At 72.1% G+C, this 57027-nt stretch carries 54 protein-coding genes and 5 tRNA genes (2 of these 59 only partly in view); 26 read left to right on the top strand and 33 right to left on the bottom strand.

The annotated features are described in order from the left end of the window. The 4 genes from J2S44_RS27810 to argG all read right to left on the bottom strand — a co-directional run. A protein-coding gene (locus tag J2S44_RS27810; RefSeq protein WP_310419925.1) for an MFS transporter crosses the window boundary here: on the bottom strand, nt 1-196 show its 5' portion. The gene continues 1127 nt to the left of window position 1, outside the view; 196 of the gene's 1323 nt are visible here — the first part of the coding sequence; it begins with the start codon at nt 194-196; its stop codon lies beyond the left edge, outside the window. Nucleotides 197-589: 393 nt separating this feature from the next. Beyond that, on the bottom strand, nt 590-1978 hold the full coding sequence (locus J2S44_RS27805; RefSeq protein WP_310419923.1) for a hypothetical protein: 1389 nt from the start codon (nt 1976-1978) through the stop codon (nt 590-592). Then, on the bottom strand, nt 1975-2490 hold the full coding sequence (locus tag J2S44_RS27800; protein ID WP_310419921.1) for a SigE family RNA polymerase sigma factor: 516 nt from the start codon (nt 2488-2490) through the stop codon (nt 1975-1977). The genes J2S44_RS27805 and J2S44_RS27800 overlap by 4 nt, the downstream gene beginning before the upstream one ends. A gap of 101 nt (nt 2491-2591) precedes the next feature. After that, the gene (gene argG, locus J2S44_RS27795; RefSeq protein WP_310419919.1) at nt 2592-4031 is read right to left on the bottom strand and encodes an argininosuccinate synthase; all 1440 of its coding nucleotides are present in this window, start codon (nt 4029-4031) and stop codon (nt 2592-2594) included. Nucleotides 4032-4085: 54 nt separating this feature from the next. Here argG and J2S44_RS27790 point away from each other — a divergent pair, with 54 nt between their 5' ends. From J2S44_RS27790 to J2S44_RS27770, 5 genes are all read left to right on the top strand, one after another. After that, nucleotides 4086-4745: an HAD family hydrolase gene (locus tag J2S44_RS27790; protein WP_310419917.1), complete on the top strand. Its 660-nt coding sequence runs from the start codon at nt 4086-4088 to the stop codon at nt 4743-4745. A 269-nt stretch (nt 4746-5014) separates the two neighbouring features. After that, nucleotides 5015-5203, top strand: coding sequence for a hypothetical protein (locus J2S44_RS27785; protein ID WP_310419915.1), 189 nt, complete (start codon nt 5015-5017; stop codon nt 5201-5203). Between the two features lie 15 nt (nt 5204-5218). Further along, complete coding sequence (pflB, locus tag J2S44_RS27780) at nt 5219-7477, top strand: formate C-acetyltransferase (protein WP_310419913.1); 2259 nt, start codon at nt 5219-5221, stop codon at nt 7475-7477. Next, nucleotides 7474-8208, top strand: a complete 735-nt coding sequence (gene pflA, locus J2S44_RS27775) for a pyruvate formate-lyase-activating protein (protein WP_310419911.1) — start codon at nt 7474-7476, stop codon at nt 8206-8208. Before pflB ends, pflA begins: the two co-directional genes overlap by 4 nt. A 128-nt stretch (nt 8209-8336) precedes the next feature. After that, nucleotides 8337-8855 carry a hypothetical protein gene (locus tag J2S44_RS27770; RefSeq protein ID WP_310419909.1) on the top strand — a complete coding sequence of 173 codons (519 nt, stop codon included), beginning with the start codon at nt 8337-8339 and terminating at the stop codon, nt 8853-8855. 64 nt (nt 8856-8919) lie between these two features. Here the strand turns inward: J2S44_RS27770 and J2S44_RS27765 are convergent. The 6 genes from J2S44_RS27765 to J2S44_RS27740 all read right to left on the bottom strand — a co-directional run bounded on the left by J2S44_RS27765 (nt 8920) and on the right by J2S44_RS27740 (nt 11945). Next, nucleotides 8920-8990, bottom strand: a tRNA-Cys gene (locus J2S44_RS27765). 13 nt (nt 8991-9003) lie between these two features. Next, nucleotides 9004-9085, bottom strand: a tRNA-Tyr gene (locus J2S44_RS27760). 47 nt (nt 9086-9132) lie between these two features. Then, nucleotides 9133-9205, bottom strand: a tRNA-Ala gene (locus tag J2S44_RS27755). Nucleotides 9206-9221: 16 nt separating this feature from the next. Continuing rightward, nucleotides 9222-9296: transfer RNA gene (locus J2S44_RS27750), tRNA-Leu, on the bottom strand. A 14-nt stretch (nt 9297-9310) separates the two neighbouring features. Further along, nucleotides 9311-9384: transfer RNA gene (locus J2S44_RS27745), tRNA-Leu, on the bottom strand. Between the two features lie 413 nt (nt 9385-9797). Then, complete coding sequence (locus J2S44_RS27740; protein WP_310419907.1) at nt 9798-11945, bottom strand: ATP-binding protein; 2148 nt, start codon at nt 11943-11945, stop codon at nt 9798-9800. Between the two features lie 158 nt (nt 11946-12103). Between J2S44_RS27740 and J2S44_RS27735 the strand changes: the two genes are divergently transcribed. Together J2S44_RS27735 and J2S44_RS27730 are read left to right on the top strand one after the other, a co-directional pair. Continuing rightward, entirely contained in the window at nt 12104-12649 is a 546-nt protein-coding gene (locus J2S44_RS27735; RefSeq protein ID WP_310419905.1) for a histidine phosphatase family protein, read from the top strand. 79 nt (nt 12650-12728) lie between these two features. After that, the gene (locus tag J2S44_RS27730) at nt 12729-13223 is read left to right on the top strand and encodes a hypothetical protein (RefSeq protein ID WP_310419903.1); all 495 of its coding nucleotides are present in this window, start codon (nt 12729-12731) and stop codon (nt 13221-13223) included. A gap of 51 nt (nt 13224-13274) precedes the next feature. On the opposite strand, the gene J2S44_RS27725 is transcribed toward J2S44_RS27730, so the two are convergent. Next, a complete protein-coding gene (locus tag J2S44_RS27725; protein WP_310419901.1) occupies nt 13275-13496 on the bottom strand; it encodes a hypothetical protein in 222 nt (73 codons plus the stop codon). Between the two features lie 93 nt (nt 13497-13589). Further along, complete coding sequence (locus tag J2S44_RS27720) at nt 13590-13841, bottom strand: hypothetical protein (protein ID WP_310419900.1); 252 nt, start codon at nt 13839-13841, stop codon at nt 13590-13592. A 193-nt stretch (nt 13842-14034) separates the two neighbouring features. Here J2S44_RS27720 and J2S44_RS27715 point away from each other — a divergent pair, with 193 nt between their 5' ends. Then, nucleotides 14035-14601, top strand: coding sequence for a hypothetical protein (locus tag J2S44_RS27715; protein ID WP_310419898.1), 567 nt, complete (start codon nt 14035-14037; stop codon nt 14599-14601). A 78-nt stretch (nt 14602-14679) separates the two neighbouring features. On the opposite strand, the gene J2S44_RS27710 is transcribed toward J2S44_RS27715, so the two are convergent. From J2S44_RS27710 to J2S44_RS27685, 6 genes are all read right to left on the bottom strand, one after another. Further along, on the bottom strand, nt 14680-17391 hold the full coding sequence (locus J2S44_RS27710; RefSeq protein WP_310419896.1) for an AbfB domain-containing protein: 2712 nt from the start codon (nt 17389-17391) through the stop codon (nt 14680-14682). Between the two features lie 170 nt (nt 17392-17561). Beyond that, nucleotides 17562-18986: a rhamnulokinase gene (locus tag J2S44_RS27705; RefSeq protein ID WP_310419894.1), complete on the bottom strand. Its 1425-nt coding sequence runs from the start codon at nt 18984-18986 to the stop codon at nt 17562-17564. After that, on the bottom strand, nt 18983-21013 hold the full coding sequence (locus J2S44_RS27700; protein WP_310419892.1) for a bifunctional aldolase/short-chain dehydrogenase: 2031 nt from the start codon (nt 21011-21013) through the stop codon (nt 18983-18985). Before J2S44_RS27700 ends, J2S44_RS27705 begins: the two co-directional genes overlap by 4 nt. Nucleotides 21014-21759: 746 nt before the next feature. After that, the gene (locus J2S44_RS27695; RefSeq protein WP_310419889.1) at nt 21760-22941 is read right to left on the bottom strand and encodes a WxL protein peptidoglycan domain-containing protein; all 1182 of its coding nucleotides are present in this window, start codon (nt 22939-22941) and stop codon (nt 21760-21762) included. 92 nt (nt 22942-23033) lie between these two features. Further along, nucleotides 23034-25922, bottom strand: coding sequence for a hypothetical protein (locus tag J2S44_RS27690; protein ID WP_310419886.1), 2889 nt, complete (start codon nt 25920-25922; stop codon nt 23034-23036). Nucleotides 25923-26121: 199 nt separating this feature from the next. Continuing rightward, nucleotides 26122-27165 carry a LacI family DNA-binding transcriptional regulator gene (locus J2S44_RS27685; RefSeq protein ID WP_310419885.1) on the bottom strand — a complete coding sequence of 348 codons (1044 nt, stop codon included), beginning with the start codon at nt 27163-27165 and terminating at the stop codon, nt 26122-26124. A gap of 183 nt (nt 27166-27348) precedes the next feature. Between J2S44_RS27685 and J2S44_RS27680 the strand changes: the two genes are divergently transcribed. From J2S44_RS27680 to rhaI, 6 genes are read left to right on the top strand one after another with little or no spacing between them, the layout of a single operon-like run. Further along, nucleotides 27349-28872 (top strand): sugar ABC transporter ATP-binding protein, encoded by a 1524-nt coding sequence (locus tag J2S44_RS27680; protein ID WP_310419884.1) that lies wholly within the window; start codon nt 27349-27351, stop codon nt 28870-28872. After that, complete coding sequence (locus J2S44_RS27675; RefSeq protein ID WP_310419882.1) at nt 28869-29885, top strand: ABC transporter permease; 1017 nt, start codon at nt 28869-28871, stop codon at nt 29883-29885. Before J2S44_RS27680 ends, J2S44_RS27675 begins: the two co-directional genes overlap by 4 nt. After that, complete coding sequence (locus J2S44_RS27670) at nt 29878-30873, top strand: ABC transporter permease (protein WP_310419879.1); 996 nt, start codon at nt 29878-29880, stop codon at nt 30871-30873. Before J2S44_RS27675 ends, J2S44_RS27670 begins: the two co-directional genes overlap by 8 nt. Before the next feature lie 37 nt (nt 30874-30910). Next, the gene (gene rhaS / locus J2S44_RS27665; RefSeq protein ID WP_310419877.1) at nt 30911-31981 is read left to right on the top strand and encodes a rhamnose ABC transporter substrate-binding protein; all 1071 of its coding nucleotides are present in this window, start codon (nt 30911-30913) and stop codon (nt 31979-31981) included. 17 nt (nt 31982-31998) lie between these two features. Then, nucleotides 31999-32346, top strand: coding sequence for an L-rhamnose mutarotase (locus tag J2S44_RS27660; protein ID WP_310419875.1), 348 nt, complete (start codon nt 31999-32001; stop codon nt 32344-32346). Nucleotides 32347-32351: 5 nt separating this feature from the next. Continuing rightward, on the top strand, nt 32352-33518 hold the full coding sequence (rhaI, locus tag J2S44_RS27655; protein WP_310419873.1) for an L-rhamnose isomerase: 1167 nt from the start codon (nt 32352-32354) through the stop codon (nt 33516-33518). Between the two features lie 47 nt (nt 33519-33565). Here the strand turns inward: rhaI and J2S44_RS27650 are convergent, their stop codons facing one another. Genes J2S44_RS27650 through J2S44_RS27635 form a run of 4 tightly spaced genes read right to left on the bottom strand, consistent with a single transcriptional unit; the run spans nt 33566 to nt 35703 of the window. Further along, nucleotides 33566-34090 carry a GNAT family N-acetyltransferase gene (locus J2S44_RS27650; RefSeq protein WP_310419871.1) on the bottom strand — a complete coding sequence of 175 codons (525 nt, stop codon included), beginning with the start codon at nt 34088-34090 and terminating at the stop codon, nt 33566-33568. A gap of 2 nt (nt 34091-34092) precedes the next feature. Further along, on the bottom strand, nt 34093-34683 hold the full coding sequence (locus J2S44_RS27645) for a hypothetical protein (protein WP_310419869.1): 591 nt from the start codon (nt 34681-34683) through the stop codon (nt 34093-34095). A 25-nt stretch (nt 34684-34708) separates the two neighbouring features. Then, nucleotides 34709-35272 carry a hypothetical protein gene (locus tag J2S44_RS27640; RefSeq protein ID WP_310419868.1) on the bottom strand — a complete coding sequence of 188 codons (564 nt, stop codon included), beginning with the start codon at nt 35270-35272 and terminating at the stop codon, nt 34709-34711. Further along, on the bottom strand, nt 35269-35703 hold the full coding sequence (locus J2S44_RS27635) for a hypothetical protein (protein ID WP_310419865.1): 435 nt from the start codon (nt 35701-35703) through the stop codon (nt 35269-35271). The genes J2S44_RS27640 and J2S44_RS27635 overlap by 4 nt, the downstream gene beginning before the upstream one ends. A gap of 383 nt (nt 35704-36086) precedes the next feature. Here J2S44_RS27635 and J2S44_RS27630 point away from each other — a divergent pair, with 383 nt between their 5' ends. Both J2S44_RS27630 and J2S44_RS27625 read left to right on the top strand, forming a co-directional pair. Further along, a complete protein-coding gene (locus tag J2S44_RS27630) occupies nt 36087-36527 on the top strand; it encodes a YciI family protein (RefSeq protein WP_310419863.1) in 441 nt (146 codons plus the stop codon). A 7-nt stretch (nt 36528-36534) separates the two neighbouring features. Continuing rightward, on the top strand, nt 36535-37758 hold the full coding sequence (locus J2S44_RS27625; RefSeq protein WP_310419861.1) for an RNA polymerase sigma factor: 1224 nt from the start codon (nt 36535-36537) through the stop codon (nt 37756-37758). An 11-nt stretch (nt 37759-37769) separates the two neighbouring features. On the opposite strand, the gene J2S44_RS27620 is transcribed toward J2S44_RS27625, so the two are convergent. Next, entirely contained in the window at nt 37770-38093 is a 324-nt protein-coding gene (locus J2S44_RS27620; protein ID WP_310419859.1) for a hypothetical protein, read from the bottom strand. Nucleotides 38094-38142: 49 nt separating this feature from the next. Here J2S44_RS27620 and J2S44_RS27615 point away from each other — a divergent pair, with 49 nt between their 5' ends. After that, complete coding sequence (locus tag J2S44_RS27615; protein WP_310419857.1) at nt 38143-38637, top strand: hypothetical protein; 495 nt, start codon at nt 38143-38145, stop codon at nt 38635-38637. A 42-nt stretch (nt 38638-38679) separates the two neighbouring features. Next, complete coding sequence (locus J2S44_RS27610) at nt 38680-39702, top strand: Gfo/Idh/MocA family protein (RefSeq protein ID WP_310419855.1); 1023 nt, start codon at nt 38680-38682, stop codon at nt 39700-39702. Here the strand turns inward: J2S44_RS27610 and smpB are convergent. The 3 genes from smpB to J2S44_RS27595 all read right to left on the bottom strand — a co-directional run bounded on the left by smpB (nt 39668) and on the right by J2S44_RS27595 (nt 41476). Beyond that, complete coding sequence (gene smpB / locus J2S44_RS27605) at nt 39668-40186, bottom strand: SsrA-binding protein SmpB (protein WP_310419853.1); 519 nt, start codon at nt 40184-40186, stop codon at nt 39668-39670. The two genes, J2S44_RS27610 and smpB, sit on opposite strands and share 35 nt — an antisense overlap. Before the next feature lie 191 nt (nt 40187-40377). Beyond that, the gene (locus J2S44_RS27600; protein ID WP_310419851.1) at nt 40378-40851 is read right to left on the bottom strand and encodes a response regulator; all 474 of its coding nucleotides are present in this window, start codon (nt 40849-40851) and stop codon (nt 40378-40380) included. A 64-nt stretch (nt 40852-40915) separates the two neighbouring features. Further along, entirely contained in the window at nt 40916-41476 is a 561-nt protein-coding gene (locus tag J2S44_RS27595; protein WP_310419849.1) for a CGNR zinc finger domain-containing protein, read from the bottom strand. A 69-nt stretch (nt 41477-41545) separates the two neighbouring features. Here J2S44_RS27595 and J2S44_RS27590 point away from each other — a divergent pair, with 69 nt between their 5' ends. After that, nucleotides 41546-42592, top strand: coding sequence for an EamA family transporter (locus tag J2S44_RS27590; protein ID WP_310419847.1), 1047 nt, complete (start codon nt 41546-41548; stop codon nt 42590-42592). 250 nt (nt 42593-42842) lie between these two features. Here the strand turns inward: J2S44_RS27590 and J2S44_RS27585 are convergent, their stop codons facing one another. Beyond that, nucleotides 42843-43712 (bottom strand): UbiA family prenyltransferase, encoded by an 870-nt coding sequence (locus tag J2S44_RS27585; RefSeq protein ID WP_310419845.1) that lies wholly within the window; start codon nt 43710-43712, stop codon nt 42843-42845. 114 nt (nt 43713-43826) lie between these two features. Between J2S44_RS27585 and J2S44_RS27580 the strand changes: the two genes are divergently transcribed. Then, nucleotides 43827-44648 (top strand): DUF6807 domain-containing protein, encoded by an 822-nt coding sequence (locus J2S44_RS27580; protein WP_310419843.1) that lies wholly within the window; start codon nt 43827-43829, stop codon nt 44646-44648. A gap of 6 nt (nt 44649-44654) precedes the next feature. Here J2S44_RS27580 and J2S44_RS27575 read toward each other — a convergent pair whose 3' ends face one another. The 4 genes from J2S44_RS27575 to J2S44_RS27560 form a co-directional block, all read right to left on the bottom strand. After that, entirely contained in the window at nt 44655-45389 is a 735-nt protein-coding gene (locus J2S44_RS27575) for a hypothetical protein (protein WP_310419841.1), read from the bottom strand. A gap of 15 nt (nt 45390-45404) precedes the next feature. Next, nucleotides 45405-45596 (bottom strand): hypothetical protein, encoded by a 192-nt coding sequence (locus tag J2S44_RS27570; protein WP_310419839.1) that lies wholly within the window; start codon nt 45594-45596, stop codon nt 45405-45407. Beyond that, complete coding sequence (locus tag J2S44_RS27565; RefSeq protein WP_310419837.1) at nt 45593-46180, bottom strand: hypothetical protein; 588 nt, start codon at nt 46178-46180, stop codon at nt 45593-45595. The genes J2S44_RS27570 and J2S44_RS27565 overlap by 4 nt, the downstream gene beginning before the upstream one ends. 102 nt (nt 46181-46282) lie before the next feature. Then, entirely contained in the window at nt 46283-46705 is a 423-nt protein-coding gene (locus J2S44_RS27560) for a hypothetical protein (RefSeq protein WP_310419835.1), read from the bottom strand. 90 nt (nt 46706-46795) lie between these two features. Here J2S44_RS27560 and J2S44_RS27555 point away from each other — a divergent pair, with 90 nt between their 5' ends. The 6 genes from J2S44_RS27555 to J2S44_RS27530 all read left to right on the top strand — a co-directional run bounded on the left by J2S44_RS27555 (nt 46796) and on the right by J2S44_RS27530 (nt 51659). Further along, nucleotides 46796-47914: a sensor histidine kinase gene (locus J2S44_RS27555; protein WP_310419834.1), complete on the top strand. Its 1119-nt coding sequence runs from the start codon at nt 46796-46798 to the stop codon at nt 47912-47914. Continuing rightward, entirely contained in the window at nt 47911-48558 is a 648-nt protein-coding gene (locus J2S44_RS27550; protein ID WP_310419832.1) for a response regulator, read from the top strand. The genes J2S44_RS27555 and J2S44_RS27550 overlap by 4 nt, the downstream gene beginning before the upstream one ends. Before the next feature lie 243 nt (nt 48559-48801). Continuing rightward, nucleotides 48802-50292 (top strand): L-arabinose isomerase, encoded by a 1491-nt coding sequence (gene araA / locus J2S44_RS27545; protein ID WP_310419830.1) that lies wholly within the window; start codon nt 48802-48804, stop codon nt 50290-50292. Between the two features lie 94 nt (nt 50293-50386). After that, entirely contained in the window at nt 50387-50833 is a 447-nt protein-coding gene (locus J2S44_RS27540; protein ID WP_310419828.1) for a universal stress protein, read from the top strand. Between the two features lie 101 nt (nt 50834-50934). Further along, nucleotides 50935-51141 (top strand): hypothetical protein, encoded by a 207-nt coding sequence (locus J2S44_RS27535; RefSeq protein WP_310419826.1) that lies wholly within the window; start codon nt 50935-50937, stop codon nt 51139-51141. A gap of 11 nt (nt 51142-51152) precedes the next feature. Then, complete coding sequence (locus J2S44_RS27530; RefSeq protein WP_310419824.1) at nt 51153-51659, top strand: GNAT family N-acetyltransferase; 507 nt, start codon at nt 51153-51155, stop codon at nt 51657-51659. A gap of 78 nt (nt 51660-51737) precedes the next feature. Here the strand turns inward: J2S44_RS27530 and J2S44_RS27525 are convergent, their stop codons facing one another. Together J2S44_RS27525 and J2S44_RS27520 are read right to left on the bottom strand one after the other, a co-directional pair. Further along, on the bottom strand, nt 51738-52067 hold the full coding sequence (locus J2S44_RS27525) for an SMI1/KNR4 family protein (RefSeq protein WP_310419822.1): 330 nt from the start codon (nt 52065-52067) through the stop codon (nt 51738-51740). Between the two features lie 99 nt (nt 52068-52166). Beyond that, on the bottom strand, nt 52167-57027 hold the 3' portion of the coding sequence (locus J2S44_RS27520; RefSeq protein WP_374728022.1) for a ricin-type beta-trefoil lectin domain protein. It continues 2894 nt past the right edge of the window; the window shows 4861 of its 7755 coding nt (coding positions 2895-7755); the start codon falls outside the window, past its right edge; it ends in the stop codon at nt 52167-52169.

Below are 57027 nucleotides of genomic sequence, written 5' to 3'. Positions count from 1 at the left end.
CGGCCGCGAACGCCAGCAGATATCCGGTCGCCACCCACTGCGCCCGCCCCAGCCCGGCTCCCAGCTCCCGGCCGAGCGCCTCCAGCCCCACCCCGACCACGGCCGCGTCCAGCGTGCTCAGAAACGCCCCGCCGGACACCACCAGCGCGACCCGCCACACCGCCCACGGCACCGTCCCGTCCGGCGATGGCGCCATCACGCCCCCTTCCGGAGGTCGGTCGCCTCGGGCGAGCACACGCGCTGATCGAGCCGGCCGTGCCACCGGATACGCGTCCCGGTCCGCCGGCTCGGAGGCCCGATCAGGATATCCGGCCACCCCGTTCCGGCATCGGCCGACGTTGGTGTCGACGGCTCGATCAACGAATCATGGGTCACTCCCGACATCGTTCCCGACGGGTTGACCAGATTCGATTTCAGAAAGCCGCTGGAGGTCGACGCCAAAACCGTGGCGTTCGGCCGGCGTGGTGGTGGACGGCCGGGCCGCGATTCTCGCCACCCGCCCGCTTCCCGGTCGCCGGGCGGCCCGGCGCACGGATACGACCGTGCCGGTCCCGCCCGGGGGTGCGGGACCGGCACGGTCGTTGTGGGGTCAGGGGACGACGCGGGTGGCCGGGGTGTCGCCGGTGATGCCGCCGCCGTCGGTGAACGGGGTCAGCGGGGAGGAGGCGATCTCGGTGCCGTCCGGTGCGTAGGCCGTCATGGTGGCCGCCGCGTCCGGGGCGACCCGGGTCTCGCCGTGACCGGCCGCGTCCAGCGGGACCTCGGCCGGGGCGCCGCCGCCGACGCTGATGGTGAGCCGGGCCGTGCCGGCCGGGGCCACCACGTGCACCCGGTCGGTGTGCGCGTCGCCGGTCTCGGCGTGCAGGCGCCAGCCGATCGGGCGCCGGTCCGCGCCGTCCGCCGGCAGCAGCAGGCGGAGGTCCTCGCGGGACCCGTGCGGCGGATCGAGGCCCCGGACCGCGAACGCGAGCACGCCCTCGCCGGGCCGGTGCACCGTGAACAGCGCGGCCGGGCGCCCGCCGACGGTGCCGGTCCAGCGCACGCCGACGCGCACGGCGTCCAGCGTCAGGCCGTGGGCGTGGAGCGCGGACTCCAGCCAGCCGCCGAGCATCCCGGCGTCGAACGGCCGATCGCCGAGCGCGGCCGCGGCGGCCGCGCGGAACGGGGCCGGGTCGGGCGTGACGCCGTCCCCGCCGCCGCCGGCCGTGCTGCCGAGCGGGATCTCCCGGCCGCCGTCGGTGAGCGTCATCCGGAACGGTGGCAGCACGGGCGTGGGCGGGAGCACCAGTTCCGCGATGCCGCTGCCGGGTGGGCCGCTGACCGGCGGGTTGTGGTGCACCCGGCCGTCCGCGCCGTAGCTGAAGCCGCTGCTGATCGACGCGGTGGTGCCGACCGGGCCGACCACGACCGCGTGCGCCCGGGTGCCGGCCGTCACGGCCGTCGTGACCGCGGCCCGCTGCTCGCTGTCGCCGGAGGCGCTCAGCATCATCTCCTCCGGTGCGGCACCGGCGGCGCCCTCGTACCAGACCAGTGCCGAGTCGGTGAAGAATCCCCAGCGCAGCGGCAGGTACATCAGCACCAGACGGGCGTCGCCGACGTCCGCCGCGTACAGGAACCGGATCTTGCTCTTGTCGTCGATCCGCCAGTACTCCTCCGCCTCCGGCAGGTCCTCGACCCGGTCGCGCATGCCCTCCAGCCAGGCGGTGTCGCCGGCCAGCGAGCCGCGGACCGGGCTGTTCAGCAGCGCGTTGTTCGCCGCGGCGACCGCGATGCCGGGCGCCCAGCCGGGCATCGGCACCGCGCCGAACTGCAGCACGGTCAGCACGGCCAGCGCGCCCGCGACGACGCCGGCCCGGGCGCGCCGGATGCGGCGGTGCCGGCGCTCCCGGCCGGCGAACGCGGGCCACGGGTCGTCCGGCAGATCGAGCGTGGCGGCCCGGGCCGCGAGCTCGTCACGCAGCGTGGTTTCGATGGTCATGCGCGGCTCTCCTGCAGGACGGTGGTCGTCGGGGCGTCGGCCATCTCGGCGCGCAGGCGTTGCAGCCCGCGGGACACCTGGCTCTTCACGGTGCCGACCGAGCAGCCCAGGGTGGCCGCCACGTCGGCTTCGGTGAGGTCCTCGAAGTAGCGCAGCACCAGCACCGCGCGCATCTTCGGGGGCAGCGCGCGCAGCGCGGTGGTCAACCGTTGCCGGTCGACGACCTGCTGGTACGGGTCACCCGCCGCGGCCGGCTCCGGGCCCGCGCCGGTGCCGCGCCCGAAGCCGCGCCGCCGCCGCCAGGAGATCGCGGTGTTGACCATGGCCTTGCGCACGTACGCGACCGGTGCGTCCATCCGGGACACCGTGCGCCACTTCCGGTGCGTCTTCTCCAGCGCGGTCTGGACCAGGTCCTCCGCGTGGCCCCGGTCGCCGGTGAGCAGGTAGGCGGTCCGCGTCAGCGGCCCCCAGTGCTCCCGGACGAACTCGCGGAACCCGTCGTCTGTTGACATCACACCCGGCCAAACGCTCGCTGTCCCGCCAAAGGTTGAGAGCGGAACACGACGAAGCCGGCCGCGGCAATCCCGCGACCGGCTTCGTCCTGGTCGAAACGTCAGTCCGTGCCCGCCTCCATGGCGGCCGCGTCGAGCAGCTGGTCCTCGGCGGGCTCGGCCGGGCCGGCCGCGATCGCCTCGGCACCGCCGGCCGGCATCGCGCCGATCAGCGTGGTGGTGGACGGCTGGGCCGCGATCACCTGGGTGCCGCCGACGATGCCGATCCGCGCGTACTGCTCCAGCCGGGCGCGCGAGTCCGCGATGTCGAGGTTGCGCATGGTGAGCTGGCCGATCCGGTCGATCGGGCCGAACGCGGCGTTCTCGGTGCGCTCCATGGACAGCTTGTCCGGGTGGTAGCTGAACTCCGGGCCGGACGTGTCGAGGATCGAGTAGTCCTCGCCGCGGCGGAGCCGGAGCGTGACCTCACCGGTGATCGCGGCGCCGACCCAGCGCTGGATCGACTCGCGGCTCATCAGCGCCTGCGGGTCCAGCCAGCGGCCCTCGTAGAGCAGCCGGCCCAGCTTGCGGCCCTCGCTGTGGTACGTGGCCAGCGTGTCCTCGTTGTGGATCGCGTTGACCAGCCGCTCGTACGCGATGTGCAGCAGCGCCATGCCGGGCGCCTCGTAGATGCCGCGCGACTTCGCCTCGATGATCCGGTTCTCGATCTGGTCGCTCATGCCGAGGCCGTGCCGGCCGCCGACCGCGTTCGCCTCGAGCACCAGGTCGACGTCGTTCGCGAAGGTCTTGCCGTTGATCGCGACCGGCCGGCCCTGCTCGAAGCGGATCGTCACGTCCTCCGGCAGGATCTCCACGGACTGGTCCCAGAACTTGACGCCCATGATCGGCTCGACCAGTTCCAGGCCGACGTCCAGGTGCTCCAGCGACTTGGCCTCGTGCGTCGCACCCCAGATGTTCGCGTCGGTGGAGTAGGCCTTCTCCGTGCTGTGCCGGTAGGGCAGGTCACGCTGCTGCAGCCACTCGGACATCTCGTGCCGGCCGCCGAGCTCCTCGACGAACGCGGCGTCCAGCCACGGCTTGTAGATGCGCAGCGACGGGTTGGCCAGCAGACCGTACCGGTAGAAGCGCTCGATGTCGTTGCCCTTGAACGTCGACCCGTCGCCCCAGATCTGCACGCCGTCGTCGAGCATCGCGCGGACCAGCATGGTGCCGGTCACGGCGCGGCCCAGCGGCGTGGTGTTGAAGTACGCCCGGCCGCCGCTGCGAATGTGGAAGGCGCCACAGGCGAGCGCGGCCAGACCCTCCTCGACCAGCGCGGCGCGGCAGTCGACCAGCCGGGCGATCTCCGCACCGTACTGACCGGCCCGGCCGGGGACGGACGCGATGTCGGGTTCGTCGTACTGACCGATGTCGGCCGTGTACGTGCAGGGCACCGCACCCTTCTCGCGCATCCACGCGACCGCTACGGAGGTGTCGAGACCACCGGAGAAGGCGATGCCGACACGTTCGCCGGCGGGCAATGACGTAAGCACCTTGGACACGTTGAAAGTATATGCAGACGCACGCATGATCATGCAACTGGGATACTCCCCGACATGCGGGCGCTGATCTTCGACTTCGACGGACTGCTGATGGACACGGAGACCACGCTGCTGGAGAGCTGGCGCTGGGCGTACCGGCAGCACGGTCTGGAACTGGATCCGGCGGGCTTCTTCGCCGACCACGGCGGCGACGCGAACGAGCCCCGCTACGCCGCGCTGGCCGCCGCGGTCGGTGCCGGCTTCGACCGGGACGGCAGCCACCGCCGCCGCCAGGCCTACCGGCTGACGCTGAACGCCGCGCTCACCCCGGCCCCCGGCGTGGTCGCCTGGCTGGACCGGGCCGCCGAGCTGGGTCTGCGCCTCGCGGTGGCCAGCAGTTCCCCGCGCCCGCACGTCGCCTCCATGCTCACCCAGGCCGGCCTGCTGGACCGCTTCGAGACGCTGGCGACCGGCGACGAGGTGGCCGCGCACAAGCCCGACCCGGCCGTCTACCGGCTCGCGCTGGAGCGGCTCGGCGTGCCGGCGGCGACCGCGCTCGCGTTCGAGGACACCCCGCACGGCGTCGCCGCGGCACACGCGGCCGGCCTGCGCTGCGTCGCGGTCCCGAACCCGCACGCGGACCGCTCCCGCTTCGGCGCCGCCGACCTGCTGCTCACCAGCGCGGCCGACATCACCGTCGACGAGCTGCTGACCAGGCTCGACCCGGCCACCTGACCCGGCCGGGGCCGGTTTCGCAGGGGATGGCGGGGCTGCGGCGAGGCCGCCCTTGTGAAACCGGCCTCAGCGCGCGAGGTCGCACCCGAAGTGCTCGCGCAGCCCGGCGCGGCCCGCGTCCGTCACCAGCACCGCACGGCCGGCGGGCCGGCGACGCACCCACTCCAGCGCGATCAGCCGGGACAGCAGGGCCGCCCCGAGCGCGCCGGCCAGGTGCTGCCGGCGCTCGCTCCGGTCCAGGCACGGGTGCGCGAACGATCGCCGGGCGGATGGCGGACGCGGGCGTGCGGATCGAGGTCCTCTACAGCGACCACGACGGCAACCTCGTCCTGCTCGTCGACGACGCCGCGGCCGGCGCCCGGATCTCGACGGTGTGGACGGCCCAACGGACGTGCGGACCGGGACCTCCGGCCCTGTCCGCGCGCCCCCGCCGGGACGACGCTGGTCGTGAACGGTGAGAGGGGAGGCCGGCGATGACGGCACAGGCAGAGGCGCGGACGTCGACCGCGGACGCGTGGCGGGGCTTCGCCGGCACGGACTGGCGGCGGGACGTCGACGTGGCCGGCTTCATCCGGGACAACTACACGCCGTACGAGGGGGACCACCACTTCCTCACCGGCCCGACCTGCCGGACGCTGGACGTCTGGGCGAAGCTGCAGGCGATGTTCCCGGTGGAGCGCGAGCGCGGCGTCTACGACGTGGACGCGCGCACACCGTCGACGATCACCAGCCACGCGCCGGGGTACATCGACCGGGACAACGAGCTGATCGTCGGCCTGCAGACGGACGCACCGCTGCGCCGGGCGATCATGCCGAACGGCGGCCTGCGGATGGTGGAGAACGGGCTGAAGGCCTACGGGTACGAGCTGGACCCGGCCGTGCGGGAGACGTTCGGCAAGTACCGCAAGACCCACAACGACGCGGTGTTCGACGCGTACCCCCAGGCGGTGCTGAAGGCCCGTCGCTCGCACATCATCACCGGCCTGCCGGACGCCTACGGCCGCGGCCGGATCATCGGTGACTACCGGCGGGTCGCGCTCTACGGCGTGGACCGGCTGATCACCGAGCGGATCACGCTGAAGGGCGCGCTGGACCACGCGCGGTCGACCGAGCACGTGATCCGGGACCGGGAGGAACTGGCCGAGCAGGTCCGCGCGCTGCGCGAACTGAAGGAGATGGCCGCGTCCTACGGGTACGACATCTCCGGGCCGGCCACGACCGGGCGCGAGGCGATCCAGTGGCTGTACTTCGCCTACCTGGCCGCGACGAAGGAGCAGAACGGCGCCGCGATGTCGCTCGGCCGGACCGCCACGTTCGTCGACGTGTACCTGCAGCGGGACATCGCGGCCGGTGACCTGACCGAGATCGAGGCGCAGGAACTGGTCGACGACTTCGTGATCAAGCTGCGGATCATCCGGTTCCTGCGCACGCCGGAGTACGACGCGCTCTTCTCCGGCGACCCGACCTGGGTGACCGAGAGCCTCGGCGGCCTCGGCGCGGACGGCCGCCCGCTGGTGACCCGGACCAGCTTCCGCTACCTGCAGACGCTGTACAACCTGGGCCCGGCGCCGGAGCCGAACCTGACCGTACTGTGGTCCGCCGCGCTGCCCGCGGGCTTCAAGCGGTTCTGCGCGCAGGTGTCGCTGGACACCAGCGCGATCCAGTACGAGAACGACGACGCGCTGCGCACCGAGTACGGCGACGACACCGCGATCGCGTGCTGCGTGTCCGGCATGCGGGTCGGCAAGCAGATGCAGTTCTTCGGCGCCCGGGCGAACGTGGCGAAGGCGCTGCTCTACGCGATCAACGGCGGCCGGGACGAGATGTCCGGTGACCAGGTGGCGCCGGTGTCGGCGCCGCTGACCGGTGACGTCCTGGAGTTCGGCGAGGTGGTCGCGGCGTACGAACGCACGCTGGACTGGCTGGCCGAGACGTACGTGGACGCGCTCAACGTCATTCACGCCATGCACGACAGGTACGCGTACGAGCGGCTGGAGATGGCGCTGCACGACTACCCCGTGCATCGCTTCCTGGCCACCGGCATCGCCGGCCTGAGCGTGGCCGTGGACAGCCTCTCCGCCATCCGGTACGCGACCGTCCGCGTCGTCCGCGACGACACCGGGCTGGCCGTGGACTACGAGATCGAGGGCGACTACCCGAGCTTCGGCAACAACGACGACCGGGTCGACGCGATGGCCACCTGGCTGGTCGAGGAGTTCATGTCCCGGATCCGGCGGCAGCCGGCCTACCGGGGCGCGGAGCCGACGATGAGTGTGCTGACCATCACCTCGAACGTGGTCTACGGCAAGCACACCGGCAACACGCCGGACGGCCGCCGCGCCGGCCAGCCGTTCGCACCGGGCGCGAACCCGATGAACGGCCGGGACAAGCACGGCCTGGTCGCGGCCGCGCTCTCGGTGGCGAAGCTGCCGTACGCCTCGGCCCGGGACGGCATCTCGCTGACCTGCACGGTCACGCCGGACGGCCTCGGGCACACCCGCGCGGACCGGATCACCGACCTGGTCGGTGTGCTGGACGGCTACACCGGGACCGGTGGCTTCCACATGAACGTCAACGTGCTGGACCGCGCCACGCTGGAGGACGCGATGGAGCACCCGGAGAAGTACCCGCAGCTCACCGTCCGGGTCTCCGGTTACGCGGTGAACTTCGTGCGGCTGACCCGGGAGCAGCAGCGCGACGTGGTCTCCCGGACCTTCCACGGGTCGCTGTGAACATCACGGGGTCCGTCCACTCGTTCGACACGTCGATCGGCGTGGACGGGCCCGGCACCCGTTTCGTGGCGTTCCTGGCCGGCTGCCCGCTCCGCTGCCTCTACTGCCACTCCCCCGACACCTGGTACCGGCGCAGCGGCACGCTGATGACCGTGGACGACCTGATGAGCGCGCTGCACGGTTACGAGCGGTTCATCCGGGTCAGCGGCGGCGGGGTGACGCTGAGCGGCGGCGAGCCGCTGCAGCAGGCCCGGTTCACGGAGGCGTTCCTGCACGCGTGCCGGATGCGCGGCCTGCACACCGCGCTGGACACGTCCGGCTTCTACGGCGACCGGGCCTCGGACACGCTGCTGGACGCGGTCGACCTGGTGCTGCTGGACGTCAAGTCCGCCGACCCGGCCACCTACCGCCGGGTCACCGGCACCGGCGAGATCGCGCCGACGCTGCGCTTCGGCCGCCGCCTGGCCGCGTTGCACAAGCCGGTCTGGGTACGGTTCGTGCTGGTCCCCGGCCTGACCGACGATCCGTCGAACATCGGCGGGATCGCCGACTTCGCCGCGGAGCTGCCCACGGTCGAGCGCGTCGAGGTGCTGCCGTTCCACCGGCTCGGCCAGCACAAGTACGACGCGATCGGCCTGGAGTTCCCGTTGCGCGACACGGTGCCGCCGTCGCACGAGGCGGTCGAGGCGGCCCGCGACATCTTTCGCGCCCGCGGCCTGACCGTCACCTGACGGGCCCGGCCCGGCCCGGCCGGGCCGGGCCCCTGGTAAGCCCCGCCGGCCGGCGCGGAAAGGGCTGGTTTGCGGCTTGCGCACCGCCTCCACAGTGTCCCGTTGGACCGACACCCTACGATCAACCGGTGCGAATCGAGTTCACGTACGCGCGTCCCCGGGAGTACTTCCGCGAACAGCGAGCCCAGGCGGGCCGTGCCGCCGCCGCGCCGAGCCTGCTCGGCGGCGTGCTGCTGCTCGCGGCCGGGATCGCCTGGGGCCTCACCGCGCTGCTGTCCGCCGGCATCAAGGACGAGCTGGCACTGGCCGGTCCCGCGCTGGTCCTGATCGGCGTCGGGCTGTGCATCCGCGCGCACGACCGCTGGCAGGACGAGCTCGCCGTCCCCGCCTCCTGGTGCACCCCGCGCGACTGGCTGATCACCGACGAGGCCCTCGAGTCCAGCACGCCGATCGGCAGCACCACCTGGAACTGGGCCGGCATCCGCTACGCGGTCCGCATCCCGCACGCCTACTTCTTCCGCGCCGAGGAGGGCGGCCGCTCCTTCGACGTGCCCCGCGCCCCGCTCACCGACGAGCAGGAGCAGACACTGGAGGACTTCCTCGTCGAACGCGGCATGATCATCGACGAGCCGGTCCGCGTCCGCTGACGCGCGACTCCGGGGAGCGGCGGCGGACCGTGCGGTCCACCGCCGCTCCCCGGGTCGCGCCGCGAGTCCGCAACCGGATTCGAACCGGTGTGACGCGATTTGCAGTCGCGCTCCTGGCCTCTCGGACATGCGGACGTGGGAACGTGCGTGCGGGCGACAGGATTCGAACCTGCTCAGACCATGCGGACGGTTTACAGCCGCCCCCGACTCTCCAGCGTCGGCGCGCCCGCGCGGGCCGGTCCGGCGGATGCCGGACCGGGTCGATCCGTTTCGTGCGTGGAGCCGGCGGGACTCGAACCCGCCACCTCTGCCGTGCGAGGACAGCGCTCTTCCCGATGAGCTACGACCCCATGTTCCTGCCGTACGTGCCCGGGGTGCGATTCGAACGCACACTGTCGCCGCCCTGAACGGCGCGCCTCCTGCCAGTTGGGCTACCCGGGCCCGATGTTGCCACGTGCCTCCGGCGCGATTCGAACGCGCAACGACGGCGTCCTCAACGCCGTTCCTCTACCAATTGGGATACGAAGGCATGATGAAAGAAGAATTGCGATCAATGCATTTCGGGAGGGCAAAGAAAAACCGCCCGGTCCCGTGACGGGAGGGGCGGCGTGGTCGCGCGCTGACGCCGGTCAGCTCGGACAACCGCCCCGAGGCGCAAGGAGGGCCAGGCTCGGATAGCCACGGCCGGTGAGACAGTCCGGCGCCGAGGACGCCGCCGCGCGAAGCATCTGACCCGACATGACCGCCTCCTTCGCCCTCATCATTTCACCGTCGCGGTTTACCGTCGCCGGCTTCCCTCATGGCTCCGGCCACCCGAAGCTGATGGATACGTTAATCGCCGGCCCTCGAGAATGGCAAGCATTTATTCGGCGCGATCGCGAACGGATGCGTAATTCGGCCGTCGCGACGATTCCGCCACCCGGTCCGTACCCCCGCGGGTCGTCACTCCTCGCCCAGCCAGAGCCGGTCGCAGATCGTCGTCAGCCCGATCGTGAGGTGGCGACGGTACGTGCTGAACGGCAGCCCGAGCCGGCGCGCCGCCGCCTCCTGGGTCGGCGCGCCGCTCAGGAACGTGGTGGTCAGCACGCGGTGCTGCTTCGCGGTCCGGCCGTGCCGGCCCAGCGCCTCCACGGCCCCGGCCAGCGTGCGGCGCAGCGACTCGACCGGGTCGTCCGCGTCCCGGACCAGGCCGGTGCGCAGCAGCGGGCTCTCCGCCAGCCGCTCCGGGCGGCGCCAGGCGCGCAGCGCGGCCCGGACCTCGGTGTCGAACTCGGCCCGGGTCAGCACGGCCAGGCCGGTGTCCGCGCGCGGCGGCAGCTCCTCGACCGGGCGCCGGGAGTTCCCGGCCAGCCACTCCTCCGGCGGCGCCGCCCGCCAGTCGTGCGCGAACAGGTGCCGGTCCCGGCCGCCGCTGGGCACGGCCAGCCCGGTACCCGGCATGTCGAAGTAGCGCAACGCGCCGGTCCACAGCGCCGGGTCGCCGGTCGCCAGGAACGTCCAGGCCGGGTGGTCCGGCCGGACCGCGCGGCCGAGCACCCGGTAGACCGCGAGATCCTGCACCGCGTCGGCGCGGCGGCGCTCCAGCGGGTCGGCCAGGCGCTCGCCGGCGGGGCGCTGAGCCGCGGGCGGGCCGGCCGCGGGCCGCGCCACGAACCGGAGCACGTCCAGCTCCTCCCCGGCGGCGAGCGGCGCGGCCGTGTGCGTGAACGCCCACGCCGCCGCGAGCACCGGGTCGTGCTCGCACTCGGCCAGGTCCTCCACGCCGAGCCGCAGCAGCGCGGAGAAGCCGATCAGCTCACCGCGCCCGGCCCGCGGCTCCAGCGGGTGGAACGGTCCGACGCGCGCGGTGTCCAGCAGCGGGATCGGCGCCTCCCGCCGGTAGGCGCGGAACGCGGACGGCTGCCGGCCGAACCAGAACTCCACCAGCTCCGGCTCGTCGCTGAGCGCCAGCAGCGCGGGCAGTTCGGCCGGGTCGACCCGGTCCTCGTACACGCCGCTGGTGGTCAGCTCCGCGGTCGCGTCGTCCGGCGCGCCGGTCGGCATGCCGAGGATCGCGTCGTAGAACGCGGTCGCGCCGAACCGGCGGTGCAGGTAGCCGAGCATCACCATGGCCGGCATGACCGCGTCGCCGGCCGCGATCCGGGCACGCTCGAACAGGTAGTCGCGGATCCGGTCGTGCAGCGCGCGGTGGCCGTCCGGGTCACGCCGGGCCAGTTGCGCCTCCACCGACGCGCGGACCGTGCCGTTCGGGACCAGGCCGAACGGTGACACGTGCATGAAGGACTGGGTGCGCAGCCACTCGAACATCGCGGCGGCCTCGTCACCGACCACCGCGCGCAACAGGTCCTCGGTGATCACGATGGAGTGCGCGGCGGCCTGCAACGCGCGCCGGTGGGTGGCGGACGGGAACGGCCCGGCGCACGCCGCGACCACCCGGTCCAGCAGCTCCTGCGTCGGCACCCAGCCGTCACCGTCCCGGGTGGGCGACTGCGCGGTGCGGGCCGCGAGCGCGAGCGCGGACGGGTTCCCGCCGGCGAACGCGATCATCTCGCGGCGCAGGTGCGGCGCGACGCCGAACCGGTGCAGCAGCGAGCTCGAGTCCATCCGGCTCAGCGGGCCGAGCGACAGCGGGCGGATCGCCTGGAACCAGCCCGGGTCCGCGCTCCACCGGGTGACCGGCGACCGGCGCGCGGCCAGCACCACGCGCGCGTCCATCGGCAGCCGCGGCAGCAGCCGGTCACGGAGCCACGCCTCCAGCGCCGGGATCCGGTCCGCGTCGTCGACCAGCACCACGGGCGCGCCCGGCCCGGCCGCGCCCGCGCGCTCCTCGTCGCCGTCCCGGCCGTCGACCCGCAGTACCGGCCGGCCGGCCGCGCGGGCCTCGTCGGCGAACCGGGCGAGCAGCGCGGTCTTGCCGATCCCGGCCGGCCCCTCGACCACCAGCAGCGCGTGTGGACCGTCCGGCCGCAACAGTTCGTGGAACGCCGTGATCTCCGGCTGCCGGCCCAGGAACGTCGCCCGGTGCGCCAGGCGCAGCCGGTCCGCGACGGAGCGGATCGGGAGGGCACTCAATGATCTCACGGCACTCACGCGACATACCGTAGAGTGACCAGCCATCGGGTTCAATCTACCGAAAGTCATACCGGGGGTTACAGAAACCTCGGATCTGACCACTCAGTGTCATGTTCGCCGGTGAGGGCCGTTACTTTTCGTGCACCCGGCAGTCCACAAGGGATGAAGACAACATCATGACAGGGCGTTACGTGCATCTGGTCCGGCACGGCGAGGCCGCGGACGGCGTGCTCACCGGGACCGGGCGCCGGCAGGCCGCGGCCACCGGCGCCCGGCTGGCCGCGCTGCCGATCGCGGCACTGCACCACGGTCCGCTGCCGCGCGCCGCGGAGACCGCCCGGATCATCGCGGCGCGGCTGCCGGGCGTACCGGTGCGGGAGCTCGAGGTCTGTGGTGACTACATCCCGCCGGTCGGCGAGCCGGCCGCGCTGCCGCCCGTGTTCCGGGACTTCCTGGCGCCGGTCACCGACGAGGAGTACGCGCTCGGCGAGACGCTGGCCCGCGCGGCCCTGGACCGGTTCGCGCGGCCGGCCGAGACCGAGACGCACGAGGTGATCGTCACGCACGCGTTCACGGTGGCCTGGTTCGTCCGGGACGCGCTGGACGCGCCGGAGCCGCGCTGGCTCGGGCTGAACGCGGTCAACTGCGGCCTCACCACGATCCTCTACCGGCCGGGCCGGCCACCCGCGCTGATCGCGTTCAACGAGGTCAGCCACCTGTGATCTCGGCCTCACCCGGATCGGCATCTTGACAAACGCGCGCAACCTCAGGTGTAGCCGAGGTGCCGTATCGTTCCGAGCCATGCAAGAGACAGCCCGCCTAGCGGGGTTCCTCGCAGCGCACGGCATCTGGAGCGTGTCCGCCGGCGACAAGCTCGTCCCGTTGATGGGATACGAGCAGGCCGACGGCGACCGCGCCATGGCCCGCTTCGCCGACGACGACCCGGGCATCTCGGCCCTGAACGGCCAGGAGGCACTCGAGTCCAACGGGTTCGCGGCGACCCGCGCCGCACTCGTCGTCGAGGGTTTCATCCACCTCGCCGCCACGCCGCGCACAGACGCGCTGATCGTGCGCGCCGTCTCCTACTTCCCGGAGCGGAGCGCCATGGCGGTGGCCGTCCCGTACCGCCCGCACACCGACAGGGACGGTTTCGCCGTGCACCGCCCGAGGTTCCTCGGCTTCGACAACGTCGAGCGTGAGGAGTTCCTGAAACTCGCCGACGCCTTCCACGAGGGCGTCAACTCCCACGAGGAGGCCTCCGAGGTCTGGAACGCAGCCCTCGTCGAATCACCGTAGGCACGGATCACGAGGGGGTACGCGAGTGCCCCCTCGTGATCCGCTTCGGTGCTACTTGGCGTCGAGCAGGTCGACGATCGCCGCGGAGGCGCGGAAGTACTTGTTCCGGCCGAGCTCGCCGATCGTCTTGATGCCCAGGGCGTCGCGCAGGTGCTTCGCACCCGTCTCGCTGATGCCGGCGAGGGCCGCGACCGGCGCGGCCGCGATCTCCTCGAGGCTCTTGTCCTGGTACTCCTTGTCGACGATCTTGCTCAGATCACCGGTGACTGCCATGGCACCTCCAGGGTTTCCACAATGGAACGGCGCAGAGGCTAGCAGACCGATCTTGACGTACCGTTGCCGTGGCTTCGCCCCGTCGCGTCGGTGTTATCGCCGCATCAGGGCGAAGACACCCCAGCCGAGGTACGGTCGCTGCCAGCGCACATGCTGCGGTGGTGCCCGGGTCAGCTCGGCCCGGATCTGCGGCGCCAGCGCGTCGTCCGGGTGCGCGTCCAGCCACCGCCGCATGTTGAGCCAGCTCGCGGCCGCGTACCGATCCCAGCCACGCTCGTCCGCCGCGACGAACTCGACCACGTCGGCCGGCTCCGCCGCGACGTGTGCGCCGGCGTCGCCGGGCACGAACGTGACCCTGCCCGTGCCGGAACCGACGACGGTCTTGGGTCACCACTCCTCCGCTTCGAGACCTGTCCGCACGCCAGGCCGCGGTGTGCCGTACCGGCGACGGCTTTTCCGCAGGCGCCCGGCCGGGGAGTCGCGCGCACCGTCATCGATCTGCGTCGGCCGGGTCGACCGATGCGGTTACGATCCGCTGGTGACCCTCACCGTTGCTGACCTGACCGGGTACGTCGAGCGTGACCTCGACGCGGACGTGGCGCGCTGGCTCGCCGACGAGGACCGGGTGGAGGTCCCGGACTCGATCCGCCCGGTCGCGCCGTTCGCCGCCCGGCTCGCCCCCGCGGACGCGGCCGCGCTGACCGGGCTGGACCGCCGCGTCCGGGCCGGGACGTTCCCGCAGATCCTGGACGCCTACGAGTGGTCGTACGGCTTCGACTTCGCCGGGAACGGGGTCGGCCTCGCCGACTCCGACGGGACCGAGCTGACCGACGACGACGTCTACTCGATCGGCGCGGACGGCGGCGGCAACTACTACGTGGTGCTGACGAACGGCCAGGTCGCGGTCTGGTTCCACGAGGAGGAGGCGCTCGAGGCGGACACCCGCTTCGACAACCTCGACGTCTTCCTCTGGTCCATGGTCCGGGTCGCCGCGGTGCGGGCCGGCACGCTCACGCTCGCCGAGGTCGAGCCCGACTTCCGGGCCCTCGCCCAGGACGGCGCGCTGCACCCCGAGCTCGGCCTGCTGACCCGCATCAAGAACTGACCCGAGGGCCCGGCCGCGGCGCGGAGCGACCCGCCGGGATCGAGGCGCGGGCGTCTCGATCCCGGGCCGGGCCGCGGGTCAGCCCAGCGGCGCCGCGATCCGCCAGGACGTGTCGGCGGGGTAGCCCGCCGCGGAGTCCTGCGGCGTGTGCGGGCCGCCGGCGGTGGCGATCCACACCTGGGCGCTGTAGTGCCGGATCGCGTGCCCGGCCATGTTGTAGGACCGCAGCGTCACGCCGCCGGCGCCCGGCTCCGCGCAGAACGTGGCGTCCCACGGGAACACCACGCCGCCGTCGGAGGCGTCCAGGCGCAGGCGGAAGTTGGAGTGGCGCAGGTAGCGGCCCGGGTAGTTGACCGATTCGAGCGAGTAGCAGGACGGGTCGGCGAGACCGGGCCGGACCGTGAACGTGGCGTCCGCCCGGGTGGTCGCGTCCGAGGCCGTGGTGACCACGGACGTGACGCCGAGCGAGTCCTGGTGCCGCAGGTAGCGGTCGGTGAAGCCGGGCGTGGTGACGCCCAGCGAGACGCGCGTGCCCGCGGTCAGGTCCGCGCCGCTGCGCCACCACGGGGACGCGACCTGCCAGGTCGTGTCCGCGGCGTACGACGCGGGGTTCTCGGTCGCCGCCGCGATCCACACCTCGCCGTTGTAGTGCCGCAGGAACCGGCCCGGCTGGTTGTAGGCCTCGAACGAGATCCCGGCCGCGGTCCGGCCGGTCCGCGCGCAGAACGTGGCGTCCGCGGCGAACAGCGCGCTGCCGTCGGACGCGTCCAGCCGGACCCGGGAGTTCGCGTGCCGCAGGTAGCGGCCCGGCTGGTTGCGTGACTCGAACGACCAGCAGCCGCTGCCGGCCAGCCCGGCCCGGACCCGGAACGTGGTGTCCTGCCGGGACAGCGCGTCGCCGACCGGGGACGTCACGCCGAGCGAGTTCACGTGACGCAGGTAGCGGTCGGTGAAGCCGGGCGTGGTCACGCCGAGCGAGATCGACTCGCCGGGCCGCAGCCATGCCGCGGCACCCTGGACGGCCAGGTGCGCGGCCCGGATCTGGTCGGCGTTCATCTTGAGGACCCGCCGGTCGTACGTGTAGAGGCCGTTGACCTCGTTCTCCACGTCGGTCGGCTCGGTGTAGATCGACCCGGACAGCCCGCGCGACCGGATCAGCCCCTGAAGCGTGTCGGTCACCTCGACGTACCGCCGGTTCAGTGCGGCGTCGTCCGCGACCATCTCGTAGCTGAACCCGTTGCCCGGCGACCATTCGTGCCCGGCCACGCGCAGCCCGAGCCCGCCGAACTCGCCGAGCTGCGCGATCCGGGTGGCGCTCGGCGGCTGGGTCAGTCCCGGGCCGACGTAGATGTGGTCGTCGACCACGTCGCCGTTGCCCGGGTCGCGCCCGCAGCAGTTCGAGCCGGAGTTGCCGTTCACCAGGCGGGTCGGGTCGTAGTTCTTGACCAGGTCGGTGATCCGGGCCTCGTCGTACTCGCCCCAGCCCTCGTTGAACGGGATCCACTGCACGATCGACGTGATCCCGCGCAGCTGGTCGATCATCCGCCGCAGCTCGTCCTCGAAGGTGACCCGGTCGGCCGCGGACGGCGTGACGCCGGTGCGCATCGACGGCATGTCCTGCATGACCAGCAACCCGAGCCGGTCCGCGTGGTAGAACCAGCGCGCCGGCTCGACCTTGATGTGCTTGCGGACCGTGTTGTAGCCGAACGCCTTCTGTCGTTCCAGGTCGAAGCGCAGCGCCTCGTCGGTCGGTGCGGTGTAGATGCCGTCCGGCCAGTAGCCCTGGTCCAGCGTGCCCATCTGGAAGTAGAACCGTCCGTTGACGACCGGCCGCAGGAACCCGTTCACCACCGCGGTCGAGACGGACCGCATGCCGAAGTATCCGCCCACGCTGTCGCCGCCGGAGAGCGTGACGCGCAGGTCGTAGAGGAACGGGTCGTCCGGGCTCCACAGGCGCGCGTTCGGCAGCGGGATCCGCAGCCGGGTGCCGGCCGGCGCGGACGCGGTCGCCACCGTGGTGCCGCCGGTGGAGACGGTCGCGGTGACGGTCTGCCCGGCCGCGTTCACGGTCCGGACATCAAGATCGAAAGCCTGCCCGGGTACGTCCGGAGTGGTGTCCAGCCGGGTGACGCGCCCGGCGGTGGTCGGTTCCAGCCATACGCTCTGCCAGATCCCGGACGCCGCGGTGTAGAAGATGCCGCTCGGGTTGAGCCGCTGCTTGCCGAGCGGGATGCCGGCCGCGTCCACCGGCGAGTGCACGCCGACGATGATCTCGTTGGTCCCGCCGTTCAGGTGCGGCGTGACGTCCAGCGACCACGCGTCGTACCCGCCGGTGTGCGAGCCCGCGGCGGCACCGTTCACCCACACGTTCGCCCGCCAGGTGACCGCGCCGAAGTTGAGCTGCACCCGCCGCCCGGACCAGGACGCCGGCACGGTGAACGTACGCCGGTAGAACATGTTGTTCTCGTGCCGCATGATCCCGGAGAGCGCGGACTCGATCGGGTACGGCACCAGCACGGTCTCGGCCAGGTTCTGCCCGGTCGGTGGCGTGCCGATCTGCGTCGACGCGGCGAACTGCCACTGGCCGTTCAGGCTCTGCCAGTCCGGGCGGGTCAGCTGCGGCCGCGGGTACTCCGGCAGCGGGTCGGTCAGCGACACCTGCGACGTCCACGGCGTGGACAGCGGCGGCGTCTTCGGGATGTACGCGGCGGTCGCGACGCCGGGATACACCAGGATCGCGGAACCGGCGGCCAGGACGGCGGTCGCCAGCCAGGTCAGGACCTTCTTCATCGGCCTGCTCCCGTGGTGGAGGACGGAGAGAGCGCTTTCAGTCAATGTTGTTTATAGAGCGCTCCACCCGTCCACGCAACGGCCGACGTCGATATATCCGGCGGACGACGACGGTCCGGCCGCTCGCCGGGGTACGCCGCGTCGCACGTGCGGCGTACCCCCGCCGGCTCTCAGGGGTTCGGCCGGCCCAGACGCGAGGCGGCGGCGTCCCATGCGGCCTGGTCACCGGACGGCTCGTAGCGGGTGAGCCGCTGGGTGTCGCGCAGCAGCGCGCGCAGCGCGGTCAGGTCCGGGCCGGCGGCACCGGCCGCGCGGGCCTGCACCAGGACGTTGCCGAGCGCGGTCGCCTCGACCGGGCCGGCCAGCACCGGCAGGCCGGTCGCGTCCGCGGTGAGCTGGCAGAGCAGCGCGTTGCGGGCGCCGCCGCCGACCACGTGCACCACGTCGACGCGCGTGCCGGAGAGCGCGGCGGCCTCCCGGACCGTGCGCCGGTGGGCGAGCGCGAGACTGTCCACGACGGTCCGCACGACCGCGGCGCGATCCGCCGGGACCGGCTGGCCGGTGCGGCGGCAGAACGCCGCGATCCGGGCCGGCATGTCCCCGGGTGCGAGGAAGTCGCCGTGGTCCGGGTCGACCACCGAGACGAACGGCTCCCGCGCCGCGGCCTCGACCAGCAGTGCGGGCAGGTCCGGGTCGCCCCACGCGCGGCAGGACTCCTGGAGCAGCCAGAGACCCATCACGTTGCGCAGGTAGCGGACGGTGCCGTCGACGCCGCCCTCGTTGGTGAAGTTCGCGGCGCGGCTGGCCTCGGTGAGCACCGGCCGGTCCAGCTCCACGCCGACCAGCGACCAGGTGCCGCAGGAGATGTACGCGAAGTGCGCGTCCGCGGCCGGCACCGCGACCACGGCCGAGGCGGTGTCGTGCGAGCCGACCGCGACGACCACCGGCTGCCCGTCGAGGTCCCGGGCCCGGCCGATCACCGTGCCCGGCTCGCGCAGCGGCGGGAACAGGCCCGGGTCGAGGCCCGCCGCCGCGATCAGCTCCGTGGACCAGGCACGCGTGCGCAGGTCGTAGAGCTGGGTGGTGGACGCGTTGGTGATCTCCGCGCCGATCTCGCCGGTGAGCCAGAACGCGATCAGGTCCGGGATCATCAGCAGGTGCCGGGCGGCGGCCAGCACCGGCGTGCCACGCGCGGCCGACAGCTGGTAGAGCGTGTTGAAGTTCAGCTGTTGCAGGCCGGTGATGCCGTAGAGCCGCTCCTCGCCGATCGCCGCCGCCACCTCCCGCCAGACGCCGGTGGTGCGCGCGTCCCGGTAGTGCACCGGGTTGCCGAGCAGCGCGCCGGTCGCGTCGAGCAGGCCGTAGTCGACCGCCCACGAGTCGATGCCGATGCTGTCCACCGGCCCGGCCCGGCGCAGTCCCTCCAGCACACCGCGGTACAGCGCCAAAATGTCCCAGTGCAGCGTGCCGTTGATGCTGACCGGCTCGTTCGGGAAGCGGTGCACCTCGTCGAGGCTCAGCGCGCCGCCGTCCAGCGTCGCCCTGATCACCCGGCCGGAGGACGCGCCGAGGTCGACCGCCGCGAAAACGCTCATCGGAGGAAGGCCGCGGCGACGCCGGCGTCGACCGGGACGTGCAGGCCGGTGGTGTGCGACAGCTCGCCCGCGGTCAGCACGAACACCGCGTTCGCCACGTGCTCCGGCAGCACCTCGCGCTTCAGCAGCGTGCGCTGCGCGTAGTAGGCGCCCAGCTCCTCCTCCGGCACGCCGTAGACCGCGGCCCGCTTGGCGCCCCAGCCGCCCGCGAAGATGCCGGAGCCGCGGACCACGCCGTCCGGGTTGATGCCGTTGACGCGAATCCCGTGGCCGCCCAGCTCGGCCGCGAGCAGCCGGACCTGGTGCGCCTGATCGGCCTTCGCGGCACCGTACGCCACGTTGTTCGGCCCGGCGAAGAGCGAGTTCTTCGAGGAGATGTAGACGATGTCGCCGCCCATCCCCTGCGCGACGAGGATCCGCGCGGCCTCGCGGGAGACCAGGAACGAGCCCTTCGCCATCACGTCGTGCTGCAGGTCCCAGTCCGCGTCCGTGGTCTCCAGCAACGGCTTGGAGACGGAGAGCCCGGCGTTGTTGACGATCAGGTCGACGCCGCCGAACGCGAGCACGGCCGCCCGCAGCGCCTCGGCCACCGCGTCGCCGTCCGTCACGTCCGCCTCGACCGCGATCGCCCGGTCGGTGTCGCCGATCTCGCCCGCCACCGTGCGCGCCGTGTCAAAGTTGCGGTCCGCGACCACGACGCAGGCGCCCTCGGCCGCGAGGCGCAGCGCGATCGCCCGGCCGATGCCGGAGCCGCCGCCGGTCACGAACGCGATCCGGGTGGCGAGCGGCTTCGGCTTCGGCATGCGCTGAAGTTTCGCCTCCTCCAGCGCCCAGTACTCGATCCGGAACTTCTCCGCCTCGTCGATCGGCGCGTAGGTGGACAGCGCCTCGGCGCCGCGCATCACGTTGATCGCGTTGACGTAGAACTCGCCGGCCACCCGCGCGGTCTGCTTGTTCGCCCCGAACGAGAACATGCCCACGCCGGGCACCAACACGATCGCCGGATCCGCGCCACGCATCGCCGGGGAGTCCGCCGTGGCGTGCCGCTCGTAGTAGGCCCGGTAGTCCGCCCGGTACGCCTCGTGCAGCTCGGTCAGCCGGGCCACGGTGTCCTCCAGGGACGCGTCCGGACCCAGATCCAGGACCAGAGGCTTGACCTTGGTACGGAGGAAGTGGTCCGGACAGGACGTGCCCTTCTCCGCCAGCTCGGCCAGCCGCTCCCGGCCCACGAAGTCGAGTACCTCGGGCGCGTCCGTGTAGTGCCCGACCTGCGGCCGGTCGGTCGACACCAGCCCGCGGACCACCGGGAACAGCGCGGCCGCGCGGGCATGCCGGGCCGCCTCGTCCAGCGCCGGGACCCGCAGCGCGCCGAACGGCTCCGGTCGGCCGTTCGCCTCGATGTAGGCCGCCGCGGTCTCGATGACGGTGAGCGAGTTGCGCTCGCACTCCTCGCTGGTCGCACCCCACGCCGTGATGCCGTGACCGCCGAGGACGCAGCCGATCGCCTGCGGGTTCGCCCGCTGGACCGCCGCGATGTCCAGCCCCAGCTGGAAACCGGGCCGCCGCCACGGCACCCAGACCACCCGGTCGCCGAAGATCTCCTTGGTCAGCGCCGGCCCGTCCGCCGCGGTCGCGATCGCGATGCCGGCGTCCGGGTGCAGGTGGTCGACGTGCGCAGCGTCCACCAGCCCGTGCATCGCGGTGTCGATCGACGGCGCCGCACCCCCGCGCCCGTGCAGGCAGTAGTCGAACGCGGCCACCATCTCGTCCTCGCGCTCCACCCCCGGATAGACGTCCACGAGCGCCCGCAGCCGGTCGAGCCGCAGCACCGCGAGACCGCTCTCCCGCAGCGTGCCGAGGTCACCGCCCGACCCCTTCACCCAGACCAGCTCGGTCGGCGCGCCGGTCACCGGATCCGTGTCGGTCGCCTTCGCGGACGTGTTGCCACCGGCGTAGTTGGTGTTGCGCGGGTCCGCGCCCAGCCGGTTGCTGCGGGTCAGCAGGTCACGCACTGCGGGGTTCGTCATGGTGTCCTTCTCGCGGAGATGGTCGGGACTTCCAGACACGCCGTGCCGGAGGCAGGCTGCCGTGAAACGTTTCATGAATTTCGGACAGGTTACGGCGGGCGACGGCGCCGGGTCAACCCCCGGCCTCATGCATGAAACGTTCAACTGGCGCTTCGCCAACAGCTCACCCAGCCGGTGGAGCGCCGGCAGCGAAGCTCGGCTGGAGCGATCGGCGCCCAGCCGAGCCGGCCCCAGCCGAGCCAGCGGAGCCGACCCAGCGGAGCCAACCCAGCCAAGCCAAGCCAGCTCAGCCGAGCCAGCCCAGCTAAGTCAGCCCAGCCGAGCCGGCCCCAGCCGAGCCGAGCCAGCGGAGCCGGCCCAGCCGAGCTGAGCCAGCCGAGCCGAGCCAGCGGAGCCAGCCCATCGGGCGCCCCGCGCCCGATATTTCGCGATATAGGTATCCAGCCTCGCCACGTCTCACCCGACCGCCCACCATCTTCGATCGCCACGCCGGCACCCTTCGACGCGATCGATCATTGACCGATGCGTAGTAGCGGTCCACTGAGGCCGTTGACAACCACTTCGCATCGATCAATGATCCTTTCCCGCCGAGCGGACAAGAGCGGCGCAGGGATCGCCCAGGCACTCCCGCGCAGCGCGGCCGGGCGCCGCCGTGATCGCGGCTCGCCGTGACCGGCTGATCTCGTGCCGGCCGCAGCGGACTTCGCGGCTGCTGCGGTGACCCGATGCGACACCGCGCCGGAGAGTCAGATGGTCTTCGCCGCGGAGGACGAGGCGGGCCGGGAGCGCCTGCGGCGGGTCGCGAGGAAGGCCACGAGACCGGCTGCCAGGCAGGTGAGCAGCTGCGGCCACGGGATCGACCAGGCGGTGGCGGTGCCGGTCGCGAGCGGCGTGTCCGGCGCGAAGACGTCGTACTGCCGGGTCGGTACCGGACGCACGCGGACCTCAGCGGTCGTCCGGAGAAGCGGCCACACTCCGGCGACCTCGATCGCATGGGTCAGTGAGTTCCCGGGCAGCAGTTCCGGCATCGGTGCCGGCACGGTCTGGCGGCCGAGCAGCCCGAACGGCCCGGCGGTCATGATCACCTGCTCCGCACCGAGCCGCACGTTACCCCGGTTCGTGACGGTGTAGGTGACCGTCGCGTCGCCGGCCGTCCACGGCTCCGGAGCGCCCCGATAGGTGACGTCGACCCCGGTGACGTCCAGGCGCGGGTGCAGCTCACCACCGACCCGGACGTACATCCGCGAGCCGAGCCGCCGGTCGACCACGACCGCCCGGCCCTCGCCGTCCGTGCCGGGGGCGCGGTAGGACGTGACGATCCCCCCGGTGTGGTCCCCCGCCTCCGCGCCCGCGGGCACGGCCAGGACGAACGGGACGTCGACGAAACCCTCCGCCGGTACGGTGATCTCCGCCGTGCCGAGCGCGGTCCACGCGCCCACGCCGGTGGGCGCGGTGCCGGCCCGCAGCAGGTCGATGGCGCCGCTGGACGTGGTGAACGCGTCGCTGGCGTAGATCACCAGGGGCAGCGGCTCGGTGCCGAGGTTCCGCACCCGGATGCTGTCCTCGATCCGCTGTCCCGGCTCCAGGTCCCAGGCGAAGTTCGGCCGGTCCGGCCGTTCCGGGCTCGGCGTCGGCCGCACCGACCAGGTCAGCGTCGCCCCGTCCCCCGGCGCCACCGCCGGCAGCGCACCCGACGAAGCTCCCGGCAGCACGGCCGGTGAACCGCCCGGCAGCACGGCCGGTGAACCGCCCGGCAGCGCACCGCCCGGCAGCACCGCCGGCAGCCCGCCACCCCACCCCACCGCCGGCAGCGCGCCGGGCGCACCGCCCGGCGTGGCTGTCGCGGTGCCGGCCGGGGCAGGACCGACGGCGACGGCGAGTGCCGCCGCCAGCACCGCTCGCGCAACCCGCCGAGTGCTGACTGACATCGTGGATCTCCCGTGGGCAGGTCCGATCCGGGCGTCACCCAGGTCGCCGGAACGACCTGGGTGGCGCCCGCACCGCGGGTGGAAGAAGGGGGTCAGGAGAGCGCGGTGACCGTGAGCGTCGCCGTGTAGCTGCCGGGTGGCGTGGTCAGCGGCAGCCGCAGGTCGAGTCCGGCGCCGACGCTCGCCGTGCCGCGCCCGTGCCCGCCCGCCGCGTCGGCCAGCGTGGCCGACTCGGTCAGGCCGAGGCCGCCGCCGATGCCCGGTTCCACCGGCGCTCCGGCCACCGCGCCCGCGCCCGGTGTGATCACCACGGGTGACCAGCCGAGGTAGCGGCCGGAGAGCCCGCCGCTGAAGTCGGAGATCTGTCCGGAGACCGCCCATGCCGGCCCGCCGGCCCGGGTGTCGGTCACCGTGATCGGCGCGATGTCGCCGGTGGCTTGCAGGTACGTGTCCTGGAAGACCGCCTGGCCGAGGTTCACCGCGCGGTCACCGTCGATGCTCCAGATGAACTCGCCCGGCGCGTCCACCACCTCGACGCTGATCGTCTGCGCGCCGTCCGCGGCCGGGGCCGGCCAAACCTGCGTCCACGCGTCCAGCGACCGGTTGGTGAACGTGTCCTGCCAGGTCGAGATGTCCGTGAGCCGCAGGAACGCGCCGACGCCGTACGTCTTCCCGGGGGCCAGCGCACCGGCCGGCACCCGGATGCCCGCGGTGAACGTGCCGCCGGTGGTCGCCATCCAGCCGTGGTAGATCTGGCCGCCGGAGGTGTCCGGCGAGGTGGCGATCCAGTTGCGGTGCCCGGTCCGGCCCGGCTGCCACGACGTGGTGTCGAAGAGCCCCAGGTCCAGCGAGTACGTCTCGGTTGCGCTCGCCCAGTCCGGCACGTGGAAGCCGGCCGCGACGACGGTCAGCCGGGTCTCCGTGGCCGGGTCGATCGGCGCTGACGGGATCACCACGAGCTGCGGCCGCCCGGTGCCGCGGAAGACGCGGAAGCCGAACGTGCCGGAGACCGACCGCGCGCCCTCGACGTTGACCGCGACGATCCGGCCGCGCGCGCCGTTCGCGTCCAGTGGCACCGACGGGATCGTGATCTGCGACGGTGCGGATTCCGCGCCGGCCCACGGCCGCCAGGTGGCGCCCGCGTCGTCGCTGCGTTCCAGCACGATCGAGGACGCGTCGATCGCCGGGTTGCCGGTGACGTCGAAGTCGACGACGGCCCGGTTGCCGGAGATCGCGGCCAGGTCGGCCGGCTGCCGGGTGAACGTGGGTGCGGCGTACGGCGCGGTCTGCAGCCGGAGCGCCGTGGAGACGGCCCGGCCGTCCGCGTTGACGGCGACGATCCGCACGTACACGCCGTTCCAGGCCGAGGTGATCGCCGGGATGGTGAGCGTCTCGCCGGTCTCGCCCGCGATCGCGGTCCACGGCCCGTTGGCCGACGTGGACCGCTCCCACCGGAGGTCCGCGACCCCGTCGATGTCGGCCGTGACCGTGAGGTCGCGTCCCTCGACGTAGGGCGCGGCCGCGCCGGCGGCCGGGTTGGCCAGGATGACCGGCACGTCCTTCACGTCCGGCGCGGAGTCGAACCGTACCGTCAGGTCGAACGGGGGTTTGTCGGTGTCGGCCGGCAGGCCGCTGGTGTGCCAGTAGCTGGACAGCTGCGTCTCGTACTGGAAGTCCACGAAGGACTCGGGCCAGGCGCCCCAGTCCGGCTGGGCGGCCTTGACCGCGGCCGGGATCGCCGAGGCCGTCGACCGCACGCCGTCGGCCAGCGGGAAGTAGTCGACGCCGGAGAAGCGCGGCGAGATCTGCACGCCGTCCGTGGCCAGCAGCACCCGGTCGAACGTGGCGACCGTGACCGTGCGCGGCGGGACCGGCTCCTTCGTGCCCGGGTCGGTGCGGCTGGCCGCCATGCCACCGGCGGTCGCGGTGAGCGTGCCGGTGCCGTCCTCCGCGACCGTCAGCACCGGGTCGCGCAGGTACCAGGTGACCATGCCGGAGTACGCGTTCGCGGTGAACGCGCCGGTCCACCGGATCGTGGCCGCACCGGTCACCGCGTTGGCCGTACCGGCGCCGCCGGTGAAGAGGACGCGCTGGTTGAGCTGGGATCCGGTGCTCGGGATGCACTTGGTCGCGTCCGAGACGCCCTGCGCGCTGCCGTCCGGCATGCGGTGGACGATCCGGACGTCGCCCTGCCGGCCCGCGAACGTCTCCTGCGTACCGGCGGAGAAGTAGTTGCAGCCGGTGTTGGCCGGGTTGCCGCCCTGGTAGATCTCGTTGACGCCCCATTCCAGGCTGGCCCGGGCGACCGGGTCGAGGCTGCCGCCGCCGCTGACCACGTCGAGCGTGGCCTCGGCCGAGGTGACGGCCGGCCCGTACGCGTTGCCGACCACGACGCGGAACGCCGCGCCGTCGTCGGCCGGTCCGGTCTTGAACGTGTGGTCCGGCCCGGTCGCGCCCGGGATCGTGGTCCAGGCGCTGCCGTCGCGGCGTTGCCACTGGTAGGTGTGCGGCGCGGTCCCGCCGGCCGTGACGGTGAACCGGGCGTTCTGGTAGGCCCGGACCGAGGCGTCGTGCGGCGGTTCGGTGACGACGGCCGCGACCGGCGTCACGGTCAGCCGCGCCTCCGCGGACCGGTGCTGGACGAACGTGGCGTCGAAGACCCGCACCGAGTACGTCGCGCCGTTGTCCGGATAGGACGCGGTGAACGTGTAGGACGCGGTGTTGCCGCCGGGGAGTGCCGTGGTGCCGCGGGCGTCCGTGCGGTACCAGGTGTAGAGCATCGCGCCGGGGAACTCCGCGGTGAACGTGACCGCGCCGCCGTCCGGGACGGTCTGCGGCTGGGGGAGCGTGAATCCGGCCGCGCGTCGCAGCGGCTCGGCCACCGCGGCCGGGTGGGCCGGTTCCGGTGGGGACGTGGATGGGGCCGGGGTGGCCGCACTGAGGAGCACGGCCACGGTCGCGAACGCGATTAAAGATCGCACAGTGAGGTCCGCTCGTCGTGGGGAGTCGTCGCGGAACCGCCCGCCGGCGCCACCGGGCGGGATTCCGCGACGAGATCCTAAGCGGCTTCTAGTTAGGTAAGGCTAACCTATGACGAAGGCAACAGCGCCGTGACCGATCCAGGTGCGCGGTCGTCGCCGGACCGAGCCGGCCGGCGCCTCGCGCACGGGCGGAAACGCGTCAGGAACGGTTCGCGGTGGACGCGCGGGCGACCAGCTCGGGGATGAAGGTGGCCTGGTCGTGCCGGTGCAACGGATTCGTCGCCTCGTCCAGCAGCAGCTTCGCGGCCGTGCGGCCCAACTCCTGGCGCGGCTGGCGCACCGAGGTCAGCGGCACCGCGGCCGCGGCGGCGAACTCGATGTCGTCGAAGCCGACGATCGCCAGATCCTCCGGCACCCGCGCGCCCGCGCCCACGGCCTGCTGCAGCAGGCCCAGCGCCAGCAGATCGTTCGCGCAGAACGCGGCCGTGGGCCGGCGCCGGGCCGCGATGCCGGCGAGCCGCTCACCGGCGGACCGCCCCTCGCTGACCGTGACCGCATCGGTGGGCAGGTAGACCAGGTCGCCGGGGTCGCGGCCGAACTCGGCCCAGATCTGCCGGGCGCCCTCCAGCCGCTCGCGCACCTGGCCGATCGAGTCGGGACCGCCGACGAACGCGACCCGGTCGTGGCCCTGCTCGATCAGGTGCTCGACCGCGATGCGCCCGCCGAGCACGTCGTCGACGCCGACCGAGCAGAAGCCGCCGGAGTCGCGGTGCCGGTCGACGATCACCACCGGGATGCCGCGGCGGGATATCTCGTCCAGGTACGGCGCGTCCGCGTTGACCGGCGTGATCAGGATGCCCTGCACGCGCTGCTGGAGCAGGCGGTCGAGGTGCGCCTCCTCGCGCTCGGCACGGCCGTTGCTGTTGCAGATGAACAGCGACAGGTCCGCGTCCTCCGCGGCCAGCTCGATGCCCTGGGCCACGTCGTTGAAGAACGGGTTGGTGGCGTCCAGCATCACGTAGGCGAGCGTGCGGCTGGTCCCGGCGCGCAGCTGACGGGCCGACTCGTTGCGCACGAAGCCCAGCTCGGCCATGGCCCGCTCGACCCGCTCCCGGGTGGCCGGGCTGACCCGCTCCGGCCGGTTGAGCACGTTGGAGACGGTGCCGAGGGAGACGTCCGCGGCGGCCGCCACGTCCTTGACCGAGGGCGTGCGGGAACCCGGCCGGGCACGTTGCTGGCTCACCAAGGCGCACTCCTGACGGCTTTGAAACGTTGTATCGACAGCCTACGGTACGCACATTCGTGCGAAGCCCGTGTTTCCTAACGATTTCCTGCGCAGCCTTGACACGTGTGACCGGCGCCACCTAGCGTCACCCTGCACGGCTTGAAATGTTTCAAATACATCGACAAGACGCGGAGGTGGCCCGTGACGACAGATCGAAGCACGTCGTCAGGCCAGGCGTTACTTGAGGTCCTGGACGTCAGCAAGTCCTTCGGCGCGGTGGCCGCCGTGCGGGGCGTCTCCTTCCCGCTGCACGCCGGCGAGGCGCACGCGCTGGTCGGGGAGAACGGCGCCGGCAAGTCCACGATCGTCAAGATGCTGGCCGGCGTGCACCGGCCGGACACCGGCACGATCCGGGTGCGCGGCGACGACGTCTCGTGGGGCTCGCCGGCCGACGCGAAGGCGGCCGGCATCGCCGTCATCTACCAGGAGCCCACGCTCTTCCCGGACCTCTCGGTCGCGGAGAACATCGCGATGGGCAACGCGCCGCTGACCCGGCTGCGGCAGATCGACCGGAAGTCCATGCGGGCCACGGCCCAGCAGTTGTTCGCCCGGCTCGGCGTGCGGATCGACCCGGACCGGCCGGCCCGCGGCCTCTCCATCGCGGACCAGCAGATCGTCGAGATCGCGAAGGCGCTCTCCGTGCACGCCAAGGTCCTGATCATGGACGAGCCGACCGCGGCGCTCTCCGGCGTGGAGGTCGAGCGGCTCTTCTCCGTGGTCCGGTCGCTGCGCGACGAGGGCGCCGCGATCATGTTCATCTCGCACCGGTTCGAGGAGATCACCGCGCTCTGCCAGCGCGTCACGATCATGCGGGACGGCCGGCACGTCTGCACCGAGCGGGTCGAGGACCTGACGGTCGACGACATGATCCGCCGGATGGTCGGCCGTGACCTCTCCACGCTCTTCCCCAAGCAGGACGTGACCGCCGGCGACGTGGTGCTGACCGTCGACGGGCTCACCCGCGCGGGCGTCTTCCGCGACATCAGCTTCGAGGTGCGGGCCGGCGAGATCGTGGCGCTGGCCGGCCTGGTCGGCTCCGGCCGCTCCGAGGTGATGCAGGCGGTGTTCGGCGTCGACCCGTACGACAGCGGCACCGTCACGTTCCTCGGCGGGCGGCTCAAGCCGGGCAACCCGCGCGCCGCGATGACCGCGGGCATGGCGCTGGTCCCGGAGGACCGCCGCCAGCAGGGCCTGGTGATGGACCTGTCGATCGAGCGGAACGTGACGCTCCCCCGCTCCGGCGCGCTCGCCCGGCTCGGCCTGCTGTTCGGCGGCGCGGAACGGCGCGCGGCGACCGAGTGGACGCGACGGCTGCAGACCAGGTTCGGCCGGCTCTCCGACCTGGTCGGCACGCTGTCCGGCGGCAACCAGCAGAAGGTGGTGCTGGCCAAGTGGCTGGCCACCGAGCCGAAGCTGCTGATCGTGGACGAGCCGACCCGCGGCATCGACGTCGGCACCAAGGCCGAGGTGCACCGGCTGATGTCGCAGCTGGCCGCGGACGGCATGGCGGTCGTGATGGTCTCGTCCGAGCTGCCCGAGGTGCTCGGCATGGCCGACCGGGTGCTGGTGCTGCGCGAGGGCCACCTGGTCGCGGAGCTCTCCCGCGCCGAGGCCACCGAGGAGTCCGTGATGTACGCCGCGATGGGACAGCAGGTGACCGCGTGACGTCCGCGACCGTGGAGAAGACGGCGGCCCCGAGGTTCGCCAATCCGTTCAAGCAGCGCGAGATGGGCATCGTGCTCGCGCTGGTGGTGCTGGTCGGCTTCACCGCGATCAACCAGTCCCGCTTCCTGTCCGCGCAGAGCGTCACGGACATCCTGCTCAACACCGCGATCCTGGCCGTGCTCGCGTCCGGCATGGCGGTCGTGGTGATCACCCGGCACATCGACCTGAGCGTCGGCTCGGTCCTGGGGCTGAGCGCGTTCACGGTCGCCACCGTCATGCAGCAGAACCAGGGGCTGCCGATGGTTGCCGCGCTCGGGCTGGGCCTGGCGATCGGTGCGGTGGCCGGCGTGCTCAACGGCGCGCTGGTGCACTTCGGCAACGTGCCGGCGCTGGTGGTCACGCTCGGCACCATGTACGCCTACCGCGGCCTCACCTACTCCTGGGCGGGCGGCCAGCAGGTCACGGCGGACGAGGTGCCCCGGCACTTCCTGCACTTCGCGAACAGCGCGCTCCTCGGCGTACCGTGGCTGGTCCTGATCGCCCTGGTGGTGATCGCCGGGGTCGGCCTGATGATGCGCAACTACCGGATCGGCCGCGAGCTCTACGCGATGGGCTCCAGCCCGCAGGCGGCCGGGCTGGCCGGCATCCGGATCGCGCGCAACACGCTGGTCGCGTTCGTGATCAGCGGTGCGCTGGCCGGGCTCGGCGGCGTGCTCTACGCGTCCCGGTTCGGCACCGTCGACGCCTCCTCCGGCAACGGCTACGAGTTGCAGGTGGTCGCGGCCGTGGTGGTCGGCGGCGTGGCGGTGTTCGGCGGCAGCGGCACGATCTGGGGCGCGGGCCTCGGCGCGCTGTTGCTCACCGTGATCGGCAGTGCGCTCGCGGTGCTGGACATCAACCAGTTCTGGCAGCAGGCCATCGTCGGCGCGCTGATCGTGCTGGCCATCGGCGCGGACCGGCTGGTCGCGGTCCGCATCGCCCGGACGCTTCGGAAGAGGGACTCGCATGTCTGAGCTGAGGGGCCGGCTGGCCAGCTGGGACAGCATGATCATTGTGGTCACGGCGGTGGTCGTGGTCGCCGCGAGCATCGGCGTGGAGAACTTCGGCACCAGCACGAACTTCACGTTCCTGGTCCTGGACCTGCTGCCGATCGCGCTGATCGCACTGCCGATGACGATGATCGTGATCACCGGCGAGATCGACCTGAGCGTGGCCAGCACGCTCGGCCTGACCAGCGCGATCATGGGCGACCTGTGGAACCGCGGGCTGACCATCGAGACGATCATCCCGCTCTGCGTGCTGGTCGGCGCGCTGCTCGGCGCCGTCAACGGCGTACTGATCAACCGGCTCGGCCTGCCGTCGCTGGCCGTCACGATCGGCACGCTCGCGCTCTACCGCGGGCTCGCGCTGGTGGTGCTCGGCGACGCCGCGGTGGCGGACTTCCCGTGGGCGTTCACCGGCTGGGTGACCGGCACGATCGGCGGCGGCCCGGTCCCGAACGTGCTGCTCGTCCTGGTCGTGCTCGCGGTCGCGTTCGGGGTGGTGCTGCACGCCACGCCGGTCGGCCGCGCGCTGTTCGCGATCGGCGCGAACGACCAGGCCGCCCGCTTCTCCGGGATCGACGTCGCCCGGACCAAGTTCTGGCTGTACGTGGTGAGCGGCGCGATCGCCGGACTGGCCGGGGTGCTGTGGACGCTGCGCTACTCCAGCGCCCGGGCGGACAACGGCGCCGGGCTGGAACTGGCGGTGGTGGCCGCGGTGCTGCTCGGCGGCGTCTCGATCTTCGGCGGCAGGGGCAGCCTGTGGGGCGTGCTCTCCGGCGTGCTGCTGCTGGCCGTGCTGCAGAACGCGCTGCGCCTGCAGGACGTCTCCGGCCAGGCACTGAACATCGTGACCGGCGTGCTGCTGATCGCGTCGGTCCTGCTCCCCAACATCATCACCGGCGTTCGTGACTCCGTGCACCGGCGGCGCCGCCGAACCGTACCGCTGAAGAGCTCCTGACCTTCGCATCATCCGTGGCAACAGAGGAAGGGCACCCATGAGGATCCACACCACGCGCGCGCTGGCCGTGGCCACCGCGTCGCTGCTGACGCTGGGCATCGCCGCGTGCGGCGGCACCAGCAAGGGCGACGACAACGGCGCGGCCGGCCCGGCGTCCACCGCGACCGCCGACCCGAACGCCGCGATCAAGGAGGGCCTGAAGATCGCCTTCCTGCCGAAGCAGCTGAACAACCCGTACTCGGACGTGCTGGCCGGTGGCGGCGAGGTCGCGGTCGGCGAACTGAAGGGCGAGTACAAACTGGTCGGCCCGAACGACGCGGCCGCGTCCAGCCAGGTCAGCTACATCAACACGCTGATCCAGCAGCAGCAGGACGTGATCGGCATCGCGGCGAACGACCCGAACGCGGTCTGCCCGTCGCTGCAGCAGGCCCGCCAGGCCGGCATCAAGATCGTCTCGTTCGACTCGGACGCGTCGAAGGACTGCCGCGACGTCTTCATCAACCAGGCCACCACGCAGGGCATCGGCGAGAGCCTGGCCAAGATGGCGAACGAGCTGGCCGGCGGCGAGGGCGAGATCGCGATCCTGTCCGCGACGCCGAACGCGACCAACCAGAACGCCTGGATCAAGGTCGTCGAGGAGGAGCTGAAGAAGCCGGAGTACAGCAAGCTGAAGCTGGTCAAGACCGTCTACGGCAACGACGAGGACCAGAAGTCGTTCCAGGAGGCGCAGGGCCTGCTGCAGTCGTACCCGAACCTGAAGGTGATCGTCTCGCCGACCACGGTGGGCATCGCGGCGGCCGCGCGGTACGTCTCCTCCTCCAACTACAAGGGCAAGGTCGCGATCACCGGCCTGGGCCTGCCGAACCAGATGCGGGAGTACGTCAAGGACGGCACCGTCGCCAAGTTCGCGCTCTGGGTCCCGTCCGACATCGGCTACCTGGCCGCGTACGCCGGTGCCGCGCTCGCGTCCGGCCGGATCACCGGCGCGGAGGGCGAGAAGTTCACCGCCGGCAAGCTCGGCGAGTACACCATCGCCAAGGACGGTGAGATCGTGCTCGGCCCGCCGACCGAGTTCACCGCGCAGAACATCGACCAGTTCGACTTCTGACCGATCAGGGGGTAGTTGTGCCACGGTACTGCTTCGAACTGCACGTCAAGCCGGATCGCATCGACGAGTACGTGGCGCGGCACCGGGCCGTCTGGCCGGACATGCTGGCCGCGCTGCGGGACACCGGCTGGCGCAACTACTCCCTGTTCCTGCGCCCGGACGGGCTCCTCATCGGATACGTCGAGGCCGACGACCTGGCCGCGGCGCAGGCCGCGATGGCACGGACCGAGGTCAACGCGCGCTGGCAGTCGGAGATGTCGGAGTTCTTCACCGGCATCGACGGCCGGCCGCCGGACGAGGGGTTCGTGCTGCTGACCGAGGTGTTCAACCTGGACGACCAGCTGGCGTCCATCACGGAGAAGTGAGTGACATGGCTGACCTGAACGCGGTGAAGCAGGCGCTTCGCGCACAGCAGATCGAGACCCCGTCCTGGGCGTTCGGCAACTCCGGCACCCGGTTCAAGGTGTTCGCGCAGGCCGGAGTGCCGCGCACGCCGGAGGAGAAGATCGCGGACGCCGCCACCGTGCACCGGTTCACCGGCGTGGCGCCGAGCGTGGCGCTGCACATCCCGTGGGACCGGGTCGCGGACTACGCGAAGCTGTCCGCCTTCGCCGCGGAGCACGGGATCCGGCTGGGCGCGATCAACACGAACGTGTTCCAGGACGACGACTACAAGCTCGGCTCCGTCACCAACCCGGACCCGGCGGTGCGGCGCAAGGCCACCGACCACCTGCTCGAGGCCGTGGACATCATGGACCAGACCGGGTCGCGCGACCTGAAGTTGTGGTTCTCCGACGGGCTCAACTACCCGGGCCAGGACGACCTGCGGACGCGTCAGGACCGGCTGGCGGCGGCGCTCCGGGAGGCGTACGACCGGCTCGGCGACGACCAGCGGATCCTGCTGGAGTACAAGCTGTTCGAGCCCGCGTTCTACGCCACCGACGTGCCGGACTGGGGCACGTCGTACGCGCACTGCGTGGAGCTGGGCCCGAAGGCGACGGTCTGCATCGACACCGGCCACCACGCGCCCGGCACGAACATCGAGTTCATCGTGTCGTTCCTGCTCCGGCAGGGGAAGCTCGGCGCGTTCGACTTCAACAGCCGGTTCTACGCGGACGACGACCTGATGGCCGGCGCGGCCGACCCGTTCCAGCTGTTCCGGATCATGTACGAGATCGTCCGGGCCGACGCGCTGTCGCCGTCCTACGGGATCAACTTCATGCTCGACCAGTGCCACAACATCGAGGCGAAGATCCCGGCGATCATCCGGTCCGTGATGAACATCCAGGAGGCGACCGCGAAGGCGCTGCTGGTGGACCGGGACGCGCTCTTCGCCGCGCAGGCCGCCGGTGACGTGCTGGAGGCGAACTCGGTGCTGATGGACGCGTACAACACGGACGTCCGGCCGCTGCTCCGCGACGTCCGTGTGGACGCCGGCCTGGACCCGGACCCGATCGCGGCGTACAAGCGCAGCGGCTACCAGGAGAGGATCGTCGCCGACCGGGTCGGTGGCGAGCAGGCCGGCTGGGGCGCCTGACCACCCATGATCCGGGCGCCGTCCCGCGTGCCGGAACGGCGCTCGGATCAGGAGATCGCGGCGTAGAGCGCCACGTCCTCGTTGCGGTCGGCGAAGCGCATCGCCCGCCGCAGGACGCCCTCGAACTCGTAGCCGCAGCGTTCCGCGACCGCCCGGGCCCGCGCGTTCGCCACCATCGTGCGGATCTCCACCCGCCGCATGCCGTACGTGCCGAACGCCGCCTCGGTCAGCGCCGCCACCGCGCGGGTGACCAGGCCCTTCCCCTCGGCGGCCGCGTCCAGCCAGTAGCCGACGTCCGCGATCAGCGTCTGCGGGTCCCGCCGCATGCCGCAGGCGCCGACCGGCCGGCCCGCGTGCTCGATCATCAGGTACAGCTCGCGCCCCTCGGCGAACCGGTCCAGGCCACCGCGAATGTACGACCGGGTGCTCTCCACGGTCGGCCGGTACGCCGCCCACGGCTGCCAGAGCGCCAGCCGCGCCTGGTTGCGCGCCATCAGCTCGGTGATCGGCGCGGCATGCCGCTCCTCGGCCAGCGTCAGCCGCAACCCGTCGCCCAGGTCCAGCGAGAACATCCCTATCCGGCCTTCTTGCAGGTGGTCAGGTAGGTCGTCGGCCAGTCCGCGGACGCCAGGTCCACCGCGGAGTCGATCTCGCTGCGGGTGCCGTCCGCGGTCTCGACCAGCACGCGGGTGGACGGGGGCACCGGCGCGCCGGCCGCGCAGTCGAACAGGATCGTCACGTCCAGCGCGGCCGTGCCACCGGGCTGCAGCCAGCGCGGCTTCTCCACGTCCGTGGTCATCCGGATGCTGCCGGACCGCGCGGACACCGCGTGCACCACGACGTCGGACTGCCCGGTGTTCGACACGATGATCCGGCTGCTGGCCCGGATCGCGTTCTCGGCGGGGGTGGTCTCGAAGAAGTTCGGATCACGCGCGATCAGCAACTGCGGTGCCGCCGCACGGACCTCCTCCGCCGCCTGGGCCGCGGCGATCCGTGGCCGCAGCACACCGGCGTAGTACACGCCACCGCCACCCACGACCACGCCCGCGACGAACACCACGACCAGGAACACCAGCGGGTACGCACCCAGCCTGCGCCGCTGGAACGCCAGCCAGCCGCCGTCGCCGTCGGGGTGCCGCTCCGGGGCGACATCCAGCTCGATCACCGGGCCACCCTACTCCCGCGGGGGGTCAGTTCGCGGGACGGCTCTGGATCGTCTCGCAGGCCCCGTGCCGCATCGCGTGCCACGGCCGCACCGCCGTTATCGGCAGCTCGACCTCGCCGCGGCCGCCGTCCGGCGTGTCCACCAGCGCCCGGCCGGGCAGGCCGCGCAGCGCGTCCTGCACACAGCTGAACGTGATCGTCACGCCCATCGGCGCGGTCGCGCCCGGCGCCACCCGGTGCACCCGCTCGTCGGTCACCGCGATCCGCACACCCGGCCACTCCGCGCTCACCGCGTGCACCACGGCCGGCTCGTCGTCCGCGTTCGTCACGGTCGCGATGCCGCGCAGCCGCGCCTCGTCACCGAGGATCGCCAGCTCGTCGTCGCCGACCGCGACGTGCGCGGTCAGGTCGTGCCCGGCTCCGCTCCCGGTGCCGCGCATCCCCAGGTAGCCCACGCCGCTCGCCACGGCCAGAACAAGAACGAGCCCCAGGACGACCACCGGGCGCGGGTACGCCGAGAGCCGCTCGCGCAGCCCCGGTTCCCGCTCCACCCGGCCGTCGCCGCCGGAGATGACGTCGAGCTCGATCATCCGTCCCACCCTACGCCGTCGTCGCCGAGTCGTCGCCGCAAGAGCTCTGCCAGCGGCATCGACTCGCCGTCCCGGCCGCCCTCGCCCACGATCAGCCGGGGCCGCGACGGGGTGACGGTCACGCCGGTGAGCCGCGCCCACAGCCCGCCCGGCGCGGTCAGCGAGTAGAACTCCGCGTCCGTGCCGACCGCCACCGACCGGTCGGCCCGCAGATACCAGCCGCGCAGCCCGGTCCGCAGCCGCCCGCCGCCGCCACCGAACGGCATTGCGGTCAGCTCCTCCGCCGCGATCCCCCGGGCCGCGGCCGCGTCGACGAACCACCGCATCAGCTCGCGGGCCTCCGCCACCTCGGCCGCCCGCTTCGCCTCGGCCGCGGCGGTATGCGCCTGGATCGCCCGTCTCCGCTGCTCAGCCCACTCCCCATCGACCACCGCCGCAGCCTACGCCCCGCTCCGCCCGGCTCCGGCCGGCCGTTGCGCGCAAGGCCCGGGACGGCCGGGAGGCCGCGGCGGCCGGCGGGTGGGGGTGGTGATCGGGCCGCGCCGTTCGTGGGTGACCGGCGACGGCACCGGCTCCGACGCGGCGGCCGAGCGAAGGCGGAGGCCGCCGCGAGGTTTGCCCGCGGGAGCATGCGGGCCGCACCACGCCGGAAGCGGGAAGAGCTGCCCTTGTCGGCTCTGCGGGCGCGGCCGGGAAAGTTTTTTCGGAGATCTCCCGCGCCGATGTCGAAAAGCGGGCCGCGCCGATCGACGACCCGGTGAGAGCGCATCCGGCCGCTAGGGTCGCCGGAGCGACGAGCGAAGGAGACAGCGACATGCGGGTCATGGTCATGATCAAGGGACGCGGCGCCGACGAGGTCCGGATCGAGCCGACCACCGAGATGCTGGCGGAGATGGGCCGGTACAACGAGGAGCTGGTCAAGGCCGGGATCATGCTCGGCGGCGACGGGCTGAAGCCGAGCTCGGCCGGCGCGAAGGTGGTCTTCGCGGCGAGCGGCGACACCTCCGTGGTGGACGGGCCGTTCACCGAGTCGAAGGAGATCATCGCCGGGTACTGGATCTGGCAGGTCTCGTCGATGGAGGAGGCGATCGAGTGGGCGAAGCGGTGCCCGCACGACGCCTACTACGGCGCCGAGCAGGTGCTGGAGCTGCGGCCGTTCTTCGAGATGGACGACTTCGGCGACGCGATGACGCCCGAGCTGCGGGCGAAGGAAGAGGAGCTGGCCCGCCAGGTCCAGAGCCGGCAGGGTTCCTGATCCGGCCGTGACGGAACCGACCGACGGCGTGCGACGGCGGATCGAGGCGATCTGGCGGATCGAGTCCGCCCGGCTGATCGCCTCGCTCTCCCGGCTGACCCGGGACGTCGGCGCGGCCGAGGAGATCGCGCAGGACGTGTTCGTGGCGGCGCTGGAGCAGTGGCCGGCCGGTGGTGTGCCGCCGAACCCGGGCGCCTGGCTGCACACCACCGGCCGGCACAAGGCGATCGACCGGATCCGGCGGGACCGGATGCGCGACGACCGGCAGCTCGGCGCCGCGCTCGATCCCACCCTGTCCGGGAAGTCGGACGACGACCTGCTCGCGCTGATCTTCACGGCCTGCCATCCGGTGCTGCCGCGGGAATCCCGCACCGCGCTCACGCTGCGCCTGCTCGGCGGCCTGAGCACGGACGAGATCGCCCGCGCGTTCCTGGTGCCGTCGCCCACGATCGGCCAGCGGATCTCCCGGGCGAAGCGCACGCTCACCGAGGCGAAGGTCCCGTTCGAGACGCCCGCCGACCTCGGCGAGCGCCTCCCCGCGGTGCTGGAGGTGGTCTATCTGATCTTCACCGAGGGGTACGCCGCGACCAGCGGCGACGCGTGGATCCGGCGTGACCTGGCGGAGGAGGCGATGCGGCTCGGGCGCATGCTGACCGGCCTGCTGCCCCGCGAACCGGAGCCGTTCGGCCTGGTCGCGCTGATGGAGCTGCAGGCATCCCGGTTCCGGGCGCGGACCGCGCCGGACGGCACGCCGATCCTGCTGCCGGACCAGGACCGGACGCGCTGGGACCGGACGCTGATCCAGCACGGCCTGGCCGCGCTGGACCGGGCGACCGCGCTGCACCGCCCGCTCGGGCCGTACTCGGTGCAGGCCGCGATCGCGGCCGTGCACACCCGGGCGCCCCGCTTCGAGGCGACGGACTGGGAGGCGATCGTGGCGCTCTACGACGCGCTCGGCCAGATCGCGCCGTCCCCGGTGGTGGCGCTCAACCGCGCGGTCGCGGTGCTGCACGCGGACGGCCCGGAGGCGGCGCTGACCGCGATCGACGAGGTCCGGGCCGATCCGCGGATGGCCCGGCACCACCTGGTCGGCGCGGTGCGCGGCGACATCCTGCTGCGGCTGGGGCGGGCCGCGGACGCCGCCGAGGAGCTGGAGCGCGCGGCCGAGCTGGCCCCGAACCAGCGCGAACGCACCCTGCTGCTGGAACGGGCCGCCGCGGCCCTGCCGTGATCGAGGCGGGGCTAGCGGATGAGCAGCACCGCGAGCACCACGGTCGCGATCGCGATCGGCAGCAGGTAGGGGCGCAGCGCGCGGCGGCGTTCGGCCGCGGTGAGCGGCTCCAGCCACTCGTCCGGTTCGAGCACCTCGGGGTAGCCGCCGCGCCACTCCACCCGGCACCCCTCCGGCACGGTGATCGTCACGGTCTCCCGGCGTCGCGACCAGACCAGCCCGTGCACCGCGTAGATCGCCACCCACCAGCCGAGCGTCAGGAACGACAGCGCCAGGTGCAACGCGTGCGCCGGATGCCCGAACTGCCCCACCCGTACCGTGTACGTCTCGATCACGTATGGGTGAACGCTTCGCCGGCCACCGAGGAAACTAGTCTTGGTCGCCATGGACGACGGGGTGGAGCTGGCCGCGGCGCTCGGTGCGCGCCTGGACGGCCTGACCTTCGACGGCCTCGGCGCGGACCGGGTGACCGCGCTGGTCATCGACGAGATCACGGCGTGGGCCGGCGAGCAGGGGTGGCGGGTCTACCGCCGGGCGCCGAGCGTGGTGTCACTGCCGCCGCCGCTGGACCGGCAGAAGTCGGTGCTGGACGTGGCGTGCGCCCGGCCGGATGGCGCGCTACCGGTCGCGATCGAGGTCGACCACACGGATCGCCGCCGTACCGTGGAGAAGCTGCGCGCCGAGGCCGCGGCCGGCCGGGTCGCGCTCTGGGTGCGCTGGTCGCCGGGCCCGATCAAGGACCCGGGGCCGCCGGTCCACCTGGTGCCGCTGACGGTGACCCGGCCGCGTCCGGGCGTGTTCGCGCGCGGTGCCGACCGTCCACCGCCGCCGCACTCCGCCGCGGGTGGTTCCGGCACGCCGCAGGAGTTCCCTCTCTAAGATCAAGATCATCCGACGGTACGGGCAAAAGGGGCGGCATTCATGGCGATTCGCGTTGGGCTGGTCGGTTTCGGGCTCGGCGGTCGGGTGTTCCACGCACCGCTGATCGCCGCGACGCCGGGGCTGGAACTGTCCGCGATCGTGACCGGCAACCCCGAGCGTGCCGCGCAGGCCGCCGCCGCGCATCCGGGCGCCACGATCGTGCCGGACCTCGCCGCGCTGCTCTCCTCCGGCGGCGTCGACCTGGTCGTGGTGGCCTCGCCGAACGCGCAGCACGTGCCGCAGGCCCGGGCCGCGATCGACGCCGGGCTGCCGGTGGTGGTCGACAAGCCGTTCGCGCCCACGGCCGCGGAGGGCCGGGACCTGATCGAGGCGGCCGAGGCCGCGGGCGTCGCGCTGACCGTGTTCCAGAACCGGCGCTGGGACGGCGACCTGCTGACCGTGCGGAAGCTGCTGGACTCCGGCGCGCTCGGCACGGTGCACCGGTTCGAGTCGCGGTTCGAGGTGTGGAAGCCCGCGCTGAAGGAGGGCTCCTGGAAGGAGGAGACCGCGCCCGGCGCCGGCATCCTCTACGACCTCGGCTCGCACGTCATCGACCAGGCGCTGCTGCTCTTCGGCCCGGCCGAGGTGGAGCACGCGGAGCTCGGCGTGGTCCGGTCCGGCTCGGCCGTGCCGGACGACGCGTTCGTGGCGCTGCGGCACCTCACCGGCGTGCGCTCGCACCTGTGGATGAGCCGCCTGGCCGCGCAGCCGGGCCCGCGGTTCCGGGTGCTCGGCTCGGCCGGCGCGTTCGTCAAGCACGGGCTGGACGGGCAGGAGCCGGCGCTCGCGGCCGGCGGCGACCCGGCCGCACCGGGCTGGGGCGCGGAGCCGGCCGAGCGCTGGGGCCTGACCGGTGCGGGCGACGCCACGGAGCCGGTGCCGACCGAGGCCGGCGCGTACCCGCGCTTCTACGCGGGCGTGGCGGCGGCGCTGACCGACGGCACGCGGATGCCGGTCGACCCGGCCGACTCGCTGGCCGGGCTGGAGATCATCGAGGCCGCGGCGCGGATCGCCGATCTTTGAGCTGGCCCTTCAGGTGCCGGCCCAGGTTGCGGGCGATCTCCCGGTTCGCGTCGCGTTCCGCGATCGCCTGCCGCTTGTCGTAGGACCGGCGGCCCTTCGCCAGCGCCAGCTCGACCTTGGCCCAGCCGTTCGCGAAGTAGAGCGACAGCGGCACCAGCGTCAGGCCGCCGCCCTCGCGCAGCTTGGTCAGGATGCGGTCGATCTCGACGCGGTGGAGCAGCAGCTTGCGGGTGCGGCGCGGCGCGTGCCGGGTCCAGTCGCCGAAGCCCCAGTCCGCGATGTGCATGCCGTGCAGCATGATCTCGCCGTTCAGCTCCTGGGCGAAGGCCTCGTTCAGCGAGACGTGCCCGGCGCGCAACGACTTGACCTCGGTGCCGGACAGCACGAGCCCGGCCTCGTAGGTCTTCACGATCGTGTACTCGTGCCGGGCCTTCTTGTTCGACGCGACGAGCGTGCGCCCGTCGCCGTCCTCCCGCTTCGCCATGCGCGCCAGGTTACGCGGCGGCGCTCACCGGCGCGCGGACATATTCCGCCCGCCGGCGGGGCCGGCGGTCACCGGCGCGTGCGCACGTCGCGCGGGGCCGGCGGGCCGGTCACCGGCGTGCGGGCATGTCACGCGGGCCGGCGAGGTCGGTTACCAGCGTGCGGGCATGTTGCGCGGGCCGGCGAGGTCGGTTACCAGCGTGCGGGCATGTTGCGCGGGCCGGCCGGTGCCGCGAAACGGTGCGGGCGGGCGTGGTGCGGCACGTGGCGGCGGATCGGGGCGCGGTGGTCCAGCAGCTCGGCCAGCCGGGCCCGGAACCGGCGCGGCGAGAACGGCTTGACCAGGTAGTCGGTGGCACCGGCCGCGTACCCGGCCTCGATGTCCGCGTCGTCGATCGCGGCCGACACCATGATCACCGGCAGGTCCCGGAACTGCGCCTGCGCGCGCACCAGGCGGCACAGCTCCAGGCCGGTCATGGCCGGCATGCCGACATCCGTGATGATCGCCCGGGGCGTCGCGGTCTCCAGGATGCGCGCGGCGGTGATCCCGTCCGTGGCACAGACCGTGCGCAGCCCCGCGCCCTCGACCGACATGGCGATCAGCTCGCGAACGTCGGGGTCGTCCTCGGCGACGAGGACGAGGTCGGTGGCGGGTGCGTGGGTCATCTGCGCTCCTGTCTCGGCGGGTGCGGGTCCTATGCTGTGCGCGCACCGGAGCAGCGGCGGGCCGTCACGGGTTGCCGTTGAGGTGCTTGCGGGTCCGGTGGGCGATCATGTTCATCCGGTTGCCGCACCGCACGCTGCAGAACCGCTTGGACCCGTTCTTGGACAGGTCGACGAAGACCCCGGTGCAGTCGGTCGCGCCGCAGACCCGCAGCCGGCCCGTCTCGTCCATCCGGATCACGTCGATCAGCGCGAGCGCGGCCTCGACCCGCATGCGCACGGCCAGCGGCGCGTCCGGGTCGGTGGCGTGCAGGTGCCAGTCCAGGTCGTCGTGGCGGGCCAGGTAGGGCAGCGCCCTCCCCTCGCGCAGCATCCGGTTGACCACCTCGACCGCGGCGTCCCGGTCCAGCGTCCACACCTCGCGCAGCAGCTCCCGGGTGCGCCGCACCGCGCGCAGCTCCGGCTCGTCGTAGTCGATCCGCCCGGAGTACGTGTACCGCCCGATCAGCTCGCGCAGCTGCGCGACCGTGGTCAGCTCGTCCGTGCCGGACCGGGTCGCGCCGGCCGCCGTGTTCATCAGCGCGACGATGAAGTCCAGCGCCTCTTCGGTGTCAGGGGCAAAAAGCAATTTGACTCCTCACGGGTACGAGCCTAGCGTCAGGGGCATACGAACGTTAACCCATGACAGGGGTGCATCGTGAAGCAGTCCACCGGTCTGGTTGCCGCGCTCGCGTCGGCCGCGTCCTTCGCCACGTCGGGTGCCTTCGTCAAACCGCTCCTGGAGGCGGGCTGGTCCCCGGCGGCCGCGGTCTCCGCCCGTACCCTCTCCGCGGGTCTGCTGCTCCTGCCGTTCGTGCTGTGGTCGCTGCGCGGGCGCTGGGCCACGCTGTGGGAGGGGCGCTGGCGAGTGCTCGGCATGGGCGCGATCGCGGTGGCGTTCACCCAGTTCGCCTACTTCGCGGCGATCTCCCGCATCCCGGTCTCCACCGCGCTGCTGGTCGAATACCTCGCGCCGCTGCTGCTCGTGCTCTGGGCGTGGGTGAGCACCCGGCGGGCCCCGCACGCGATCGTGCTGCTCGGCTCCGTGCTCGCGATCGGCGGCCTGGTGCTGGTGATCGGCCCCGGCGCGGTGCGCGCCGTCGACCCGGTCGGGCTGACACTGGCGTTCGCCGCGGCCGTCGGCTGCGCGATCTACTTCGTGGTCGGCGCGCGGCCGGCCGCCGGACTGCCCCCGGTCGCGCTGGCCGGCGCCGGACTGCTGCTCGGCGGGTTGACGCTGGCCCTGATCGGCACGGTGGGCCTGCTGCCGTTCACCGCGGACTTCGGCGACGTGACGCTGCTCGGCTCCGCGGTGCCGTGGTTCGTACCGCTGGCCGTGGTGGCGATCTTCGGCACCGCGATCGCGTACGCGACCGGCATCTTCGGCGCGGGGCGGCTGGGATCGCGGCTGGCGTCGTTCATCGGGCTGCTGGAGGTCGTGTTCGCCTCGATCTTCGCGTGGCTGCTGCTCGGCGAGAATCTCACCGCCACACAGCTGGCCGGCGGCGTGCTGATCCTCTTCGGGATCGCGGCCGTGCACGCGGCCCCGCCGCAGGCCGCTCCGGCCGCCGCCGGGGCCGAGGCGGGAGGCGCCGCTCAAGCGGGAGGCGCCGCTCAAGCGGCCGACGGGGTTCCGGTGATCGACGATGCCGGGGCCACCGACGGCACCGCGGCGAGCGGGATGGCTTCGGCGGCACTCAGGTAGGCAACAGCGCCGCTGACGGCGGGAGACGCTCCGGCCGTCGGCGGCATCCGGCCACCAGCGGCATCCGGCGGCCGGCGGCGCTCCGGCGGCCGGCGGCGCTCCGGCGGCCGGCGGCGCTCCGGCGGCACACCATGCGACCGCCCCTGCGGCGTCACGCCGAGCGTCGCTCGCACAGAGCACCGACGGGGCGCAGCGCGCCCGCACCTTCGGCAATCCTGGATCCACATGCGACCGACGGCGGCCGGGCGGCTCAGGTGATCGACAGCGCGAAACCGGCCGACGGGAGCGCGAAGAGCAGCGCGAGCACGGCCAGCCTGGGGATCGACGGCGACCTGGTCAGCCAGGCGTACGCGCCGAGCAGCACCGGGGCGAGCAGCAGCTGGTAGGGCAGCGTCGCGGCGGGGATCAGCACGTCCGCGCTGGCGCAGGCCAGCGACAGGCCGAGCGCGAGCGCCCACAGCGACAGTCCCAGCCGGTAGGCGCCGCCCGCGCCGAACCGGACCGCGATCGTGGAGTACCCGGCGCGCAGGTCGGCGGGCCGGTCCACGACCGTGGTGGGGACGTAGAACGCGGCCGCGAAGAGCAGCCCGAGCAACGCCAGCTGCCACGGGAAGTCCCACGGGTCCCTGCCGACGGACCAGCCGCCGAGCGGCGCGACCACGCCCACGACCAGCGCGTTGACCAGCACGTCCGCGCCGGCCCGGGCCTTGAGCCGCAGCGGCGGCGCGCTGTAGGCCCAGCCGAGCGCCAGCACCCCGGCGACGCCGAGCACGAACAGCGGTCCGATCAGCGCGGCCGTCGCCAGCGCCGCGAGCGCCGCGATGACCGCGTACGCGCGGAGATGACGCGGTGGTACCGCACCCGCACCGGTCTTGCGCGGGTTGAGCCGGTCGGTCGGCAGGTCGTGCAGGTCGTTGTGAGCCAGCACCGCACCCCAGATCAGCGGCCCGAGCACCAGCAGCGTCAGCCCGGCCCGCCACGGGTCGCGCGGCGTCAGCTCCCCGGCGGCCAGCACCAGGCCGAGGTAGGCCGGCACCCACGACACCGGCCAGAACCACGGCCGCGACACCGCCGCGAGAACGACCGCCCGATGTGTACGCACCCGAGACCGCTGCAACATGCGACCGATCCTGGCCGCCGGTCGCTGTGACGATCCTGAGAAGCGTGACGGCACCGATCGACGACCGCTAGGGTGTGGCAAGCGCTTTCCCATCCATTCCCGGAGGTGGCACGCATGCCCGAATCAGCCCGGCTCACCGTCGGCGGCACCGTGGTGGCCCGCCTCCAGGACGGCACCGACGTGGACCCGACACTCGGCCCCCGCCCCTACCTGCACCCGGTGACCACGCTCGCCGGCGTCCCGGTCACCGACGCGTTCCCCGAGGACCACCGCTGGCACCTCGGCGCCTCCGTCGCCATGCAGGACGTGGCCGGCACGAACCTGTGGGGCGGCCGCACGTACGTCCGCGACCGGGGCTACACCTGGCTCGACGACCACGGCCGGATCGTCACCGCCCGCCTGTCCCCCACCGCCGCCGAGGACGCGTTCACCGCCACGCTGCACTGGCTGGACCGCGACGGCACCCTGCTGATCACCGAGGATCGCACGATCTCCGCCCGCCCGGTGTCGGAGCGCGCGTGGGCGCTGGAGGCGTCGTACACGCTGACCGCCCCGCCGGACCGCGACATCCCGCTCGGCAGCCCCGCCACCAACGGCCGCCCGGACGCCGCGGGCTACGGCGGCTTCTTCTGGCGCTGCGCCCCCGGCCCCGCCGACGTCCTCGACGCGACCGGCGCGACCGGTGAGGCCACGGTCAACGGCGGCACCGCCGCCTGGGTCGCGTTCGCCGCCACCGACCACACGCTGGTCTTCTCCGGCCTCGGCGACGGCGACCACTGGTTCGCCCGCACCGGCATCTACCCCGGCGTCTGCGTGGCCCTGGCCTGGGAGAAGCCGCTGATCGTCCCGGCCGGCGGCACCGTCTCCCGGCACCACACCGTCGTCGTCGCCGACGGCCGGCTGACCCCGCCGGAGGCCGCCGCGCTGGCCGGCTGACCCGCGCTACTCCCGCTCCACCCGGATCCCGTCGCGACGCGCACCGAGGTCGAGGTCCGCGGGCATCTCGGTCGACAGGCTCACGGCGACGGTCTCGCCCGCGTCCACCACGACCCGCAGCGGCCCGCCGTACAACCGGTTGAGCCGGGCGGCGATCTCGTACTTCCCCGGTGCGAGAGCCACGGCGAGCTCACCGCGGTACGCGAGCATCGCCACCGGGTCCCCGTCGACCGTCACCTGCATCCGGCTCAGGAAGCCGACCTCGCCGACGCCGCCCCGCCGCAGCACGAGCGTGCCTCCGGCGTCCCCGCGCCGGTCCTCGAGGAGTCGTCTCCCGCGTTCCGCCCCGGACGTGTTGACGACGCGCATCACCGCCCCACGGACGCTCGACCCCACGACGAACGCCAGCAGCAGACCGGCCATGACGGGCCGCCACCGCGCCAACGGCAGCGAGTCCATGGTGAACAGGAACACGAGGTACGCGCCGAAGCTCACCGACGCCACGATCGCGGCCCGGCGCTTCCGCACGGCCGGATCCGGCCGTCGTCCGCCGGCACGACCGGTTCTCGACCGCACGAGCGCCACCGCCGAGTCGAGCGCGAGCGCCGCGGCGGCGACCGACACGGTGATGATCCACGGGCGGTCGAGGCCGATCAGCACCAGGAAGGCGAGGACACCGACCGCCGCGACGAGAACCGTCGCATCCAGCCGGCGCGGCACGCCTTCGGTCCGAAGGAACATCTGGCCTCCTTTCCGTCAGCGCCGGAGGCGGAAGTTCCGTGGTGCCCCGGCAAGCGCGATCGACGCGGCACCGGTGACGACGCAGGTGAGCACCGCTGCGGTCACCGAGACCCGGAGGTCGCCCCGGATCTGCACCACGGCAACGCCGATCCATGCCGCCGCCGACGCGTACAGCAGCGCGTGGTTCTTCGGCATCGGCTCACTCACGACGCCACAGCCCCGGCGATCCCCGAGGCGATCGTCGCACCCGCCCGCTTCTCCCCACCGGAGAAGACCAGGTCGAAGACCACCTTCGCGTCTTTCCGCAGTCGCAGACGGACCGACCGGCCACGCACCACCGACTCGACGTCGCCGCCCTCGAGGTCCGGCAACTCGATCCGCGCCGTGACACCGGCGGGCCGGCCGGTGAGCCGATCGTGCGCGAAGGTGAGGACGCGTTCGCTGGTCAGCACCACGTAACAGCCGCGCAGCGACATCGACTGCGGCAACCACCGCGTTCTCGCCCGGCCCGCCGCCCCCGCCACGAACATCTCACCGGCCCGCAGTTCACCCGCGGTTCGCCGGCGCAGCGACTCCTCACTCGATCTCACGCCTCGGAGCGAAACCACCACAGCGCCTATCACCAGAGCCGAAAGGACCAGAACCCACAACCCGACCGCGACGGTCGCCTGCCCACCCGCGGGCAGGTCGTCGGTGAACAGACGGAACAGGAACGTGGTGACGAGCGCTCCCGCCATACCCACCGCCACTTGACGCGTCGTCGGTTTCAAGGTGCGCACCGTTCCGGACATCGAAGGACGCGCCGGCGGTCGGCGGTCCCACGCGGTAGTACCTCCCGCTCCGATACGGCAAACGCGCCGGACCGACTCGGCTGTCCACTGTGCAGCGACGCGCTATCTCGGCGTCGATTCGCCGCCCCGGCGGATGATCGCGGTGACGGCCCACGCGACCAGGCCGGTGACCGCGCCGGTCAGCAGGCCGGTGAGGAGACTGCTCGGGATCGCGAACGCGCGCATGACGGTCTCCTCGGCCCACGGTGGGAGGCGGCTGCCGAGGTCGGCGTCGACGGTCCAGAACACCTGGTGGACGACGGCCAGGCCGATGCCGTAGAACGCGCCGACCGCCAGCAGTGCCGGGAACGGCCGGGAAACGCGGGCGGCGACGACCACCACGATCCAGATCAGCGGCGGTACGGCCACGAGGAGCGCGTTCGCGACCGTACCCTCGTGAATGATCTTCAGGTCGTGCAGCACCGCGCGGGGGACGGCGATCAGGGCGAGGCCCGCCAGCGCGGGCAGCGGAAGTCCGGGACGCATGGTGGCGACGCTAGGCGGCGGCACGGCCGGTGACATCCGTCCGGAGGCGACACCCGGATCGCCTCCCGCCTACGTTCTACGCTGATCGGGATGAGGACTCCGCCGTGGCTGGCCGACGCGCTGATCGGGGTCGCCGTGACCGGCACGCTCGCGGCGGTGATCTCCGCGCGGCAGGGGGGTGAGCACCCGCCGGACCCGATCGCGTACGCGTGGGCGGCCGGGCTGGGCGCGCTGATGCTCGCCCGCCGGCACCATCCGCGCGCCGTGCTGCTGATCAGCGCGCTCGGGCTGTGCGCCTACTACGCGGCGGGATATCCAGCCGTGGGCGTGGCCGTGCCGCTGGCCGCCGCGCTGTTCTCCACGGCCGAGGCCGGGTTCCTGCTGGCGTCCGTGCTGACCGCGGGTGGCGTGCTCGCGCTCTCGCTGACGTTCCGGCTGCTGGAGGGCCAGGACGCGGCGTACGTGGTGGGTTACGACCTGGTCTCGCACGTCACGCTGATGGCGGCGGCGATCGCGCTCGGCGACGGCCTGCGCAGCCGCCGCGCCCAGCGGGCACTTCACCTTCGGGAAAACCATCTGCGGGTACGGGAGGAGCGCCTCGCCATCGCCCGCGACCTGCACGACTCCGTCGGGCACGGCCTCTCGATCATCTCGCTGCACGCGGACGTGGCCCGGGAGGCGGCACCGCCCGGCAACGCGGCGCTGGACGAGGCGCTGCTGCGGATCCGGCAGGCCGCGGACCGGACCATGGCGGAGCTGCGCGGCGCGGTCGGCGCGCTGCGCGGCACGGTGTCGCTGTCCGACCTGTCACCGGTGCTGGATCCGTTGCGCCGCGCGGGTTTCGACGTCTCCGTGCGGGTGCCGGCCGGCAGCCTGCCGGCGGAGGTGGACGCGGCCGCGTACCGGATCGTGCAGGAGGCGGTGACGAACGTGCTCCGGCACGCACCGGAGGCGAGCCGGGTGTCGGTGTCCGCGACGGTCTCCGGCGGCGCGCTGCACCTGACCGTCGGCGACGACGGGCCGGCCGATCCGGACCTCGACGCCGGTACTGCCGCGATCGCACCGGACGGGAATCCCGACGCCGGCGCCGGCCACGGGCTGGCGGGAATGGCCGAGCGGGCCCGGGCGCTCGGCGGCACGCTCCGGCTCGCGCACACCGACGCCGGGTTCACCGTCGAGGCCGAGCTGCCGCTGGGGCGTACCGCATGATCAGGGTTTTGCTGGTCGACGACCAGGAGCTGGTCCGGGCCGGGCTGCGCGCGCTGCTCGGCAACGACGCCGGCATCGAGGTGGCCGGTGAGGCACCGGACGGCCGCCGGGCCGTGACCGAGGCCTGCCGGCTGTGCCCGGACGTGGTGCTGATGGACCTGCGCATGCCGGACGTCGACGGCCTCGAGGCGACCGCGGCGATCACCGCCCAACTGCCCGGCACCCGGGTGCTGGTGCTGACGACCTTCGACGAGCCCGGCGAGATCGACGCCGCGGTCCGGGCCGGCGCGGCCGGCTACCTGCTCAAGGACACCGGTGCCGACGAGCTGCGCCGCGCCGTGCACACGGTCGCCGCGGGCGGCAACCTGCTGTCGCCGACCGTGGCCCGGCACCTGATGGACCGGCTGGCCGCCGAGGACCCGCCGCCGGCGCCGGACCCACGGCTGGCCGGCCTGACCGAGCGGGAGCGGCAGGTCCTGGCGCGGGTCGGCCTCGGCGAGACGAACCAGGAGATCGCGGCCGCGCTGTTCATCAGCCCGGCGACCGCCCGCACGTACGTCAGCCGGCTGCTGGCCCGGCTGCGCGCCCGCGACCGTACCCAGCTGGCGGTCATCGCTCTTCGCGGTGGGATCGTGCCGCGATGACCCGTGGCGCGGTCGGGCTGGATCCGCGTGGCGGCGGAGGGCCGGACCGCCGCGCACGGCGGGCCGGACGCGGACCCCCTGAGCCGCCCGGCGCTGTGCCATGATCCAAGATGTGAGCGCTCACTTTCGTCGCCCGCGGGTCGGTGCGTCCTCCGCCGATGATCCTGCGGACGGCGACGGGGAGTGCGTATCGTTCCGCGGAAAGCCCACCATCCACACGATCACGGCAGACAGGAACCTGCGATGACGCATCAGATCTGGTTTCTCACCGGCAGCCAGCATCTCTACGGACCCGAGACCCTGGAGCAGGTGGCCGCGCAGAGCCGGGACATCCAGGAGCAGCTGACCGCCGGCGGGCTGTCCGCCGAGATCGTCGGCAAGCCGGTCCTGACCGACTCCGGCGCGATCCGCCAGGTGATGCTGGACGCGAACGCGGACCGCAACTGCATCGGCGTGATCGCCTGGATGCACACGTTCTCGCCGGCCAAGATGTGGATCACCGGGCTGGACACGCTGCGCAAGCCGCTGCTGCACCTGCACACCCAGCACAACGTGTCGCTGCCGTGGTCGACCATCGACATGGACTTCATGAACCTGAACCAGGCCGCGCACGGCGACCGCGAGTTCGGTTTCATCCAGGCCCGCCTCGGCGTGCCGCGCAAGACGATCGCCGGGCACGCGTCCGACCCGACCGTGGTCCGCCGCGTCGACGAGTGGATCCGCGCGGCGGCCGGCGTGACCCGGCTGCGCAGTCTGCGGCTGGCCCGCTTCGGCGACAACATGCGCAACGTCGCGGTGACCGAGGGCGACAAGGTCGAGGCGGAGCTGCAGTTCGGCGTCTCGGTCAACACGTACGGCGTGAACGATCTGGTCGAGGTCGTCGACGGCGCCTCGGACAAGGAGATCGACGCGCTGATCGGCGAGTACGCCGACACCTACGAGATCGCGCCGGAACTGGCCGTCGGCGGCGAACGGCACGAGTCGCTGCGCTACGCGGCCCGGATCGAGGCCGGCCTGCGCACGTTCCTGACCGAGGGTGACTTCGGCGCGTTCACCACGAACTTCGAGGACCTCGGCGGGCTGCGCCAGCTCCCCGGCCTCGCGGTGCAGCGGCTGATGGCCGACGGCTACGGCTTCGGCGGCGAGGGCGACTGGAAGACGTCCGTGCTGGTCGCCACGTTCAAGGCGATGGGCACCGGCACCGGCCGCGGCACCTCGTTCATGGAGGACTACACGTACCATTTCGGCCCCGGCGAGCCGAAGATCCTCGGTGCGCACATGCTGGAGGTCTGCCCGACCATCGCGGCCGCCAAGCCGCGCCTGGAGATCCACCCGCTCGGCATCGGCGGCCGCGAGGACCCGGTCCGGATGGTCTTCGACGCCGCCCCCGGCGCCGGCATCGTGGTCGGCCTGGCCGACCTCGGCGACCGGTTCCGCCTGGTCGCCAACGAGATCGAGGTGACCGCGCCGGACGAGCCGCTGCCCAAGCTCCCGGTCGCGCGCGCGGTCTGGAAGCCGGCGCCGTCGCTGTCCACGTCCGCCGAGTGCTGGCTGACCGCCGGCGGCCCGCACCACACGGTGCTGACCCAGGCCATCGGCACGGAGACGCTGCGCGACTTCGCCACCATGCTGCAGACCGAGCTGCTGCTCATCGACGCCAACACCACCACGCACGACTTCGCCGACCGCGTCCGCTGGAACAGCGCCTACTACCGCCTCGCGCGGGCGCTGTAGGTCTTCTGTCCGGTGGCGGCCCGGGGATATCGCGTTCCCCGGGCCGCCGCCATAGAATCGCGCCTACTTTCGGCACAGCCAGGAGGCCGCGCGCGTGGGCGCTTTCGAACTCGGCACGGACGGCCCGTCCGCCCTGGTCGTCGGCGTCGACGGCTCGGAGAGCTCACTGCGCGCCGCGGCCTACGCACTCGGCCTGGCCCGCCGGCAGCGCGCCCGCCTGTTCGCGGTCTACGTCCGCCGCGAACCCGGCGCGTTCCTCACCTTCGGCGGCACGGCCGTGCAGGCACTGGTCGAGGCGCAGGGCGAGGTCGAGTCCGAGCTGCTGGAGATGCTCGACCAGCAGGCCCGCGAGTGGGGCGTCGACGCCCGCCTGGTGGTCCGCCCCGGCGACCCGCTGCGCGTCCTCGGCGAGGTCGCGGAGGAGGTCAGGGCCAGCGGCATCATCGTCGGCGCGTCGGCCGGGCTGGGGCACAAGATAGCCGGATCGCTGGCCGTCCGCCTGGTCCGCGCGGCCCGCTGGCCGGTCACCGTGGTGCCCTGAGGGCTGCACCGGCATTCCCGCTTCCGGCATGCCCCCGCGGGTGCTGTGATTCCCCGGACCGAACCCCGGACCCACGTTCCGGCCGGCTGCGACTCCTGCGCTTGATCTTCCCGCTTCCGGCGTGGCCCACCCCGCGCGGCCAGGACACCGCCGGCGCCGCACCGGCCGTCGGCGCGCTCGGCGGCGTCGCGCCGGCCCTGCTCGCGCTCGTCCACCGCCCGCTGCGCTTCCTCTGGGGCGCGCTCTCCGTCGTCCCGCTGATCGCCGGCACGGTGACCGCCCTGAGCATCGCCGCGACCGCGCCCTAGGCTCTCCGACCATGAGCGTCACCCTTCGCCACGCCGCCCTCCCCGCCGACGCCGACGCGCTGACCGCGCTGATGGCCGACTACCTGACCTGGGCAGTCGGCCGCCTCCGCGAGGAGTACGGCGTCGAGGACTCGCCCACCGACCTGGGCGCGATCCGCGAGTCACTGCCCTATTTCGTACCGCCGAAGGGCCTTCTGCTCCTCGCCGAACACGACGGCGAGCCGGTCGGTGTCGCCGCGCTGCGCGTCATCGCGCCGGAGGTCGTCGAGATCAAGCGGATGTACGTGGACCCGCGGGGGCGTGGCCTGGGCGTGGGTTCGGCCCTGGTCGACCGCCTGCTGACCGAGGCGCGCGACACCTTCGCCGCGAGAACCGTCCGCCTGGACAGCTGCCGCTTCATGACCGACGCGCAGCGGCTCTACACCTCGCGCGGCTTCGTGGAGCGGGAGCCGTACGAGGAGACGGAGATCCCGGCCCACATGCGTCAGTACTGGCGCTTCTACGAGCGGAAGTCGTAAGGCGGCCTCGCGCACAGATCCCCGTGCGGATCGCAGAAAGGCCCGGTCTCCGGGGAGGAGACCGGGCCTACGGTGGAGCTACTCGTCCAGTCCTAGTCGCTCCAGTAATGATTCGATGTCCGGTGCCACCTGTATCCAGCCGCCATAGGTCGTCAGGTAGACGACCGGCGGCCTTTCCTGACCAGTGCGATAGTCCAGTGCGATCGGCTGGTCCGGACCGAGGTCGCCGATCAGGATCGACTTGCTCGGGTCGATGTCACCCGGCGGGTCCTTCGGGTCGGCCCGGCCGACGTACTGAGCGATGGTGTCGGGATCCGATTCCGCGTGCCAGTAGGCGGTCTCGCCGGTCATGCCGCTCGTCCCGTAGAACGCCGGCTGCGCCGGGCGGTCGCGGAAGACGGCCGCCACCAGATCGTGATCGGCAGGCACCCGCCAACGGCCCTCCCGGATCGCCGCCAGCAGAGCCGGCGGGACCGGGAGACCACCTACAAGCACGTCACACATCCCCTATCTTGCATACACCTGCCGCCCGGTAGCAGCGGAAATTGCATCCATCAGCCCTTGTCTCAGATGGTCCGGGGCATAAGGGTTGCCGTAGTTGCGCCCAGTAACACCCCGTGAGAAGAACTCGACACCGAAGCGGCCGTCCTCCTCGAAGAACATCGTAAATCCGACCGTGGTACGCGAATTGTTGAAGTTGGACATGTTGTTCAACCCATGCCCACCTCGCCGAGGCACAGTGTTCGGCGGAGAGGTGGCAGGGTCCCAGTCTTCGACGCTCAGGTACGCTCGGAACCTTCCGGACTCCGGATCATAGATACCGCTGAAGCCGGTACCGGCCTCGTGGGCACCCAACGCACCGGTGTTGTCATAACCGGGGGCATTGGTAATGAGGTTGTTGCAGTTGTGAACCAGAACGGATGCCCCGTCCGCGATCACATAGTAGGTGTGAACGTCGGCGACGCCGAGATTGTGGACGGTGGCTTCCGCAGCCGTCCTGCGCTCGACAGCGGAGATCTGCACCGCGGTTCCGGCACTGGTTCGCAGCCACTGACCCGGCTGAAGATCGGTGGCGTCGATCCACTCACCGAGCTCCGGCACCCAGAAGGGGTGTCCGTCGGTGGCGGTTACCTCGGCGGTCTTCGCCCCGGCGTCCCCATCGACATCGATAACGACCTTGACCAGGTTCTTGACACCGGTGCCCTCGATCGCGGCCGCGACCGCGCGGACAGAGGTCTCGCCGGTTTCCGGGTCGGTGACCAGCACCTGATCGCCCGGCTTGACCTCCTCGATCGCCTTGACCGAGCCGTCCGCCATGAGCACCTTGGTGCCCGGTACGAAACTGTTGCTCAGGCAATCGCCCTCGGCTTCGTCAGCCTTGCCGGCACCGCTGCTACCACTGGATCCGCCCTTCGCACGGGAGCCGGCACCGGAGTCGCCGCTCGGCTTCGCCGGCTTCGACTTGCCGCCACCGCCGCCGCCACCGCCGCCGCGGTTGGCACTACTGCTGCGAGTGTTGGACGCGGAGGAGGACCGTGGTGCTGCCTTCGCCTGAGCATCCTTGTGGACAGGGTTACCGGTCTTCTTCGACTCGTTGACTGCCTTGTTGCTGGTGGTGTTGGCCTTTTCCGCAGCCTTCTTGCGTGCCGCCTCCGCTGCCTTCTTCGCCCGTTCGATCGCAGCCTTCTTGGCGGCGATCGCCTGGCGCTCCGCAGCCTTCGCGGCTGCCAGCACCGTTTGCGCCGCCTTACGGGCCGACTGCCAAGCCTGAATGGCGTTGATGGTGCGGTTGACCGCCTTCATCACGCTCGGAATCTTGGCGATCTTCCCCCATGGGATGGCGCCTATGATCAGGCTCCCGCATGCCCACATGTCACCGCCGAAGCAGCCGATCGCATCGTTGATGCCGATGAACTCAGCCAGGATGCCCCAGGCCGCGGACATGATGACCGACATCAGCGACTGATTCATCGTCGACTGCGCCTGAGCGACCTGCGCTGCCGTCAGTCCGGCACCGGCAAGCGCGGCCGCCATCTCGGACGGAGTCAGCGAGATCGACAGACCGGTCGGGTCGGAGTGGGTGACCGGGTTGTTGTGCGCGTACGCGTACCCGTTGGACTGTAGCGGGTCCTGCAGGTCCACGACCGGGTCGGCGGAGAGGAAGCGACCGACCGCCGGATCGTAGAGCCGGGCACCAAGCCGCGTGTAACCGGAAGCATCCTCGCGGTCGGCCCCGAGGAATCCGGTATCGGTCTGCAAGTTGGCCGTGGCGCCGCGCACGTTACCGAACGGATCCTGTTTGCGAATCCGGGTTTCCATACCGTTCTGCAGTGCGATTTCCGCAGCCGGGCTGCCTTGCGGGTCGGACACGATCGCCACCATGTTCGGTGTGCCGTTCCCGTAGGCGTACCGCAGGATGCTGCCGCCGGGAGTGCCGTACGACCGGTGGGTCTTGACCAGCGTGCCGCCCTTGTTGGTGGTGATCTGGGCTTCGCCCAGGTCAAGGGTGGCCTGCTTGCCCTGGATGCTCAGCAGCGGCGACCCGCTGGGTCCATAGATGTAGCGGGTCTGGTTCTGTGCTTCCCACTTCTGAGCCGTGGAGGCCGCGTCGCAGGCGGCTAGAACAACAGCTGTGCCACTCACGTCGGCTGCGTCCTTGACCGCCACGCACAGCCCGGAGGCAACGTGCGTGTACTGACCAGAGGCGTTGCGCTTCAGCCGTTGATCGGCCGAGTCGTCACACTTCTGGATCGCCAGCGCGGAGCCGACGGTGTTCGCGGCCGGCTGCAGACACCATGAGTCGTACGCGGCCAGCGTGCCCAGGTTCGGGTCGTTCTGGTTCGCCGCAACCTTGAACGTCCACTTCTGCGCGATGGTGGCGTTACATGTGTAGAGCTGGACCACCGTGCCGGGCTGCGCGAGGCCGGACTTCAGGTCGAGGCACTTGTCACCGAGGCCGTAATAGGCGGTCTTACCGTTCTCGCCCTGGCCGGTGATGCGCTCGATCTGACCGTCGAACGTCCAGGACAATTCCTGCTTGTCACCGGTGGTGAGCGAGGTGACCGACTTCGTCTCGCCGGTCAGCTCGTAGAGCCGCTCCGCCTCCGCGGTGACCGCAGCACCCTGCGGCGTGTGGAACCGCTTGCGGACCTTGGTCAGCGTGCCGGGTTGGCTACCGTCGGACTTGCCGTAGTCGTACTCGGTGGCGACGTCCTTGGTTTCGTTACCGTTGATGTCCTTGTTCGTGACCCACTCGCGGTTGCCGAGTCCGTCGTAGCCGTACTCCTGCCAGTAGCCGGAGTTGTCCTTGCCCGGTGCCACGTTCGTGGTGCCGTCCGCGTTGGCCGGCCCCGCGTAGCAGGCTTCCTGGTCCTTCGCGGTCCACGCCTTGGTGAGCTGGCCGACCGCGTCGTAGTTGAAGCACTGCCGCTCGGCGATGCCGTCGGCGCGCTCGCGGATGGCGAGTACGTTGCCGGCCGCGTCGTAGGTGTAGTTGCGATTGCTGACCAGGTTTCCGGTGACCAGCGCAGTGTTGCCCGCGTTCTCCCGGTACACCTGCTGCGTGGTCAGTGCGCCGCTCGCCTCATCGAAGGTCGACTGCGACCAGACCCGATAGGGGTGCGCGCCCATCGTCGAACGAAGCACCTGACCGTACGGCGAGTAGGCGGTCTCACTGCCGTACCAGTCCTGTCCGGACACGGTCAGCGGCAGGCCGTCCTTGGTGTACCGGACAAGCAGCTTCTCGGCCGGGAACCTCCCTGCGGCCGGCAGTTGCTGCGCCTCCGGCAGGCCGGTATCGGTGTACGTGAACCCGTACGTGTAGGAGGGCTGGAATCCCCACTCCGTGGCGATGCTTTGCGGCAGCGTCAGCGTAGTGGACGTCGGCTGGTAGTCGTGCGTGTAGCCACCGATGGACTGCGTGTAGGCCAGCCCGTCGGTGTAACGCGTCGCAGTCGCCGGCAACCCCTTGCCGCCGGGCGCCGTGTCATAGGTGAACGAGGCCACCTGCGTACCGGCCGGACCGTTGAGCCGCTGCTGGGTCGGCCGGGACAGTTCGTCATACCCGTTCCAGACCGTAATGCCACGGGCGCTGGTGGTCGTCAGCGTCCGATCCCGGTGGTCGTAGGTGGTCGTCGTGGCGCCGGTGTCCGGGTCGGTGGACTTGATCATTCGGCCGCGCTGGTCGTATTCCCAGGACCACTGCTTCGCAGCGTTACCACCGTGCACGGCCTTGACCAGTTGGCCGGAGGCATCGTATTCGTAGCGCATGCTGGTGAACGCAACACGGTTACCGTCGGTGAATGTGTCGACGCGCGTGCTGCGGCCGTGCGCGTCGCTGTAGACGCGGTAGGACGCCGCCCCAGCAGGGTTGATCACCGTCGAGAAGTCAGCACCGTACTCGTATCGGGTGATTCGGTCCGTTGCCGCCGCCCCGTTCAGGACCGGGGTTTCAGTGACCACGCGTCCCAGCCCGTCATAGGTATAACGGGTGGCGTTCGGCACCTGCAGCTCGGATTCCGGGCTGAAAAGCGTCGACTCCGGCGCACTCGCGGCAAAGTAGGCGTTGTTGGTCTGCCATACCTCGCCGGAACCGTTGTACAGGGTGTCGGTGATCAGTCGGCCGCCTCCGACCGCCTCCTCCTGGCTCTGCCGCTCCCGGCCGAGACCGTCGAAGAACGTGATGGAGGTCTGCACCTTGTTGTCGTGACCGCGGGTGTAGGTGACGACGTTGGGCACCTGCTTGGGCTGCGTGTTGTAGACGGCCTCGAAGTCCGGAACGCTGGTCGCGTTCGGCGTACGGCCCGGAGCCCACGCCTTCCGAAGCCGGCCGAGTGCGTCGTACTCAGCCACACTGACCCGGTCGTTGGCGTCGGTTGTCCGCACACTGACCGCACGGCCGGGCTCGATCTCCTGCGTCTGGGTGTGGCCGAGAGAGTTCTTCTCGATCACCTTGAACGCCTGGCCGGTTGACGGCTCGTAGGTGATGGTGGACGCCTTACCGTCCGGGTCGGTACGTGAGACGACCCTGCCCATCGCGTCGAAACCGGTCGTACCGCCGGACTGGTAGCCGGAGCCGTCCGCCTTCAAGGACCAGGTCTGGGTGGCGAGACCACGGCTGTTCGCGGAGAGCGCGATGCCGTACTCGCCGCTGTCATAGGCCGTACGGGCGGCCGAGCTGAGCGTCTTCAGGTCGGTGAAGGTCGCCTTGGCGCACGCCGTCGGGCTGACCATGACGTCCTTGGTGAGACCGATCAGGTTCTTGTCCGCCCGGTGCAGGTACTCGAGCTTCTGGCACGACTCGTCACCGGTCACGCCGGTGTCGCCGAGGAACTCAACCTGGGTCGGCAGACCGTAGCTGGTCTCGTAC

This window comes from Catenuloplanes niger (assembly GCF_031458255.1).
Lineage (GTDB): Bacteria > Actinomycetota > Actinomycetes > Mycobacteriales > Micromonosporaceae > Catenuloplanes > Catenuloplanes niger.
Note: the sequence above shows the minus strand (reverse complement) of the source record. Positions and strands in the feature narration are given on the sequence as shown.

Bases quoted from the DNA above. Each gene is read 5' to 3' on its own strand.
- J2S44_RS27805 (WP_310419923.1), bottom strand. From the start codon at position 1,978: ATGACCATCGAAACCACGCTGCGTGACGAGCTCGCGGCCCGGGCCGCC.
- J2S44_RS27800 (WP_310419921.1), bottom strand. From the start codon at position 2,490: ATGTCAACAGACGACGGGTTCCGCGAGTTCGTCCGGGAGCACTGGGGG.
- J2S44_RS27790 (WP_310419917.1), top strand. From the start codon at position 4,086: ATGCGGGCGCTGATCTTCGACTTCGACGGACTGCTGATGGACACGGAG.
- J2S44_RS27785 (WP_310419915.1), top strand. From the start codon at position 5,015: ATGGCGGACGCGGGCGTGCGGATCGAGGTCCTCTACAGCGACCACGAC.
- pflB (WP_310419913.1), top strand. From the start codon at position 5,219: ATGACGGCACAGGCAGAGGCGCGGACGTCGACCGCGGACGCGTGGCGG.
- J2S44_RS27735 (WP_310419905.1), top strand. From the start codon at position 12,104: ATGACAGGGCGTTACGTGCATCTGGTCCGGCACGGCGAGGCCGCGGAC.
- J2S44_RS27730 (WP_310419903.1), top strand. From the start codon at position 12,729: ATGCAAGAGACAGCCCGCCTAGCGGGGTTCCTCGCAGCGCACGGCATC.
- J2S44_RS27725 (WP_310419901.1), bottom strand. From the start codon at position 13,496: ATGGCAGTCACCGGTGATCTGAGCAAGATCGTCGACAAGGAGTACCAG.
- J2S44_RS27710 (WP_310419896.1), bottom strand. From the start codon at position 17,391: ATGAAGAAGGTCCTGACCTGGCTGGCGACCGCCGTCCTGGCCGCCGGT.
- J2S44_RS27705 (WP_310419894.1), bottom strand. From the start codon at position 18,986: ATGAGCGTTTTCGCGGCGGTCGACCTCGGCGCGTCCTCCGGCCGGGTG.
- J2S44_RS27700 (WP_310419892.1), bottom strand. From the start codon at position 21,013: ATGACGAACCCCGCAGTGCGTGACCTGCTGACCCGCAGCAACCGGCTG.
- J2S44_RS27695 (WP_310419889.1), bottom strand. From the start codon at position 22,941: ATGTCAGTCAGCACTCGGCGGGTTGCGCGAGCGGTGCTGGCGGCGGCA.
- J2S44_RS27670 (WP_310419879.1), top strand. From the start codon at position 29,878: ATGTCTGAGCTGAGGGGCCGGCTGGCCAGCTGGGACAGCATGATCATT.
- rhaS (WP_310419877.1), top strand. From the start codon at position 30,911: ATGAGGATCCACACCACGCGCGCGCTGGCCGTGGCCACCGCGTCGCTG.
- rhaI (WP_310419873.1), top strand. From the start codon at position 32,352: ATGGCTGACCTGAACGCGGTGAAGCAGGCGCTTCGCGCACAGCAGATC.
- J2S44_RS27650 (WP_310419871.1), bottom strand. From the start codon at position 34,090: ATGTTCTCGCTGGACCTGGGCGACGGGTTGCGGCTGACGCTGGCCGAG.
- J2S44_RS27640 (WP_310419868.1), bottom strand. From the start codon at position 35,272: ATGATCGAGCTCGACGTCATCTCCGGCGGCGACGGCCGGGTGGAGCGG.
- J2S44_RS27630 (WP_310419863.1), top strand. From the start codon at position 36,087: ATGCGGGTCATGGTCATGATCAAGGGACGCGGCGCCGACGAGGTCCGG.
- J2S44_RS27615 (WP_310419857.1), top strand. From the start codon at position 38,143: ATGGACGACGGGGTGGAGCTGGCCGCGGCGCTCGGTGCGCGCCTGGAC.
- J2S44_RS27610 (WP_310419855.1), top strand. From the start codon at position 38,680: ATGGCGATTCGCGTTGGGCTGGTCGGTTTCGGGCTCGGCGGTCGGGTG.
- smpB (WP_310419853.1), bottom strand. From the start codon at position 40,186: ATGGCGAAGCGGGAGGACGGCGACGGGCGCACGCTCGTCGCGTCGAAC.
- J2S44_RS27600 (WP_310419851.1), bottom strand. From the start codon at position 40,851: ATGACCCACGCACCCGCCACCGACCTCGTCCTCGTCGCCGAGGACGAC.
- J2S44_RS27585 (WP_310419845.1), bottom strand. From the start codon at position 43,712: ATGTTGCAGCGGTCTCGGGTGCGTACACATCGGGCGGTCGTTCTCGCG.
- J2S44_RS27580 (WP_310419843.1), top strand. From the start codon at position 43,827: ATGCCCGAATCAGCCCGGCTCACCGTCGGCGGCACCGTGGTGGCCCGC.
- J2S44_RS27575 (WP_310419841.1), bottom strand. From the start codon at position 45,389: ATGTTCCTTCGGACCGAAGGCGTGCCGCGCCGGCTGGATGCGACGGTT.
- J2S44_RS27565 (WP_310419837.1), bottom strand. From the start codon at position 46,180: ATGTCCGGAACGGTGCGCACCTTGAAACCGACGACGCGTCAAGTGGCG.
- J2S44_RS27560 (WP_310419835.1), bottom strand. From the start codon at position 46,705: ATGCGTCCCGGACTTCCGCTGCCCGCGCTGGCGGGCCTCGCCCTGATC.
- J2S44_RS27555 (WP_310419834.1), top strand. From the start codon at position 46,796: ATGAGGACTCCGCCGTGGCTGGCCGACGCGCTGATCGGGGTCGCCGTG.
- J2S44_RS27550 (WP_310419832.1), top strand. From the start codon at position 47,911: ATGATCAGGGTTTTGCTGGTCGACGACCAGGAGCTGGTCCGGGCCGGG.
- araA (WP_310419830.1), top strand. From the start codon at position 48,802: ATGACGCATCAGATCTGGTTTCTCACCGGCAGCCAGCATCTCTACGGA.
- J2S44_RS27530 (WP_310419824.1), top strand. From the start codon at position 51,153: ATGAGCGTCACCCTTCGCCACGCCGCCCTCCCCGCCGACGCCGACGCG.